Genomic DNA, 57,671 nt, shown 5'->3' with positions numbered 1-57,671 from the left:
GGTGTCCAGTCGACGTAACGGGGCACGCTGCGCCCCGTGTCAGCTGCGTCAGGCGTTGTCGCCGCGCAGGCTTCGCACCTGCGTTTCCAGCGCGGCCGCATCGGTACGCTGGCCGTCCACGGCGGGTGCGGCGACCACTTCCACGGTGGCGCGGAAGCGGCGCGGAACGCGCATGCGGCCCAGGCGGGTATCGCGCCGGCTCCACATGCTCGACCACATGCCGCGCAGGGCCATGGGCACCACCGGCACCGGCCTGCGCTCCAGGATCTTCTCCACGCCCGATTTGAACGGCGCCATCTCGCCATCGCGGGTCAGTGCGCCTTCGGGGAAGATGCAGACCAGTTCGCCCTCGGCCAACGCGGCATCCACTTCGTCGAACGCGCGCTGCATCAAGGCCGGGTCTTCGCGTGCGCCGGCAATCGGGATCGCCTTGGCGGTGCGGAAGATCCAACGCATCACCGGGATGTTGAAGATGCGGTAGTACATGACGAAGCGCACCGGGCGCGGAATCGTCGCCGACAGGATCAGCGCATCCATGTAGCTGACATGGTTGCAGACCAGCAGCGCGGCGCCTTCGTCGGGCACGTTGGCTTCAATGCCATGCGGGCGCAGCCGGTACAGCGTGCGCACCATCACCCAGCTCAGGAAGCGCATCAGGAATTCGGGGACGATGGTGAAGATGTAGATCGCCACCACGGCATTGGCGATGGCCAGTGCCAGGAACAACTGCGGGATGGTCCAGTGCAGCCATTCGCGCGCGGCCAGTGAAATCAGGGCGGCGCCGACGATGAAACCGGAATTCTGGATGTTCAGTGCGGCGAACACGCGCGACATCTGCGCCTTCGGGGTGCGGCTCTGGATGAGCGCGAACAGCGGCACCACGAACACGCCGGTGAACAGGCCGATACCGACAAGATCGACGACGATGCGCACGCTGCCGGCCTGCTGCAGGAAGGCCAGGATGCCCATGCCGTGCACCGTGGCCTCGCCCGGGCGGGCGAAGTACAGATCGAGCAGGAAGGCGGTCATGCCGAAGGCGCCCAGCGGCACCAGGCCGATTTCAACGGTGCGCGCGGACAGCTTTTCGCACAGCAGCGAGCCGACGCCGGTGCCGACCGAGAACAGGGCCAGCGCGAACAGGTACAGCTTCGGTTCGCCGCCCAGGTTGGCCAGTGCGTAGTTGGGCAGCTGCGAGGTCAGCACGGTGCCGACGAACCAGAACCAGGACACGCCCAGGATCGCGTTGCGCACCGCCTTCTGCTGCCGTGCCATGCGCAGCACGACCAACGATTCCGGCAACGGGTTCCAGTTGATCTTCAGGTCCGGGTCGCCGGCATCGACCTTGGGGATCATGCGTGCGGCGATGTTGCCGCATACCGCCAGCGCGATGACCGCCGTGGCCGCCACGATCGGACCCTGGCTGCCGGCCAGCAGGAACACCGCGCCGCCCAGGATCATGCCCGACAGGATCGAGATGGAGGTGCCCATCTCCACCAGGCCATTGCCGCCGGTCAGCTCTTCGGGCTTCAGCACGGCCGGCAGCACCGAGTACTTCACCGGGCCGAACAGGGTGGACTGCATGCCGGTGCAGAACAGTGCCACCAGCAGGAACGGCAGGCTTTCGGTCAGGAAGCCGACCGCCGCCATCGACATGATCACGATCTCCATGGTGGTGGTGATCACGATCAGGCGCGATTTTTCCAGTTTGTCGGCGATCTGGCCGGCAAGGGCTGAAAACAGGAAGTAGGGCAGGATGAAGATGGCCGGCGCCAGCGTGGTGTAGAGCGAACGCTGCTCTTCCGATACGCCCAGGTAGAACAGCAGGCCGATGATCGCTTGCCGGTAGACGTTGTCGTTGAAGGCACCGAGCGCCTGCACGATGAAGAACGGCAGGAAGCGGCGCTGGCGCAGCAGGGCGAACTGGTTGTGGCCGGACATGGAACCTCCTTGGACCGCCGCAGCCTAGCATTCCTGCCTGCACGGCGGGTGCGGGGCGGCGGGACACGCAGTGGTGGCGCTCCATCCGAACGATGCCTGGCACCGGGCCGGACGATGCCGCGATGCTGCCGCGATGGCGGACCGAACGATGCTGTGATGCTGCGCGATGCCCGGGTCGAACGATGCCGCGATGATGCGCGATGCCCGGGCCGAGCGATGCCGCGATGCTGTCCGTCGTAGAGTCGAGCTTGCTCGACTGCTGTTGGCGGAGCAGTCGAGCAAGCTCGACTCTACCGTCGCCGTCGCCGTCGCCGTCGCCGTCGCCGCGACCGTCACCGTCACCGTCACCGTCACCGTCACCGTCACCCGCACCGGCACCCGCACCGGCACCCGCACCGGCAAAGGCACCGTTACCCGCACCGGCAAAGGCACCGTTACCGTCATCGGCAACGGAATCAGCATCGGCATGGGCAACGGAACCAGCCCCGTCAGCGGAAACGGAATCGGCACCCGCGCAGCCACCACCTCCGCCCCTGCAGGCGGAATCAGGTCAGGCCACGCACCGCTTCGTTGGCCGCCGCGCGCATTTTCGGCAGCATGCGCAGCACCAGTGCCATCTGGGTGCGGATCAGCTGCAGCTTCGGCGCCATGCTGTCGTCGGTCTGTTCCAGTTCGGCGGCCACGGCGCGGTCGGCGTCGTTGTCGTCTTCGCTGACCGGCTGCCGTGCGCCCAGCGCACTGCCCAGCTGTTCCAGCGCCTTGCGCACGCGTTCGCCGGCGGCCAGGGCCAGCGGGTCGGCGGCGAAGCTGTCCACCTGGTCGCGGTGCGCGCCCAGTGCGGAAAGGTGGCCCAGCAGGGTGTTGGACAGTGCCAGGAAGCGGAAGCCGGCATCCAGGTTGCGGCGCACATGGCCGGGTTCGCGCAGCATGTTCGACAAGGCCGTGGACAGCGCTGCATCGGCGTTGTGCATGTCGCGGCGGGCAATGCGGTAGGCCAAGTCGTCGCGCATGCCGCTGCGGTACTGGCCCAGCACCGATTCCAGATAGCGCGCGGCGGTGTCCAGCACCCGCGCCAGTACCTTGTGCAGCTGCCGCCCCTGCCAGTCGGGCAGGATCAGGAAGGCCGCGGCGGCGGCGATGGCGCAACCCAGCAGGGTATCGACCATGCGCGGCACGATCAGCACGAAGCCATCGCCGATCAGGTTGAAGCAGGTCAGCGCCATCACCGTGATCGCCGCCGAGGCCACCAGGTAGCGGTCGGTGCGGGTGAAGAAGAACAGCAGGGCCGACAGCAGGGCGATCAACAACTGCACGTGCAGCTGCGGGAACAGCTGCAGTAGTGCCCAGGTCAGCACCAGGCCGGCCAGGGTGCCGACGATGCGCTGGGCCAGGCGCTGGCGGGTGGCGCCGAAGTTGGGCCGGCACACGAACACGATGGTCAGCAGCACCCACGAGCCGTTCTGTGCATTGAACAGGCGGATGGCCAGGAAGCCGGCAATCAGCGCCAGCGCCATGCGCAGGCCGTGGCGGAACAGCACCGAACCGGGGGTGAGCTGCTGGCGGATGCGCACGCCCATTTCGCGCAGGGTATGGGGGTTGCTGTCGCGCAGGCGGGTATCGACGTTGTCCAGGCTGGCTTCGGAGCGTTCGGCGTCCAGCAGGCGGCGTTCGATGCTGCGCAGGTTGTGCACCAGCAGGTCCAGCGAACCCAGCAGGCGCTGCCACTGCGGGCGCTGCTGGTCGCGCAGGTAGGCCAGGGCATCGGCCAGGTCACGCCCGGCCTGCTGGTTGCTTTCCCCGTACACGAACGGCCGGCGCAGGCGGATCGCCTCGCCCAGCCGTGCGCAGGCCTGGCCCTGCAGGTCCAGCAGGCGCTGGCAGCGGTACAGCACGTCACTGTGGAAGAACGCATCCACCAGGGCGCCGTAGGGGTAGTGCGACGAGCTGGCACGCTCATGGAAATCCTGGGCCATGTAGTACAGGCGCAGGTACAAGCCGGAATTCACCCCGGGGCGGCCGGAGCGGCCGAAGCGCGCCATGATCGCGGCCTTGGCTTCATTGAGTGCGCCCACCACCCTGCGGTTCTGCTCGGCCAGGTCCAGCTGGCGACGGTGCAGGTCCGCTTCACGCACCGGCTCGAACAGCGCGGCCTTCAACTGCAGGTAGCGGCCCAGTTCCTGGTACAGGCGGGCTACGCGTTCGCGTACCGGGCGGTTGGCGAACAGGGCGGTCCAGACAATGGACAACAGGCCATACCAGACCGCACCGGCCAGCAGGTGGCTGACCGCATGCAGGGCGCGTGGCAGATCGCCGGCGCCGCCGTGCTGCTCCAGCCCGATCATGGTGTAGATGGCCAGGGTGACCGTGGCCTGGGCGATGGAGGCGTAGCGTTCGCCCAGCGCGCCCAGCAGGGTCAGGCCGAAGGTGGACAGCGCCAGCGCGGCGATGAACAGCCACGGCCACGGGAACAGCCAGATGACCGACGCGGCGGCAATGCAGAAGCACAGCAGCGACAGCAGCACCGCCTTGGTGCGGCCCCACCAGTTGTCATCGGTTTCGGCGATGGCGCTGGCGATGATGCCCAGGAACACACCGGGCAGGGCCGGCAGTGCGTCCATGTGCCAGCACACGCCCAGCGCGGTGGTCAGGGCAATGAAGACGCGCAGGCCGTAGCTGGCTTTTTCATGGGCCCACAGGCGGCTGAGGCGGGAATGGGGCGCGGACATGCAGGCTCGGGGGGCGGAGTGCCCCCATTATGGCGGTGCGCGCGTGTGTAGGGTGTTCGAGGTGCGGACCAACGGTCCGCACCCACCGAAACCGCATTACATCTCCCAGCGCACGCTCACGGCGAAGGTGCGCGGCAGGCCGATGCCAGCGTTGGACCAGTACTTGCGGTTGCCCAGGTTTTCCACGCTGGCGCGCAGGGTGACCGGATGGCCGCTGGCCATCAGGCGATAGCCCACGCCGGCATTGACCAGGGTGTAGTCAGGCAGCTTCAGGGTGTTGTCGGCGTCGTACCAGACATCGCCGTAGTAGCGCACGGCGGCGTAGGTTTCCAGGCCATCCACCCACGGCAGCTGGTAGCTGGCATGCAGCACGCCGCTCCAGCGGGCGGCACCGACGGTGCGGTTGCCTTCCTGCGCGGCGCTGTCCGGCGACAGCTTGTCGTAGGTCGGGTCCAGCCAGGTCACGCCGCCACCCACGGTCAGCGCGTCGGTCAGGTGCAGGTCGGCGCTGGCTTCCACGCCTTCGTACAGGGTGATGCCATCCTGCACCAGGCGCAGGCCGGTGTCGGTCTGCTGGTCGATGTTGGCGCCACGTTCCAGCCGGAACGCGGCCACGTTCGCATTCCAGCGCGAGGCTTCCACCTTGGCGCCGATTTCATACTGCTTGCTGATGGTCGGGTCCAGCACATCGCCGGCGTTGATGTAGGTGTTGCCCACGCGGCTGCCGGCTTCCAGCGATTCGATGTAGCTGGCGTACAGGGTCACTGCCTCGCTGGGCTTGAACATGACTGCATAGGTCGGAGTGACCGGGTAGGTGTGGTAACGGCCCTTGGTCTCGAAGTCGTTGTAGCGCCAGCCGGCCAGCACCGACCAGCCGCCGCCGAAGTCGACGGTATCGCTGGCGAACACCGCCTGCTGCACGGTTTCATCGCCGCGGGTCATCACCCGCGAACCCACCGCGTCGTGGCGGATCGCCGAACGCTGGTACAGGTTGGCGCGGCCGATGGTGTTCCACTCGTAGGGACGGTCCCAGCCCAGCCCGGTCTGGTGGCTGATGCCGGCCACCAGCTGGTGCTGCAGCGGACCGGTGCGGAAGCTGCCCTGCACCAGCGCCTGCGCGAGCTTCCATTCGCTCTTGCCGCCCAGCTCGTACACGTTCACGTTGTAGTCGCCGTTCGGATCGTCGATGTAGGCGAAGATCTTGTTGACGTCGTTCCACGAGGTGGTGACGCCGTAGCTCACGCTGGCCTTCCAGTCGCTGTTGATCTGCCAGTTCAACGCGGTCGACAGCAGGCTGGAACGGGTGTCGTAGTAGGTGCCCGGCACGCTGTTGTCGACGTCGCCGGCAATCGGCCGCGGCAGCGAGGTCAGGCCGATGAAATAGTACTGCGGCGATTCTTCGCTCAGGTCGCGCGACTGGAACACGCCGTCGAAGGTCCAGGTGAGCGCATCGCTCAAGCGCGCGTCCAGCGACAGTGCGCCGACCTTGCGGTCGACATGGCCGCCGTTGAAGGTTTCGCCCTTCTCCTGGTACGCGTTGAAGCGGTAGCCGAACATCTCTTCGTTGCCGAAGCGCCCGCCGGCATCGACGCCGCCGCTGACGATGCCCTGTTCGCGCCAGCCCAGCTGCGCGGAGAACGTCGGGGTGTCGGTCGGCTTCTTGGTGATGTAGTTGACGATGCCGCCGGGTGCGCCGAAGCCGTACAGGAAGCCACCGGGGCCCTTCAGCAGGTCGACCTGTTCCATCACTTCCAGCGGCCATTCGGTGCCCCACGAGGACACCTGCAGGCCGTTCACGCGGTAGCTGTCGTAGTTCAGATCGATGCCGCGGTTGCGGATGGGCGAGCTCCAGCCACTGGCGTAGGCGCTGACCTGGGTGGTGACCGAGGGATCGAACAGGAAGGCTTCACCCAGTGAGACGACCTGGCGCTGCTCCAGCTGTTCGCGGCCGACGGCGGTGATGGCGAACGGGGTGTCACGCAGGGCACGGTCGCCCAGCGCACCGGCTTCGGTGTGGGTGCGTTCGCCGACCACCTTGATGGCGTCCAGGTCGGTGGCGCTGCGGGTGTCGGCCGGGGCTTCTGCATGGGCCACGCAGGCAGCGGTCAGGGCGGCGGCCAGCAGGGCCACGCGCGGGGTGCGGAACGAAGGCATCGATCAGGTTCCTCGGCGGACGGCCACGGGCCATCCACCCATGGTTGGGGGAAGGGGCAGTGGCTGGGATCACGCAGGCTGACCGGGAACCGGGAGCGGGGCGCCGCAGGGGCGCAGGACCATGGCTGGTTGCGAATTGTTCTCTTTTCGTTACAGCGCGTCAAACCGTGACCGCCGCACGGGGTCAGAGCCCTCGCAGAGCGAGGGATCTGACCCCGGGGCTATGCGCGGGCCGCGCGCTTGAGCAGCTTCGCTTCGCGCTTGCGTGCGCGGCGCGCCCGCCAGCGATCGGCCAGGCACGAGAAGATCACGTACAGCGCCGGCGTGCTCAGCAGGGTCAGGCTCTGCGAGAACAGCAGGCCGCCGATCATCGCGATGCCCAGCGGCCGACGCAGTTCGGAGCCTTCGCCCAGGCCGATCGCCAGCGGCACCGCCGCCAGGATCGCCACCATCGTGGTCATCATGATCGGGCGGAAGCGCACGATGCTGGCCTCGCGTGCCGCTTCGCGCGGGGCCAGGCCGTGTTCGCGCTGCGCCACCAGGGCGAAGTCGATCATCATGATCGCGTTCTTCTTCACGATGCCGATCAGCAGCACCAGCGCGATCATCGAGATCACCGACAGTTCGGTGTTGGTGCCGAACAACGCCAGCAGCGCGCCCACGCCCGCCGCCGGCAGGGTGGACAGGATCGTGACCGGATGGATCAGGCTCTCGTACAGCATGCCCAGCACCAGGTACACGGTCAGGATCGCCGCGAACACCAGGATCAGCATGTCGCTGGGATCGGAGTTGAAGCCGAAGCCGGCGTCGTCGGCCAGGCGGATGTCGCCGGGCATGCGCATGCCCGCCACGGTGGCATCGATGATCGCCTTCGCTTCGCCCATGCTCACGCCGGGAGCCAGGTTGTAGCTCAGGTCCATCGTGGTGTACTGGTTTTCATGGGTGATCTGCGAAGGCGCCAGGCCAGGCACCTGGCTGGCCACCGCGGTGATCGGCACCATCTGCCCATTGCTGGCCTTCACATACACCTCGTCCAGCGCCGCCGGGGTGGCGGTCTGCGAGGGCAGGGCGTTCACCACCACGCTGTACTGGTTGATGTCCGAATAGATGGTGGAAATCTGTCGCTGGCCGAACGCACCGTACAGCGCACCGTCGATGGCACCGACCGAGACACCCAGGCGCGCCGCCTTGGCGCGATAGATTTCGATGTTCTGGCGCAGGCCGGCGTTGTCCACGTCGGTGCCCACGTCACGCAGCTTGGGGTTCTTCTTCAGCTCGGCCTGCAGCTTGGGCAGCCATTCCTGCAGTGCAGCCAGGTCGTTGCCCTGCAGGGAAATGCGGTACTGCGCGCCCTGGCTGTTGCCGCCGCCATCGTTGCTGGGCAGGTCCTGGATCGCGCGCAGGCGCAGCTGCAGGTCAGGGTAGCGGTCGGCCTTGGCGCTCAGGCGGGCCAGTGCATGGGCGGTGGTCTCTCGACGCCCTTCCTTGCGCGACTTCAGTTCCACGTTGAACTGCGCGCTGGAGCCCTGGCGGCCACTGCCCAGGCGCACGCCCACGGTCTTCACCGCCGGGTCGGCCATCAGCATGTCGGTGATGCGCCGCTGGCGGCTGACCATGTCTTCGAAGGAGACGGTGGCGCTGGAATTGGCGCGGCCCCAGATCAGGCCGGTGTCCTGTGGCGGGAACGCGCCCTTCTTCACCGCACCGAACAGGAAGATGGTGACGCCGATCAGGATGAGCGGGGTGAGCGAGAGCAGCAGCGCATGGCGCAGCGAAAAGTCCAGGAACACGGTGTAGATGCGCAGCATGCGCTCGTGCCCGGCATCGAGCCAACGGCCGAAGCGCGACGGTGCGGCGTTGTGGTCGTGCGCGCTCAGGAAGCGGCTGCACAGTGCCGGGGTGAGTGTCAGCGAGACGATCATCGACACCACGATGGCCGCCACCAGGGTCACGGTGAACTCGCGGAAGAAGGCGCCCATCATGCCGCTGGCAAACAGCAGCGGAATGAACACTGCAACCAGCGAGGCGGTGATCGAGACGATGGTGAAGCCGATCTCGCGCGCACCGGTGAAGGCCGCCTGCAGGCGCGGCATGCCTTCGTCCAGGTGGCGCATGATGTTCTCGATCACCACGATCGCATCGTCCACCACGAAGCCGATGGCGATCACCAGCGCCAGCAGGCTCAGGTTGTTCAGGGTGAAGCCCAGCGCGTACATCACCAGCGCGGCGCCGGCCAGCGACAGCGGCACGGTGACCGCGGCGATCAGGGTGGGGGCCAGGCGGCGCAGGAACAGCGCCATGGTCAGCACCACCATGGCCAGGCTGATCAGCAACGTGATCTGCACTTCATGCAGCGACGAGCGGATGGTCGGCGTGCGGTCGAAGTACGGGGTCATGGTGGTGCCGGGCTGCAGGTAGTCGCGCAGCGCGGGAATCTGCGCCTTCACCCGGTCCACGGTTTCCACGATGTTGGCGCCGGCACGGGTGAACACGTACATCACCACGGCCGGTTTGTGGTCGAACCACGCGGCCTGGTAGGCATCCTGCTGGCCGTCGTAGACGTTGGCGATGTCCTTCAGGCGGATCACCCGGCCATCGCCCTGGGTCTTCACCACCAGGTTGGCGAAGTCGGCCGCGCGTGCGACCGAATCGTTGGCGATGATCGCCGTGGTGGTGTTGCCGTCGCTGAGGAAGCCGGTGGGCGAGGTGACGTTGGCCGCGCGCACGGCGTTGCGCAGGTCATCGGCGGTCAGGCCCAGGGCGTTCATCAGGCGCAGGTTCACGTCCACGCGCACGGCCGGCGTGGAGGCCCCGGCGATATCCACCGAGGCCACGCCGCCGATCTGGCGGATGCGCTGGGCCAGCAGCGAATCGGCCACGTTGTACAGCTCGTCGGCCGACTGCGTCTGCGAAGTCAGCGCGATGGCGATCACAGGGTCGTCGTTCGGGTTCGCCTTCTGGTACATCGGCGAGCCCATGCCCGAAGGCAGGTCGGCCTGCGCCGAGTTGATCGCGGTCTGCACGTCCAGCGCCGCCGAATCGATATCGCGGTCGGTCTGGAAGATCATGAACACCAGCGAGCTGCCTTCCGAACTGGAAGAGCGCATGCGGTCGATGCCGGGCAGCTGGCCCAGGTGGCGTTCCAGCGGCGCGGTGACCGTGGAGGCCATGGTGGCCGCATCGGCGCCGGACTGGCTGGCGTGCACGAAGATGACCGGAATCTGGATGTTCGGCAGCGCCGACACGCCCAGCTTCAGGTAGCAGATCAGGCCGATGATGAACAGGCCGATGGCCAGCAGCGCGGTGCCGATCGGGCGGCGGATGAAGGGGCCGGACAGGTTCATCGTGCGGCCCCCCGCAGGTGCGGGGCCTGGATCATGCCTGCGGCTCCTGCAGCGAACCGTCGCGCAACGCGCGCTGCTCGCGGCGGCGGGCCAGCCATTCCGAGAACCGTTCCATGTACAGGTAGATCACCGGCGTGGTGTACAGCGTTACCAGCTGCGACAGCAGCAGGCCGCCGACGATGGCGATGCCCAGCGGGCGGCGCAGTTCCGAGCCGATGCCGGTGCCCAGTGCCAGCGGCAGCGCGCCCAGCATCGCCGCGGCGGTGGTCATCATGATCGGGCGGAAGCGCAGCAGGCAGGCGCGGCGGATCGCTTCGTGGGCGTTGGCGCCGGCACGGCGGGCTTCGATGGCGAAGTCCACCATCATGATGCCGTTCTTCTTCACGATGCCGATCAGCAGCACGATGCCGACGATGCCATCCACCGACAGGCTCAGGCCGCACACCATCAGCGCGAGCAGCGCGCCCACGCCGGCCGGCGGCAGGGTGGAAATGATGGTGATGGGGTGGATGTAGCTTTCGTACAGCACGCCCAGCACGATGTAGATCACCACCAGCGAAGCCAGCAGCAGCCACACCACGTCGGTCTGGCTGCCGGTGAACTCGGCGGCCTTGCCGATGAACTCGGCATGCAGGTGGGCCGGCATGTCCAGGCTGGCCTTGGTTTCTTCGATGGCCTTGACCGCATCGGACAGCGAGTAGCCCGGCGCCACGTTGAAGGAGACGGTCACCGCCGGCAGCTGCTGCTGGTGGCTGACCACCAGCGGCGCGCTGGTCACCTTGCTTTCGGCCAGCGCCGACAGCGGAATGATGTTGCCCGCGCCCACGGTAATGCCGGTGTTCTGCGCACCGATGCCGGTGGCGGTGGACGAGTTGGACGAGGTGACCTGGCCGAAGCTGGTGGCATTGGTGCCGGTCAGTGCGCCGGCGCCGTTGGAGGCCACGGCCAGCTGTTCCATCAGCGCGGTGCTGGTGCGGAACTCCGGCGCGACTTCCAGCACCACGCGGTACTGGTTGAGCTCGGTGAAGATGGTGGAGATCTGGCGCTGGCCGAACGCATCGTAGAGCGTGTCATCGATGGTCTGCATCGGCACGCCCAGCACGCTGGCCTTGTCGCGGTCGATGTTCAGTTCCAGCGCACGGCCCTGGTTGGACAGGTTGTTGTCCACGTCGGCCAGTTCCGGGCGCTGGCGCAGCGCTTCGGTCAGGCGCGTGGCCTGGGTGGCCACGGTGGCCGAGTCGACGTCGGACAGCGAGTACTGGTACTCGGTGGCGGCCACGCGCGTGTCCAGTGTCACGTCCTGTACCGGCTTCAGGTACAGCGCCACGCCGGGAATGCCGGCCACCGCCTTCTGCAGGCGCGGCAGGATCTCATCCAGGCCATCGCGCTGGCCGCGCTCCTTCAGCACGATCGACAGCTGGCCCTGGTTGAGCGTGGGGTTCATGCTGCCGGCACCGATGAAGGCCGACACGCCGGTCACGTCCGGGTCCTGGCGCAGGGCCTCGGCCACCTGCTTGGTGCGCTGCTCCATCTGCGGGAAGGCGATGTTCTGGTCGGCCTGCACCACGCCGGTGATCAGGCCGGTGTCCTGTTCGGGCAGCAGGCCCTTGGGAATCAGCACGTACAGCAGCACGGTCAGCACCAGCGCGGCGGCGGCCACGACCAGGGTGGCGCGCTGGTGGTCCAGCACCCAGTCCAGGCTGCGTTCGTACAGGCCTACGGTACGCGTCCACAGGTTCTGCTTGCCGGCGGCCGCTGCGCGCTCATGCGCGTCTTCGCCCTCGGGCAGCGCGTCGGGCTTGAGCAGGTAGGCGCACATCATCGGCGTCAGCGTCAGCGAGATCAGCATCGACAGCACCACGGCGATGCTGAGCACCCAGGCGAATTCGTGGAACAGGCGGCCGGTGACGCCGGGCATCAGCAGCAGCGGCAGGAACACGGCCACCAGCGAGACGGTCAGCGACAGCACGGTGAAGCCGATCTGGCGCGCGCCGATCTCGGCCGCTTCGCGGCCACTCTTGCCCTGCTCGATGTAGCGCACGATGTTCTCGATCATCACGATCGCATCGTCCACCACGAAGCCGGTCGCCACCACCAGCGCCATCAGCGAAAGGTTGTCCAGCGACATGCCGGTGAAGGCCATCACCGCGAACGTGCCGGCCAGCGACAGCGGTACCGCCACCGAGGGAATGATGGTGGCCCACAGCCGGCGCAGGAACACGAAGATGACCGCCACCACCAGGCCGATGGTCAGGATCAGGGTGAACTGCACTTCATGCACCGACGCACGGATCGTTTCGGTGCGGTCGTTGAAGACTTCCAGGTGCACGTCGGCCGGCAGCACACCCTGCAGCTGCGGCAGGATGGCGCGGATGCGTTCGACGGTCTGCACGATGTTGGCACCGGGCTGGCGGCGCACTTCCAGCAGCACCGCCGGCTTGCCATCGGCCCAGGCGGCCAGCTGGTCGTTCTCCACGCCGTCCACCACCTGGGCCACGTCGGACAGCCGCACCGGGCGGCCGTTCTTGTAGCTGATGATGGTGTCGCGGTACTCGGCGGCACTGGCCAGCTGGTCGTTGGTACCGATGCTGTAGGACTGGGTCTTGCCGTTCAACGAGCCCTTGGGCGCGTTGACGTTGGCCTGGGTGAGCGCGCTGCGCAGCTCTTCCATGGTCAGGCCCATGTTCGACAGCTGCGCCGGATTGACCTGGATGCGCACGGCCGGGCGCACGTTGCCGGCAATCGATACCAGACCCACGCCCTGCACCTGCGACAGGCGCTGGGCCAGGATCGAATCGGCGTAGTTGTTGACCTCGCGCAGCGGCCGCGTGTCAGAGGTCAGCTTCAGGGTGACGATGGCCGCGTCGGCCGGGTTCACCCGGTTGTAGACCGGCTGGTAGGGCAGCGACGAGGGCAGGGTGGCCTGGCGGATCGCCGCCTGCACGTCCTGCGCGGCGATATCGATGTCGCGGTCCATCGAGAACTGCAGGATGATCGTGGACAACCCGGCCGACGAATCGGAGGTCATCAGTTCCAGCCCGGAAATCTGCCCGAACTGGCGCTCCAGCGGGGTGGTGACCAGCGACGCCATGGTGGTGGCGTTGGCACCGGGGTACTGGGTGGTGACCACCAGGCTGGGGGCATCGATTTCCGGCAGCGCCGACACCGGCAGCTTGCGGTAACCCAGGATGCCCAGCAGCAACAGGCCCGCCATCAACAGCGAGGTAGCGATGGGACGGCGGATGAAGATCGTCGAAAAGCCCACGGACTGATCCTTGCTGGCGCTTCAATGGCTGCGCCGGCAGCAGGGCCGGCGCGAAAGGAAAGGGTGGCCTGCGCTCAGCGCGGGCCACCACCGGGACGGCCGCGGCCGCCGCTCTTCTGTTCGGCGGCCTTCAGTTCGGCCTCGGTGGGCGCAGCGGGGGTTTCGCCCGGCTTCAGCGCGGTCACCTTGCTGCCCGGCTTCAGGCGGAACTGGCCTTCGCTGACCACCCGCTCGCCACCCTTCAGGCCTTCGGTGATCTGCACGTGGCTGTCGCCCACTTCCACGCCACTGCGCACGGTCTGCATCTTGACCGTGTTGTCGCCCTGCACCAGATAGACGTACTCGCCATCGGGCCCGCGCAGCACGGCCTGGGTGGGAATGACCACGCCACCGGCAATGGTGCGCAGCTGCATGCGCACGTTCACGAACTGGCCCGGCCACAGGCCGTTGTCGGTGTTTTCGAAGATCGCGCGGGCCTTGAAGGTGCCGCTGTCGGCGCTGATCAGGTTGTCCACCACGTCCAGCGAGCCGTCACCGGACAGCACGTGCGAATCGGCGCGGTCCAGCGCAGCGACCGGCACCTTGCCTGCGGCCTGCGCCTGGCGCACGTCGCCCAGCTGGCGTTCGGGCAGGTTGAACAGCACATGGATCGGGTGGATCTGGGTGAGGGTGACCAGCGCGGTACCGGCATTGACCACGTTGCCAGCGTCGACCGCACGGATGCCGGCAATGCCGGAGATCGGCGCGGTGATGCGGGTGTACTGCAGCTGCACCTGCGCGGCGCGCGCGCTGGCCTCGTTGGCGGCCACTGCGCTTTCGTACTGTGACACCTGGTTTCGTTGTGTATCCAGATCGGTCTTGGCGACGAACTGGCGATACTCCGGCGCGTTGGAGCGCTGGTAGTTGGAACGGGCGGTGGCCAGCAGCGCCTCGTTCTGGCGCTTGGCGGCCACGGCCTGGTCATAGCTGGCCTGCGCGCTGCGCGGGTCGATCTGCGCCAGCAGGTCGCCCTGCTTCACTTCCTGGCCTTCGCGGAAGTTGAGGCTCATCAGCTGGCCACCCACCTGCGGGCTGACCGTGACGGTGTTCATGGCCGTGACCGTACCCAGGGCGCTGGCATACACCGGCACATCCTGGCGGGTGGCATCGACCACGGTGACCGGCACCGGGCCGGCATCGGGGTCTTCGCCGCCCTGGCGCGCCGCGGCGCCCGGGCCTGCCGCCTTGTCCTTGCCGCCGCCCAGTACCCGCACGCCGACGACTGCCAGCACCAGCACTGCCACGACCAGCAGCACGATCTTCCAAACACGTGACATTCAAGGACTCCAAGAAGGCTGGACGGGGCGGCGCCCCGGTTGGCAATGCGCAAAGCATACCTGTGACCCATGCCATTTCCTGCATGACGGATGGGACGGGCGCTCAGACCCGGCGTGGCGAAAGAGGTTCCCGTAGCGGCAGCCTTGCCCTACATTCAGGTGCAGACCCCTTCCGTGGAGCCCGTGATGCGCCGTTCCCTGCTGCTGTCCGCCCTGCTGCTGGCTGTGCCGGCCCTTGCCCATGCCGACGTGGCCGAGCGCCCGGAGGTGACCGCTGCCGCGCAGCGCCTGCAGGCGCAGGTGGTGGAATGGCGCCGCGACTTCCACCAGCACCCGGAACTGTCCAACCGCGAAGCGCGCACCTCGGCCGAGGTGGCCAAGCGCCTGCGCGCGATGGGCCTGAAGCCGAAGACCGGCATTGCCCACCACGGCGTGGTGGCGATCATCGAAGGCGGCAAGCCGGGCCCGAAGATCGCCCTGCGCGCGGACATGGACGCGTTGCCGGTAACCGAACAGACCGGCCTGCCGTTCGCCTCCAAGGCTACGGCGCAATACCGCGGGCAGACCGTGGGGGTGATGCACGCCTGTGGCCATGATGCGCACACCGCCACCCTGCTGGGCGTGGCCGAGGCCTTGGTGGCGATGAAGAAGGACCTGCCAGGCCAGGTGATGCTGATCTTCCAGCCGTCCGAAGAAGGTGCGCCGCCGCCGGAAGAGGGTGGTGCCGCGCTGATGCTGAAGGAAGGCCTGTTCGCCGACTTCAAGCCCGAGGCCGTGTTTGGTCTGCACGTATTCTCCAGCGTGCAGGCCGGGCAGATCGCGGTGCGTGGCGGCCCGTTGATGGCCGCTTCCGATCGCTTCGGGATCAAGGTGATCGGTCGCCAGACGCATGGTTCGGCACCGTGGAACGGGGTGGACCCGATCGTGGCCACCGCCGATCTGGTCGGCACCGCGCAGACCATCGTCAGCCGCCGCACCAATCTGTCCAAGCAGCCGGCGGTGCTGACCTTCGGTGCGATCAACGGCGGCATCCGCTACAACATCATTCCCGACGAAGTGGAGATGGTCGGCACCATCCGCACCTTCGATGAGGGCATGCGCCAGCAGATCTTCGCCGATCTGCGCAACGTGGCCGAGCACACGGCCGCGGCGCACGGGGCCAAGGCGGTGACCGAGATCTACGAGGCCGAGGGCAACCCGGCCACGGTGAACGACCCGGCGCTGACCGCGAAGATGCTGCCGAGCCTGCAGGCGGTAGTGGGCAAGGACAACGTCTATGAGCCGCCGCTGCAGATGGGCGCGGAGGATTTCTCGCTGTACGCCAAGGAAGTGCCGGGCATGTTCTTCTTCGTCGGTTCCACCAGCGTGGGCATCGACCCGGCGACGGCGCCGGCGAACCATTCGCCGAAGTTCCTGTTGGATGAGAAGGCGCTGGATGTTGGCCTGCGCGCGTTGCTGCAGGTCAGCCTGGATTATCTGCACGGCGCCGGCTGAGGGGTAACGGCAGGGCTTGCAGCCCTGCACCCGCTGCAATCAAAGGCAACATCAACGTCAACGTCAAAAGCGGGGCTGGTTTACTGTGGGTTGGGCGGGGCGGTGTGGGCTTGCAGGACACGCCGTAAATCCATCCATGGAGGCTCGTAGGCGCCATTCATGGCGCCTGCGGTCCTGCAAGCCCACACCACCCCGCCCCCGACAGTTTCCCGCAACTGTCGGAACGGCACGGGGTCGGATCCCGTTGCTTCGCAACGGGCTCTGACCCCAACGCTGCTTTGGTGGGTGTCGACCTTGGTCGACACGGCGGACGTCATGAACGTCCGAAGCATCGGCTTTTGAATTTGATTTTCCTGATCTTTCCCGTGGTGGCGCGGGAAACTGTCCGTGGCCGGGAGGGTGGGTTGGCTGGGGGCGTGAGCCGCATGGGCCCGGGGCATGCCTCGGGCGGGTTGGGCAGGACGCCCAACCCCGGTCTTGCCGTGTGCGCAGGACAGCGCACACGAGCAAGCGGCGACCGAGCTTACATGGACGTACTTGCAGCGTCCCCCAGCCAACCCACCCTCCCGGCCAACCCCGAAATCCTGCTCTTAACCACCACGGAGGGGCTCCGCCGTTGGCCGGCCCGGCCGAAGGCCCGCCCTGCGCGCGATACAATGACGCCCATGAACACCCCCCAGGACTCCAGCCTCGGTCGCGAGGTCAGTTACCCGTCGCAGTACGATCCCGGCCTGCTGTTTCCCATCCCGCGCATCGGCGCCCGTTCGGAAATCGGCCTCGATGATGCCGCGCTGCCGTTCGTCGGCCATGACCGCTGGCACGCCTTCGAACTGAGCTGGCTCGACCCGCGTGGCAAGCCGCAGGTGGCCGTGGCCACCGTGCAGGTGCCGTGCACCTCGCCGCGGCTGATCGAATCGAAGTCGTTCAAGCTGTACCTGAACTCCCTCAACAGCACCCGTATCGACAGTGCCGAAGCCCTGCGCGAGCGCCTGGCCGCCGACCTGTCGGCCTGTGCCGGTGCCCCGGTGCAGGTGGAATTCGGTCTGCCGGCGCTGCGCGAAGCGCCGCTGGGTGAGTCCATCGACGGGCTGGAGGTGGAGATCGACTGCTACGGCCCGCCGCAGGCCAATTATCTGGCTGCCGACGCGGGCAACGTGGTGGAAGAGACCCTGGTGTCGGCCTTGCTGAAATCCAACTGCCCGGTGACCGGCCAGCCGGATTGGGCCACGGTCAGCCTGCGCTACCGCGGCCCGAAGATCGATCGTGCTGGCCTGCTGCGTTATCTGGTCAGCTACCGCGAGCACGCCGAGTTCCACGAGCAGTGCGTCGAGCGCATCTTCAGCGAGGTGTCCGCACGCTGCCAGCCGCAGTGGCTGGAAGTGGAAGCGCGCTACACCCGCCGCGGTGGCCTGGACATCAATCCCTGGCGTGCCAGCCCCGGCATCGCAGCCCCCGCTGCGACCTACCGCGAACTGCGCCAATAAGCGCCGCCGGGCATGGCCCGGCGCTACCGCGGGGGATGGCCGGCGATAGCGCCGGTTCACGCCCGGCGAGCGCAGCGGCCATCGGCCACCCCGATTGTTCAGCCGCCCCGGGGGGCGGCTTCACATCTGCACCATCCCCATTTAACAACCGCCATGGCACCGTGCATACCACGTAGTCATGCAGACGGGAGTGTGTGGATGAGTACCGAGAAGAAGGCCGATTTCTCCGGCGTAAGCGCCAGCGTCGACAGTACCGCGCAACAGGTTCCCAAGGCGGACTTTTCCGGCGTGAGCGCATCGGTGGACAGCACCGCTGATGTTGTCAGTGGCGGCACTTACACCGTGCAGAAGGGAGATTCGCTGTCGAAGATCGCCAAGCAGCACCTGGGCGATGCCAATGCCTGGAAGAAGATCTTCGAGGCCAACCGCGATGTGCTTGACGACCCGGACAAGATCTTCCCGGGCCAGACCCTGAAGCTGCCGCCGAAGTAAGCCGGACCCGCAACCGGCCCACGATCGCTATCCGAACATGCCTGGGAGAAACCACGAATGATCAAGACCACGCCGCTTCAGAACGCCCTGCTGGCCGCCCTGCTGGGCAGTGTCGCCCTGGTGGGCTGCAAGAAGAAGGAAGAATCCACCGATACCAATGCCGCCCCGGCAGCCACTGCCCCGGCCGAGCCGGCACCGGCGCCGATGACCGGCGCGCCGCCGCCGATGGCCGCCGCAAGCGCCGTGGCCGTGTCCTCGGTCACCGTGGGCAAGAGCGCGGCTGCGGACAAGTCCGTCGCCACGGCCGCCCTGTTTGCACCGAAGGATGATGTCGTCGTTTCGGTGAAGACCGATGGCGCGGCCAGCAACGTCAACGTCGGCGCCAAGCTGACCTTCCAGGACGGCCAGGTGGCCGGTGAACAGAGCGCCACGCTGAACACCAGCGGCGCCGAGACCACCAACATCACGTTCAAGAATGCCAATGGCTGGCCGGCCGGCAAGTACCGCGCCGAAGTCATGGTTGATGGTAAGGCGGCCGGAACGCCGCAGGAGTTCGAGGTCAAGTAAGTCCCGCCGACTCTCTCCCGGTTGGACTCACGATGGACGCAGCCGCGAGGCTGCGTCTTTTTTGTTGGGCGGTTGCACGCTGGGCCGCATCCACGCATGGCCTGGATCTACCCGAACGGCCGCCGCGCAGGGTGTAGAACACGCCACGCGTGGGCGCGCGGCGATGGTTGCAACCGATACCACGGCAATGGATCACTGCGTTGCCGCAGCGCAGTACCTTGGCGTATGGCATGGCTTTGCCCCGCGCGGCTGAAAACGCGACAATGCAGGGGTTTCCCCGCCGCGCGCCCACCCTGACGGCGACGAGGGAAAGTGACACGGTTGCACGTGGCCCGGCGCTGGCGCCGGCCTTCCCCTGAGAACTGCTACAGAGTCCAAGTCCCCCATGTCCAAGATCCTCTATACGCTGACAGACGAAGCACCGTTCCTGGCGACCCAGTCGCTGCTGCCGATCATCGACGCCTATACCGCCACTGCTGGCATCGTGGTGGAAACCCGTGACATCTCGCTGTCCGGCCGCATCCTGTCGCAGTTCCCCGAACTGCTGAGCGATGCGCAGAAGGTCAGCGACGACCTGGCCGAGCTGGGCCAGCTGGCGACCACCCCGGACGCCAACATCATCAAGCTGCCGAACATCTCCGCCTCGGTGCCTCAGCTGAAGGCGGCCATCAAGGAACTGCAGGACCAGGGCTATCCGCTGCCGGATTACCCGGAAACCCCGGCCGACGACCAGCAGCGCGACTACAAGGCGCGCTACGACAAGGTCAAGGGCAGCGCGGTGAACCCGGTGCTGCGCGAAGGCAACTCCGACCGCCGCGCGCCGCTGTCGGTGAAGAACTACGCCCGCAAGCACCCGCACCGCATGGGCGCCTGGGCGTCGGATTCGAAGTCGCACGTTTCGCACATGGCCGCCGGTGATTTCTACGGCAGCGAAAAGTCGGCCACGCTGGCCAACGCCGGTGCGCTGAAGATCACCTTCCACGGCAAGGACGGCAGCGCCGTCGTGCTGAAGGAAAAGACCGCGGTCAAGGCCGGAGAGATCGTCGATGCCGCGGTGATGAGCCGTAAGGCGCTGGCCAGCTTCATCGCCGCGCAGATCGAAGATGCCAAGGCGCAGGGCGTGCTGTTCTCGCTGCACCTGAAGGCCACCATGATGAAGGTCTCCGACCCGATCATGTTCGGCGTGGTGGTCAACGAGTTCTACAAGGACGTGTTGGCCAAGCACGCCGACGTGCTGAAGCAGGCCGGTTTCGATGCCAACAACGGCATTGGTGACCTGGCCGCGCGCCTGCCGTCGCTGCCGGAAGCCACCCGCGCCGCGATCGAAGCCGACCTGGCTGCCGAGTACGCACAGCGCCCGGGCGTGGCCATGGTCAACTCGGACAAGGGCATCACCAACCTGCACGTGCCGAGCGACGTGATCGTCGACGCCTCGATGCCGGCGATGATCCGCGACTCGGGCAAGATGTGGAATGCCGAAGGCAAGCTGCAGGACACCAAGGCCATCATCCCTGATCGCTGCTACGCCGGCGTGTACCAGGCCGTCATCGACGACTGCAAGGCCCACGGTGCGTTCAACCCGGCCACCATGGGTTCGGTGCCGAATGTCGGCCTGATGGCGCAGAAGGCCGAAGAGTACGGCTCGCACGACAAGACCTTCCAGATCGCTGCCGACGGCGTGGTCAAGGTCACCGACGATGCCGGCAACGTGGTGTTCGAACACGCGGTGGAAGCCGGTGACATCTGGCGCATGTGCCAGACCAAGGACGCACCGATCCAGGACTGGGTGAAGCTGGCCGTCGAACGCGCCCGCCTGAGCAGCACCCCGGCTGTGTTCTGGCTCGATGCCGCCCGCGCCCACGACGCGCAGGTCATCGCCAAGGTCGAGCAGTACCTGAAGGACCACGACACCAACGGCCTGGACATCCGCATCCTGCCGCCGGTGGAAGCGACCGCGTTCTCGCTCGATCGCATCCGCAAGGGCGAGGACACCATTTCGGTGACCGGCAACGTGCTGCGCGATTACCTGACCGACCTGTTCCCGATCATGGAACTGGGCACCAGCGCCAAGATGCTGTCGATCGTGCCGCTGATGGCCGGTGGCGGCCTGTTCGAGACCGGCGCCGGTGGTTCGGCCCCCAAGCACGTGCAGCAGTTCGTGGAAGAGGACTACCTGCGCTGGGATTCGCTGGGTGAATTCCTGGCCCTGGCCGCGTCGCTGGAACACCTGGGCAACCGTTACGACAACGCCGCCGCCCGTGTGCTGGCCAAGGCGCTGGACGAAGCCAACGGCCAGTTCCTGGACAACGACAAGTCGCCGTCGCGCAAGCTGGGTGGCATCGACAACCGTGGCAGCCACTTCTACATCGCCCTGTACTGGGCGCAGGCGCTGGCTGCGCAGAACGACGATGCCGCACTGAAGGCGCGCTTCGCACCGCTGGCCAAGGCGCTGAGCGACAACGAACAGAAGATCGTTGACGAGCTGGTGGCGGTGCAGGGCAAGGCCGTGGATATCGGCGGCTACTACCGTCCGGACGTGGCCAAGGCCAGCCAGGCCATGCGTCCCAGCGCGACCCTGAACGCCGCACTGGAACAGCTGCGCGGCTGATCCATCGCTGCTGGTTGTGAAGAAGAAACCCGCGCTCCGGCGCGGGTTTCTTTTTGCTGGGGCCAGGGGGTGGCGCCCAGGGTCGGATCCCGCTGCGAAGCAGAGGGCTCTGGCCCATTCCCCAATGCCGTCAACACGGCATGAAACTTGCCCCCGATGGCCGTCGCAGAACCGCTGTGTGCCCTTTCACTACCCGCTGCAATCTGAGCAATGGGTCACGGCCCGCCGTGTCTCACTTGTCCTAGCCTTGGCCTGCGAAACCGCCGGGGAGGCGGTTGCCCGGGGAACTCGGATGGCACGCGTGCTGGTGGTGGGAACCGATATCCAGGGCGAGCAGGCACTGCTGCAGCGCCTGCGTGTGGCCTCGGCGCTGCCTGACGGGCAGATCCGCCGCAGCCAGGATCTGGATGACTGCGATCTGCTGGTGATCCGCGATACGCCGGCCCTGCGCAATGCGGCACTGCGCATGCGCCAGCAGCGGCCCCGCCTGCAGTGCTGGATAGAAGACATCGGTGGGCAGCTGCGCCGCGGCGATGGTGGCCACGATGTGCTGGACGACGGAGCCATCGGCCATGCGCTACGCGGCATGCAGGCCGCGCCGGCGTCCACACCGGTACGCCTGGCCGACGGCGCCCATGCCATCACCCGCCTGCTGCGCGAGCGTTTGCCGTTGCGCCAGGGCCAGTTGCTGCTGGCCCTGGAGGGCCAGCCGCTGCTGCTGATGGATATCGAACAGGACCAGGCCGTGCTGCTGCAGGAGCCGGCCGCGCACCTCGTGGAGCGCCTGGCCGACGGATTCGAACACCTGCAGCTGGACGCGGTCACGGCCGTGCAGCTGCAGGCGCTGGCCGGTACGCGGCCGCGCCAGCCGCTGCGCCCGCTGCTGTGGCAATGGGCGCAGCGCAGCCGCCACTGGCAGGCACTGGACGAGCGCCTGCGCGGGGCCACGGTGAAGCTGCTGCGCTGGCCGGATTTCCGCGTGCTGGGCCACGATCACGATGCCTTCCGTCTGTGCTCGCTGCTGCTCAAGCGCGCCAGCACGGTGGATGAGTGCGCGATGCTGCTGGAGCTTCCCGCCGCGGCCGTGCGTGACTTCGTGCATGCGGCCTACCTGTGCGGCTACGCCCAGTTGCAGGGTTCGGCCACATCCACGGCCACGCCGCTGCGCGGCAGCAGCCCCGACCCTGGCCTGCTGGCCCGTCTGTGGCGCAGCCTGCGCGGGAACGAGCGCCATGCGTGAACACAAGGTGGTGGTGCTGGGCGGCATGGGCAGCGGCAAATCGACGCTGGTGCGCAGCATCGCGGCCGGCGCGGTGATCGATACCGATGTGGCCAACAGTGATCGCGCCGGTGCCGACAAAGCATCGACCACGGTGGCCCTGGACTACGCCGACATCGACCTGCCCAACGGCGAGCGCCTGCGCCTGTACGGCACGCCGGGCCAGCAGCGCTTCGACTTCCTGTGGCCGATCCTGCTGCAGGGCGCGCGTGGCGCGGTGCTGCTGCTGGACGCGCGCCGCAGCGGCCTGACCACCGAACTGGACACCTACCTGCAGGCCCTGCAGCCCTTCGCCGGTGCGCTGGCGCTGGTGGTGGCGGTCACCCACCTGGACCTGGCACCGGCAGCGGTACTGGACGACTGGGCGGCACGCGCCGTGCTGGACGGGCAACCGTTGCCGCTGCTGCCGCTGGATGCCCGCGATCGTGAGCAGGGACTGCTGCTGATGGATGTACTGATGAGCGAGATGGAAGCGCACGCCCTGGTGGCCGCGCATGGCTGACGGACAGCCGGCCCTGCTGCCTGACGAACGACAACGCGCGCGCCTGCAACCGCTGTTGCACGACCTGCGACAGCGCGTGGAGGGCGTGCGTGCGGTGGTGCTGGCCAGCGTGGATGGCTTTGCGGTGGTCAGTGCCGGTGCCGAAGGGCGCGGCGAACGGCTGGCGGCGATGACCAGCGCCATGCTGGCGCTGGCCGGCGCGGTGGGGCGCGAACTGGTACTGGGCGAACTGCAGACGCTGATGCTGGAGGCCGCCGGCGGCAAGGTGCTGATGCTGGCCATTACCGCCGAAGGGCGCGCACCGCTGCTGCTGATGGCCGCGTGCGACCAGCGCAGCGTGATCGGCCAGGTGCTGTGGCAGAGCAGGGAATGTGGCCGGGAGATCCTGGCCGAACTCGGCGGAACGTGAGCCCGGCCGCAGGGGAACGAGGGGCTCGAACCAACAAGATGAAGGGGAGCGCACGTGGCTGGACTGACTGAATCGCTGAATGCACTGATGGGGATTGACGGCGCGCAGGCCGTCGCCCTGGTCGATTACGAGAGCGGCATGCTGCTGGGCGAGGCCGGCGCGGGCATGGACATGGAGGTGGCGGCCGCCGGCAACACCGAAGTGATCCGCGCCAAGATGAAGACCGCCGCGTCGCTGAACCTCAACGACAGCATTGAAGACATCCTGATTTCGCTGGGCAAGGCGTACCACATCATGCGCCCGGTGGCGCGCAAGAAGGGCCTGTTCTTCTACATCGTGCTGGACCGGACCAAGAGCAACCTGGCCCTGGCCCGGCGCAAGGTGCAGGACGTGGAAGCCGAACTGGCGATCTGACCGCCCGCCTGACCGCCTTTCGTAGAGTCGAGCTTGCTCGACTGCTCCGCACCGGGCGTTCGTAGAGTCGAGCTTGCTCGACTGCTTCTACCCAAGGCAGTCGAGCAAGCTCGACTCTACGGAAAAGCAGCCGCCGCGCTCGACGCTACACAAGCCACCCCACGGCGGCGTATGGTTGACCCATGGCCGCCCTCGACTTCCCGCCGGAACTGCCCCTGCGCCTTGCCCAGGCCATCGCGGCCGGCTTCGAGGATTACCACGCGCGCTTTGCCGCCATCACGGCGCGCGCGCGTGGCCGCTTCGAGCAGCGCGACTGGGCCGGCGCACGCCAGGACGCGGTCGAGCGCATCGCCCTGTACGACCTGTGCATTGCCGAACGCATGGATGCCCTGCGGCGGTTGGCCGGCGAGGCCGTCGGCGAGCGCGCGCTGTGGCTGCAGGTGCACGCGCACTTCACCACCCTGCTGCAGGGGCTGATCGACGCCGAGCTGTACAAGACCTTCTACAACACGCTGTCACGGCGTTTGTTCGGCACCCGCGGCGTCGATCCGGCGGTGGAGTTCATCGCCTTCGACGTCGAGCCCTCCGATGCGATCACCCACCCGGTGGCCCGCCACACCTACTCGGTCTCGGCCACCCGGCCAGTGGAGGCCCTGCAGCGGGTGCTGGCCGACTATCGCTTCGATGTGCCGTATGCCCACCAGTTGCGTTGCGCTGCGGCCATCGCGGTGCGCCTGCAGGACGATCTTGCCCACTGGGGCGATACCCCGGTACGCAGCATCGAACTGCTCGATACGGTGTTCTACCGCGAGCGCCGCGCGTACCTGGTGGGGCGTGTATTTGGCGAACACCGTTTCTCGCCCTGCGTGATTGCCCTGGTGAACGACGCCGGCGGCCTGCGTGCCGACGCCGTGCTGACCCGCCGTCGCGATGTCGCCCATCTGTTCGGTGTATCGCGCAGCTACTTCCAGGCCGACCTGGCCACGGTGGGTGATGCAGTGGTGTTCCTGCGCAGCCTGCTGCCGGGCAAACCCATCGATGAGCTGTACACCGTGCTGGGCCGCGCCAAGCAGGGTAAGACCGAGCGTTACCGTACGTTCTTCCGCCATTTCGGCGACCATCCCAACGAGCAGCTGGTGCATGCCGAGGGCACACCGGGCATGGTCATGGCGGTGTTCACCCTGCCCAGCTACCCGCTGGTGTTCAAGCTGATACGCGACCGTTTCGCCTGGCCCAAGGCCATGTCGCGGCAGCAGGTGGAAGAGAAATACGCGCTGGTGTTCAACCTGGACCGGGTGGGGCGCCTGCTGGACGCGCAGCCGTACCGGCACCTGCGTTTCCCGCGTGCGCGGTTTGCTCCGGCGCTGCTGGATGAGCTGCTGCAGCAGTGCGCGCAGAGCGTGCGCGTGGATGGCGATGAGATCGAGATTGCGCTGTGCTACGTGCAGCGCCGTTTCCGGCCATTGAATCTGTACCTGCGCGAACAGAGCGGCGACGCCGTGCGTGCAGCGGTGCTGGACTACGCGCAGGCGATCACCGACATGGCGCGCAACAACATCTTTCCGGGCGACATGCTGCCGAAGAACTTCGGTGTATCGCGGCATGGGCGCGCGGTGTTCTATGACTACGACGAACTGTGCCTGGTCAGCGAATGCGTGTTCCGCGCCTGGCCGCAGCCGCGCTCACCGGAAGAGGCCATGGCCGACGAACCCTGGTTCCATGTGGGCCCGCGTGACGTTTTTCCCGAGCGCTTCGGCCCGTTCATGGGGCTGCCCGCGCAGGAACTGGCGGCGGTGCGCGAGCACTATCGCCATCTGTTCGATCCGCTGTGGTGGCAGGGGCTGCAGGCGCGTTTCGCGGCCGGCGACTACCCCGATACGCCCCCTTACGCAGGGGCGCACCGCCTGGCCTGAGCCTTGGATGCCCTGGCCGGGATGGGGTAGCCTGTGGTCTTCATGCACAAGGAGTGGCTGTGATGCGTACATCTCTTTTCCTGGCCGTGGCCCTGGCAGTGGGTGCCGGCGCAGTGACCTTCGACAGCGCGCAGGCGCAGACCGCGCGGGAAGTGCGCAAGCAGGCCGAGGCCAGCCTGACCCTCACGGGCGTCATCGATATCGGCCGCGAAGGACAGGTGGAAGGCTTCCGTCTGGACAAGCGCGACAAGGTGGGCGAGGGCGTTGCCGCACTGGTGGAAAGCACCGTGGGCCAGTGGCGTTTTGAACCGGTGAAGGTGGACGGCACTGCCGTGCCGGCACGCACCGCGGTGCGGCTGCGCCTGCTGGCCGACAACATGTCCGAGGAAAGCATGCAGGTGCGGGTGGCCGACGCCAACTTCGGCCCGGCCAATGCCAGCAAGGGGGCCAGCACCGATGAGGTGAAGGGCCTGCGCCTGACACGGCCGGAATACCCGCAGCGTGCGTGGGCCATGCGCGGGCAGGGCATGGTGCTGCTGCTGGTGAAGGTCGCCCGGGACGGTACCGTGGCCGATGTCGTGGCCGAGCAGACCAACCTGACATCGGTGGGCCCGGCGCGCACCATGGACCTGCTGCGCAAGACCCTGGCAGATGCCAGCGTCAGGACTGCCAAGGGCTGGACCTTCACCCCGCCCACCACCGGCAAGTACAAGGACAGCGAGTTCTGGACCGTGCGCGTGCCCGTGCACTACGACATCGACAACCGCGACGAACGCTACGGCCGCTGGTCGGCCTATATCCCGGGCCCGCGCCAGAAGGCGCCGTGGATTACCGGTGAGGATGCGCAGGCCACCGGCACCGATCTGCTGCCCGCAGGTGGCGTGTATATGGTCGGCACCCAGGACGGCCCGCGCCTGTTGACCCCGCTGGGCTGAGGCGGCGCCGCCATGCCCGCACGCTCAATCGGCGTGCGGGTACACCACCACCTGGTTGCGGCCCTGTTCCTTGGCCAGGTACAGGGCCTTGTCGGCCAGCCGCAGCGCCTGCTCCACATCGGCATGGAAGCTGGGGAAATGGGCCACGCCCAGCGACACGGTGATCGTGCCGACCGGGGCGAAGGCTTCGTCGGCGATGTGCCGGCGCAGCCGTTCGGCGGCCTGGCGTGCGGCATCGGTGCCGACGCCCGGCAACAGCAGCAGGAATTCCTCGCCGCCGGCGCGGCACAGCACGTCGGTTTCGCGCGAATGCCGGCGCATCTGTTCGGCAATGTGCACGATGGCCGCGTCGCCCACATCGTGGCCGTGCGTGTCGTTGATCGACTTGAAGCGGTCGATGTCCAGCGCCACGATCGCGAACGGTACGCCCTGCGCCTGCAGCAGCTCCAGTGCGTGCTGCAGGCCACGGCGGTTCAGCAGCCCGGTCAGCGGGTCGGTGCGGCTGGCCCGGTTCAGCGAACCGATGCGGTCCTGCAGGGCGTTGAAGCTGTACAGCACCGCCTGCTTCAACTGCGCCACTTCGAAATACCAGGCGCGGATGCCGGTCACGTGGTTGATCGCGTTGCCGGTGTCTTCGCCTTCCTGCACGTTGCGCGCCAGCTGCCACAGCGGCAGCGAGATGCGCCGTGCGAACCACCAGGTGATCAGCAGCGACAGCACGCCCAGCGGAATGGCATTCCAGATGACCGAGCTCATCAGGCGCGACAGCGGCTGCAGGGTCGCTTCGGTGGGGCGCTGGGCGATGATGCCCCAGCCGGTGGCCGGCACCGGCGCATAGCCGGACAGCTGGGCCACGCCGTGGTTGTTGACCAGCTGCTGGCTGCCGGAACGGCCGCGCATCAGCGCCTTCACCGCCGGGTTGTCCAGCGCGTAGGTGCCCACTTCCTTGGCATCGTTGTGGTAGATGATGCGACCGTTGTGGTCCACCACGTACAGGTACGAGCCATCGCGGTAGTAGTGCTTGCCCAGCAGGGTGTGCAGGGCGCTGCGCTGGCGCAGGTACAGGGTGCCGCTGACGTAGCCCAGGTAGTTGCCCTGGCGGTCGAAGATGGGGTGCGACAGCGAGATCAGCAGTTTGCCGGTGGCCGACTGGTAGGGATCGCTGATCAATGGCTGGCGCCGTGCCAGGGCCATCTGGCTGCCCACGCTCTTGAGCACTTCACCCTGCAGCTGCAGGGTCTGCGGTGAGGTCGCGATGACCCGGCCATCCACGTTCACCACAAGCGAGGAATTGAAGCTGCTGGACTGCAGCTGCAGGCGGCTGGCCTCGCGCTGCGCCTGCTCCGGCTCCAGGCCGGTTTCACCCAGCCGGGTCGCGGCGTAGGCCAGCTGCTGCTGCGCCGACAACAGGAAGTTCTGCGTGGTCTCGGCCAGTTTGCTGGCGTAGACCCGGTTGGCTTCCAGGGTGTTGCCCACCAGCTGGTCGCGCTGCACGCGGTAGCTGGCCAGCAGGGTGTTGGCCAACGCAATGAGCGTACTCAGCAGGGCCAGCGCAAGAATCAGCTTGCCCAGGTTCAGGCGGTTGGAGATCGGTGGCATGCGGCAGCGGAGCGCGGCGCGAACAATCGCAGCCGGCGCAGACGGTGGGGGGAACCGCCATTATGGGCACATTCGCGCGCGGCGGGGTTAACTCCGGTGCCCCGGTGTCATCGTTGCAGGCGGCGCCGCAGCGTATCGCGCACGCGTTCGGCACCGGCCGCCTCCAGCGGTGCAAGCACGCCACGCGCGTCCTGCGGCACATGCGCGGCCGTATGTTCGCCCGCCTCGAACACATAGTGGTCGAGCATCGTGCGCCAGTGTGCGCGTTGTTCCGGCGGCAGGTCGCGCAGTGCAAGGATGGCCAGCATCAGCGCGTTCATCGGTGAATCCATCCACGCCGGTACCGGCCGCCACCAGCTGTTGACCAGCACGTTGAACGCTTCCAGCCCTTCCATGTGGTGCCACCACAACGACGGAATGAACACCGCATCGCCGGGCGCCAGCTCGGCCACCTGGGCCTGCGCCCACGCCTGCGCGAAGCGCGGGAAGCGCTGCAGGTCCGGTGCGTGGAAATCGACCAGGCTGATCGCCTGCCCGGCTGGGGTGAAGTCCAGCGGGCCCACGTACAGGTTGTCGATCTGCTCCGGTGCGAACAGGGTGACGCGGCGGCGGCCGGCCGCCACGCAGGCCAGATTGTCCGGCACGTCCTGGTGGGCAGCGATGCGCGAGCGGTTGCCGATCCAGATGCTGGCCAGCGGGTCGGCCACGCCGAGGTGCAGCGGATTGGCCTGGCTGAAACCGGGCAGGAAGCTGTCCAGCGTGGTCGACGCCACATAGATGGACGGCGGCGCGGGATCACTGGCGTACTTCAGCAACGTGGCCAGCACCACCTTCAGCGGAATCTGTTCGCGGCGGAAATTGAAGCCGCTCATGTCTTCGTTGTAGAACAACCGGCCGCGGGTCTCGGGCGCGGCGGTGGTCGCCGTTACCGGCATCTGCCCATGGTCGAAGCTGGCCAGGTGGGCCACCGCTTCGGCCGCGGACCGGCGCGCTGCGGCCACCAGTGGCCAGTGCGCCACCAGTCCACGGATCACCTTCGGCGTCGTCCAGGTGGACAGCTGCACGTGCAGCTGCGCCGGGTCCAGGCCGTGGATCTCTTCGATGGGGCGGGGCGGTGAAGGCATGCGCGGGTATCCGGGGCAGTGTGGAGCCGGGCCTGGGCTCGGCTCCACACTACTGCAGCCGATCAGAACTTGTAACGCACGCCGAACATGTAGCGCGGGCCGGTCTGGGTGGCGTAGCGCAGCATGTTGGTGTGGCGCGAATAGGTGCGCATGGTCTCGTCGGTCAGGTTGATCGCTTCCAGGCTCAGGCTCAGCTGCTCGCTTACCGCGTAGCTGATGTTCAGATCGAGCTGGCCGTAGGCGGCGGTGTAGTTCGGGTTCGGGCCCTGGCCGCCGATGCCGTTGAGGAATTTGTCGCGCCAGTTGTAAGCCGCGCGGACCTGCCAGGCGTTCTTGTCGTAGAACGCAACCACGTTGGCCGAGTCGCTCAGGCCGATCATCGGGTACTGGTCACCCAGGCTGAGGTTGTTGAAGGTCAGCCCGGACTTCACCTTGGTGTAGTTGGCGGCCACGCCGAAACCGGACTGGCCGAACAGGTGCTGCACCGCCACTTCCCAGCCATCGAGGTGGTCCGAATGCTGGTTGGCCGGGACGGTGATGTCGAAGCCGGCGATCGGGTCGGTCGGCAGGCCTTCGATGGTGCCGGTCAGCTGGCCGGCCGAATTGACCCCGGTGAAGTTCACGCCCGGGTCGCCGGCGTGGTTGGTGAAGATGTAATCGCGGATGCACGGCATGTCGGTGCCGCCGCACGAGGCCAGCGCTTCGTTCCAGTACGCACCACCGACCGGCGTGTGCAGGCTGCCGGCGTTCTCGCGCACCACGGTGTCGCTGATGAAGTTCTTGATGTTCTTGCGGAAGAAGCCGGCCGAGGCGTAGCTGCCTTCGCCGTAATACCACTCCAGCGACAGATCGAAGTTGTCCGAGATCAGCGGTTCCAGCCCCGGGTTGCCGCGGCTGCCGCTGCCGCCCTGGGTGCGTACGATGTCGGCCAGTGACTGGCCGCTCTGGATCTGCGTCCAGCTCGGCCGGCCCAGCGTGCGGCTGTAGCTGCCGCGCAGTGCCAGCGTCTCGCTCAGATCCAGCTTCAGGTCGACATTGGGCAGCACGTAGTCGTACTTGCCGCGGCCACCAACGAAGCTGCTTTCCGGTGCGTACACGATGTTCAGTTCATTGGCCGAGCCCCAGCTGATGCCGGTCGGCACGCGCACCATCGCGCTGGATTCCACCTCGGTCTGTTCGTAGCGCACGCCGGCCGCCACGTGCAGCGGCATCGACCAGTCGAAGGTGGTGCGGTACTGCAGGAAGGCGCTGCGGGTCTTTTCGGTGGTGCGGATGTCTTCGGAGTACTCGGTGGGCGCGTAGTAGCAGGTCGGGCAGGCCGGATCGGCGTCGGTGCCGACCTGCGCGGCGCGGTCGATCAGGCGGTCGAAGTCGAACACCAGGAACTGGCCGGTCAGGCGCGGATCGCTGTGCCCGGAGAAGGCCTTGAAGTACTTGGCCATGTTGTCCGCATACCAGATGTCATCGGCATAGTCGGACGGCGAACCCAGGCCGCCCCAGGTATTGCGCTGCATGATGGCCGAGGCCGAGCGGTTTTCCACCTGGGTGTGGCCGATGCCGAAGTCCAGTGCCGAGTAGTCGGCGAAGCGGAACGTGCCGCGGCCCTGGTACTGCTGCACCTTGGATTTGTTGTAGCTGTTCTGGAACACCGAGCCGGTGACCAGCGCATCGGACGCCTGTACGCCACCCGGCGGCAGGGCGATGTTGATGATCGGCAGGTCACCGCTGTAGTCGACGGTGGTCTTGCCGCGTACGAAGGCGGCCACGCCGAGCACGCCGGCCGAGCCGTAGGGGCTGTCCGGCTGCGATTCGGCCTGGGAATTGTGTGCGTCGAACGACAGGTCCAGCGCGTCGTTCACTTCCCAGTCCACGTTGAAGCCGAGCGAGTGCATGTCGGTCTTGGTCGCCAGCCGCGCACCGCCCATCGACACGTCCGAGTTGGTCATGTCCTCGCTGTAGATGATCGGCGCCGCCACCGGGCCATTGGTCCAGGTGCTGTCGCCCGGGCCGTAGTTGAACCACACCGACAGCTCGCTGCGCTGCTGCTGCACCTTGTTCTCGACATAGGTGTAGTCCAGCGTGGTCGTGACATTGTCGGCCGGCTTCCACTGGAAGGTGGCCTGCGCGTTGGTGCGCTGGCGCTGCACGCCGTTGACGTTGTAGGCGGTGTTCTGCGGCCGCCCATACACATCGTTCGGGCCCGGCCGGTTGGTGATGCGGTCCGAGTAGCCCTGTCCCGGCTGCGGCAAGGCACGCCAGTCGGTGGTGTTGTTGCCGTAGAACGTGGCCCAACCCTCGGCCACGGTGGCCTGGTTGAAGCCGGAATCACGCTCCTGGTGGCTGGCACTGAGCGACACGCCGAAGCGGTCGTCGGCATAGCGCTGGCTGAAGATGCCCGACAGTTCGCCGGTCACGTTGGAACCCTGCAGCGTGCGCGGCAGGTTGTCGTTGGACGAATCGTTGACCGCCTTCAGGCCGAGGCTGATCACCGGCTCTGATTCGAGCGGGCGCAGTGTCTTGATGTTGATGGTGGCACCGATGCCGCCGGCCGGATTGTCGGCGCGACTGGTCTTGTAGACCTCCACCGCCGAAATCGACTCCGAGGCGAGATTGGCGAAGTCGAACGAGCGCGACCCGTTCAGGCCACCACCGCCGTTTCCGAGATTGGACGCCGGCATCTGCCGGCCGTTCAACAGCACCAGGTTGTAGTCGGGGCCGATGCCGCGCACGGTCACCTTCGAGCCTTCGCCACTGGACGTGCGGTCGATCGAGACACCGCTGATGCGCTGCAGTGATTCGGCCAGATTGGTATCGGGGAACTTGCCGATGTCCTCGGCAACGATGCCATCGACCACGCCCTGGCTGTCGCGCTTGAGGTTCATGGAAGACTGCAGGCTGCCGCGGATACCGGTGACCTGCACCGTATCGAGCGTGGCCGGGTCGGGAGCTTCGCCGGCAGGTGCATCCTGCGCCCAGGCCGGTGCAGCGAGCGCTGCCAGCAGCGCGGAAGTGAGCATCGTCTTGCGAGGTACTGCCTTGTACGTCTTCATGGAAGCTCCCTCCCCAGGGAATTCGGTGGTGTCGTTGCGGCGTCTTCTCGATGGCGGGTTACTGCACGTGGCCGGATTGGAGCGACGGTTGACAGCGTTGTCAACAAACTGCCATCAAGTGCGCCTCGGCAACGTGCGCGCAGGTCGCGATGTAACCGTTGCCATGAAAGTGCTCACGCGGATGAATTGCCTTTGGTTGCAGCATTTGCAGCGGTTTTTCAGCCATGACAGCGCTGCCAATGGATCGGTGGAATCGTGTTGTGCGGTGCAGAACGGAACTGCGCGGATGCAGGTGCAGCGAGCTGGGGGCGAGGGTGTTGGTGCGATTGACAGCGCTGGACAAACGCAATGCCCGGAGGATGTCGTGCATGTCCTCTGGATGGCTTGAATCGATGACCGGGAGGACAGGTTCTGGACATGGCAACGACGATGCACGGACAACGCATGCAGCGCAGTGTCCGCATGCAGGCCTGTCATCGCGCACGGCGAAGCGGCCGCCGCGCGCGTGCACGCACGTGTGTGGGAACCGGCAACGGACGCGCAGGTCCGCTGCGGCAGGGGGCGTCAGCGTCGGCGCGGTGCGGCGGTCGATTCGCGGTCCAGCACCGCGTGTTCGACCGTGATCATGCGTCCGGCCGTCTCGGTGCGGATGTGCTCGATCAGCTGCTCGGTGGCCAGCCGGCCCATGTGCGCGGTCGGCTGGCGCACGGTGGTCAACGCCGGGTAGATGTGGCCCGCGATGGGCGTGTCGTCGAAGCCGCACACCGACAGGTCGCGCGGCACGCGCAGGCCACGCTCGCCCGCCACGCGGTACACCGCGGCGGCCATGTCGTCGTTGGCGGCGAAGATCGCTGTCGGCGGGTCATCCAGGTCAAGCAGGAGGTTGGCCGCGTCCACGCCGGACTCGAAAGAGAACTGGCCGCTGACCACCAGTGCCGGGTCGTAGGCGATGCCTGCGTCGCGCAGCGCTTGGCGGTAACCGGCATGGCGCCACTGGCAGGCACCGTGCGCGCGCGGGCCCTTGATGTGGCCGATGCGGCGATGGCCCTGCGCGACCAGGTGGCCGATCAGTTCGACCACGGCGGTGGTTTCATCCATGCGCACGCCGATGCGGCCTTCCGGGTGGCGTGGCGCGATGCAGGCGAAGGGGATGTCCTGCTCTTCCAGGTAGGACAGCACCACCTCATCGTCGGTCAGTGGCGGGATCAGCACCACGCCATCCGGGCGCGAGTTCTCGAACAGCGCGGCCAGGTCGGGCAGGGTGCGGCGGCCGATGCCGACCGGGCCCAGGATCAGGTTGTAGTGCTGGGCATGACACGCTTCCAGCATGCCGCTCTGGATTTCCATCAGGTAGTTGCGCGACGGATTGTTGTAGACCAGCGCCAGTGCATACGAGCGCTGGCCGGCCAGGCTGCGCGCCGACAGGTTCGGCTTGTAGCCCAGCCGCGCCACCGCCGCCAGCACGCGTTCACGGGTCTGCTCGCGCACGTTCGGCTCATGGTTGAGCACGCGGGACACGGTCTTGATCGACACTCCGGCAACGGCGGCGACATCCTCGATTCGACTGCGCATGGTGCGATGGTTCCTCCTGGAAGGCGGCGGGCACGCGGCGATGGTAGTGCGTGCCGACCCGGTCGATGTTGCCGAAGCAGGCGGATGTTGCCACGACATGAGGGGCGCTGGCACCTCCCGATTTCGTGTCGCGATGCAGCACCCGCGCAGGCCGCCAGCATGCGATGGGCGCGCCGGAGCCCGCTGTTGCGGTACACGCGCCCGGTTGCACACGAACAACGATTGACAGCCGCGGGGACGCCTTATATGACAGCGCTGTCAGGAGCGGTGCGCAGGCGCCCATGCCGACGTGTTGCCGCAGCCGAACACGCCAGGAACTTCATCCACGGAGGTAGAGCCCAGTGAATCGCCCCACCCAGACCCTTCTTGCCAGCTGCCTGCTGGCCGCCCTTGCCGCGCCCGTGGGTGCCGCACCGGCCAGCGGCGAACGCCTGCAGGACTGGCCGCGCGTGCACAGCGCGATCGCCACCGATGCGCAGATCGAAAGCCGCGTGCAGCAGATCCTTTCGCAGATGACGCTGGCGCAGAAGATCGGGCAGATGACCCAGGCCGAGATCAAGACGATCACACCCGAGCAGGTGCGCCGCTACTACATCGGTTCGGTGCTCAACGGCGGCGGCTCGTGGCCGGGCATGGACAAGCACGCCAGCGTGCAGGACTGGCTGAAACTGGCTGATGCCTACCACGCTGCCTCGCTGGCCACCGATGCGAAGACGCCGGTGCCCGTGATCTGGGGCACCGATGCGGTGCATGGCCACAACAACGTACTGGGCGCCACCCTGTTCCCGCACAACATCGGCCTGGGCGCGGCCGGCGATCCGGAACTGATCGAGCGTATCGGCGAAGCAACCGCGCGCTCGGTGCGCGCCACCGGCATCGGCTGGGTGTTCGCGCCCACCCTGGCGGTGGCCCACGACCCGCGCTGGGGCCGCACGTACGAAAGCTATTCGTCCGACCCGGCGGTGATCCGCAGTTTCGCCCATGCCTACGTCAAGGGCGCCCAGGGCGCGTTCAAGGATGACGGCAACGTGGTCACCACCGCCAAGCACTACCTTGGCGATGGCGCCACCGACAGCGGCCGCGACCAGGGCGAGGCGCTGGTCGACAAGGCGACGATGATCAACGTGCATGCGCAGGGCTACTACGGCGCGCTGGCCGAAGGCGCGCAGACGGTGATGGCCTCGTTCAACAGCTGGAATGATCGTGCCGCCGGCGTCGACTACGGCAAGATGCACGGCAGCAAGGCGCTGCTGACCGACGCGCTGAAGGACAAGATGGGCTTTGACGGCTTCGTCGTCTCCGATTGGAACGGCATCGCCCAGGTGCCGGGCTGCCGCAACGACAGCTGCGCGCATGCGATCAACGCCGGCATCGACATGGTGATGGTGCCCGACGACTGGAAGGCCTTCATCGACAACACCACCGCGCAGGTGCAGAAGGGCGAGATCCCGATGGCGCGCATTGACGATGCGGTGACGCGCATCCTGCGGGTGAAGCTGCGCGCCGGCCTGTTCGAGCACAAGCCGTCCGACAGCCGCTATGCCGGTGATGCCAGCGCCGTGCAGCACCGCGAACTGGCGCGCCGTGCAGTGCGCGAATCGCTGGTGCTGCTGAAGAACGAAGGCAAGGTGCTGCCGTTGCGCCGCGATGCGCGCGTGCTGGTGGTCGGCAAGGGCGCCGACAACATCGGTGACCAGTCCGGTGGCTGGTCGCTGACCTGGCAGGGTACCGAGAACAAGAACGCCGATTTCCCAAACGCCGATTCGGTGCTGGGCGCGCTGCGCGCCGAACTGGGCGCGGACAAGGTCAGCTTCAGTGCCGATGGCCAGGGCGTCGACCCGAAGTCCTTCGACGTGGTGCTGGCGGTGATCGGGGAGACGCCGTATGCGGAAACCAACGGCGACATCCTTGCCTCGGATACCGTCAGCCACAGCCGTGCCTACCCGCAGGATCTGGCCGCGCTGAAGGCGGCCGCTGCGACCGGCAAGCCGGTGGTGACGGTCTACCTGTCCGGTCGCCCGATGTACACCAACGATCTGCTCAACCTGTCCAGCGCCTTCGTCGCAGCCTGGCTGCCGGGCACCGAAGGCAAGGGCGTGGCCGACGTGCTGGTGGCCGGCAAGGGCGGCAAGCCCGCGCACGACTTCCGCGGCCGCCTCAGCTTCCCCTGGCCGGGCGTGCCCTGCCCGGCACCGATCGACCAGCCCGATGCGAAGAAGCCGTCGCTGTTCGCGCTCGGCTATGGCCTCAGCTACGCCAAGGGCGGCAAGGTCGCCCGTCTCGAAGAGGCCGACCCGGACAGTTGCGGCGAAGTGACGGTGCTGCCGATCTTCAACCGCGCCGACACGCCGCCGTTCGCGTTGCACGTAGCGGCCGCGGGCGCCACCCAGCCGCTGGGCAATGATCTCAATGCCACCCTGCGCTGGCCGACCGCCACGCCGGTGGTGCAGGTGCGTACCGTGCAGGTGAACACCCAGCAGGATGCCAAGGAAGTGACCTGGCTGGCCCCGGCGCAGCTGATCGCACGCAGCACCTCGCGGCGCAACCTGGGCGCCCTGGCGCGCAGCAACGGCGCGCTGCAGTTCGACGTGCAGCTGGTGAAGCGACCGGCCTCGCCGGTGAAGGTGACCATGCAGTGCGGCATCGGTTGCGAGGGTGGGGTGGATATCGCCCCGCTGCTGGGCAGACTCTCGCCGGGCCAGAAGCAGACGGTGACCGTGCCGCTGGCGTGCTTCGCCAAACAGGGTGTGGCATTGGGCGCGGTGGAGGCTCCGTTCGTGGTGAGCGCGGACAAGCCGTTTGCGGCGGCATTCACCCAGATCAAGTTGACCGCCAACACGGCCAACGCCGAGGGCGCGGTGGCCTGCCCGTAAGACGCGCGCCCGTGCGGGCGCACGCCGGTCCGCGCGGCAAAACGGGATGCTGTTCCGTCCGTTGATCCTGGTGCGCCGTTACACTGGCGCGCCAGGAAACGATCCGCGCATGGCGTGGATTCACACACAAGGACGATCATGCGGCGTTTGTTCCAGAGCGTGCGGCTGCTGCCGTACGCCTCCACCGTGAATGTCAGGCTTGTCGGCGAAGCGCAGGCCCTGCTGCAGCAGGTGCGCGAGGGCGCCTACGCCTCGGCTTCGGCCACCATGGCCGGGGTGCATGAAGGCGACCAGGTGAACTTCTATGCCTGTCTGGGTGAGCTGAAGGACGCCATGGCGATTGCTGCGCAGTGGCTCGCCGCCGAACCCGACTCCGCCGATGCTGCGCTGCTGCTGGCCTTCGCCGAACTGGGGGAAGCGTGGCGCGTGCGCGGTGAGGATTACTACGACGACATTCCCGCTGCGCGCAGGCGCGCGTTTCCGCTGAAGTTCCAGGCCGCGCAGACGCGGTTCAAGGAACTGGCCGCGCGCATCAATCCGCCGCCGTTGGCGTTCTATGGGCTGCTGCATTGCGATGTGGTGTGTGACATCGAGCGTGATGCGCGCAGCCAGCGCTTCGCAAAGGTAATGGCGATGGTCCCCTTCCACGCGCCATCGGTGCACATGCTGGCCAAGGCCAGCATGGGCAAATGGGATGGCAGCGATGAGCAGATGTGGGCGTACCTGCGCTGGATCAGCGAGCACGCACCGCGTGGCCGCGATGCGCATGCGGTGATCGCCTGGCACGTGGTGGAATGGGCCGAGACGTGGGTGGACGAGTGCAATGCACCGCTGGAAATCGTCGGCGTGGTGCGCGCGGGCAGGGTGCCCGGGCTGGCGGACCTGGTGCGCAAGGCGCTGCTGGACTGGCTGGACGTGCACCCCGCCGGGCTCGCTCACGCGCTGGCCGGGCGTACGTCCCTGCGCGAACGCCGTCACCTGAGCCAGTTCGCATTGGCGCTGTACTTCAGCGGTGCGTGGGAAGAAGCGCGCGTGGTGATGCAGGCGCAGGGCGGCAAGGTGCCGGTGGAGCCGTGGTGCTACCTGGCCTACCGCGGCAGCAGCATCCTCAGTGAAATGCTGGGCGGCACGTTGCGCTGCGCCGGCCTGGCCCACGACCGCATCTGCCGTGACCTCGGCCTGGACCCGCGGCAGGTCTGCGCGTAAACCCAAGCCGCCGGGCATGGCCCGGCGCTACCGGGGGGGATGCATCCGCCGGGCTTGGCCCGGCGCTACCGGGGGGTGATGCATCCGCCGGGCATGGCCCGGCGCTACCGGGGGGTGATGCATCCGCCGGGCATGGCCCGGCGCTACCGGTAGATCCACGCCATGCGTGGATGGGGCCGTCCCGAAAGCAAAAAAAAGCCCCGCACTGCGGGGCTTCTTTCTTATCGCTTCATGGAACCGAAGAACTCGTCGTTGGACTTGGTGTTCTTCATCTTGTCCAGCAGGAATTCCATCGCGGCCATTTCATCCATCGGATGCAACAGCTTGCGCAGGATCCAGATCTTCTGCAGCAGTTCCGGTTCGATCAGCAGGTCTTCGCGGCGGGTGCCCGAGCGGTTGATGTCGATGGCCGGGAACACACGCTTTTCAGCGATGCGACGGCTCAGGTGCACTTCGCTGTTGCCGGTGCCCTTGAACTCTTCGTAGATCACTTCGTCCATCTTCGAGCCGGTGTCGACCAGCGCGGTGGCGATGATGGTCAGGCTGCCGCCTTCTTCCACGTTGCGCGCAGCACCGAAGAAGCGCTTCGGGCGGTGCAGGGCGTTGGCGTCCACACCACCGGTCAGCACCTTGCCCGAGCTCGGCACCACGTTGTTGTAGGCACGTGCCAGGCGGGTGATCGAGTCCAGCAGGATCACCACGTCCTTCTTGTGTTCGACCAGGCGCTTGGCGCGCTCGATCACCATTTCGGCTACCTGCACGTGGCGTGCGGCCGGTTCGTCGAAGGTCGAGCTGATGACTTCGCCGCGCACGGTGCGCTGCATTTCGGTCACTTCTTCCGGGCGCTCGTCGATCAGCAGCACGATCAGGTGCACGTCCGGGTGGTTGGTGGTGATGGCCGTGGCCACCTGCTGCATCATCATCGTCTTACCGGCCTTCGGCTGGGACACGATGAGCGAACGCTGGCCCTTGCCCTGCGGCGCCATCAGGTCGAGGATGCGGCCGGTGATGTCTTCCGACGAACCGTTGCCGCGCTCCAGGGTGAAGCGGCGACGCGGGAACAGCGGGGTCAGGTTCTCGAACAGCACCTTGTTCTTCGACGCTTCGATCGGCTCACCATTGATGGTGTCGACGATGTTCAGTGCGAAGTAGCGCTCGCCGTCCTTCGGGAAGCGGATGCGGCCGGAGATGTGGTCGCCGGTGCGCAGGTTGAAGCGGCGGATCTGGCTGGGCGAGATGTAGGTATCGTCCGGGCCGGCCAGGTAGCTGGCTTCGGCCGCGCGCAGGAAGCCGAAGCCGTCCGGCAGGATTTCCAGCACGCCGTCGGCGGCGACGCCGTCACCGTGGCGGGTCAGCACCTTCAGCAGGGCGAAGATCACGTCCTGCTTGCGGGCGCGGGCGACGCCTTCGGAGATCTGCAGCTGCTCGGCGATTTCCAGCAGCTTCTGCGCCGGCATGCGCTTGAGGTCGCTCAGCGAATAGACCGGGAAACCTTCCGGCACGTTGGCGTGCGGGCGCGGCACGAAGGGCTGCTGCTCGCCGCCGTCCTGCGGCATGCCGTCATCGCGGCCACCGCGGTTGCGGTCACGGTCGCGACGGTTGCGGAAGCGGTCGCGGCGGTTGCCCTGGCCCTGCTGGCCGTTCTGGTTGTACGGGTTGTTGTTCTGGCCCTGGTTCTGGCCGCCACCCTGACCACCCTGGTGGTTCTGCTGGCGCGGCTGGCCGGATTCGCGGCCTTCGCCGGCGTCACCGCCGCCGGAGGCGGGGGCTTCAGCGGCGGGCGCGCTCGGCGCGGGGGCGGCTGCGGCCGGTGCCGGCGCTTCGGGCGCGGCTGCCAGCGGCAGGGTCGGCTGCGCGGGGGCAGCGCTGGTTTCGGCGGCTGCCGGAGCGGCGGCCTTGCTCACGCGGGGCTTGCGCACGCGCTTTTCGGCGGGCGCATCGGCGCTGCCGGTTTCGGAAGTGTGATCGGACAAGAGCGTTATTCCTCGCTTGAAGGTGCGAGCGCCCGGCTGGGGCGGCGAACGTTGGGAATGGGTCTGGAAGAAACTGCGTCCAGAGGGTGCGGCACGCGAACGCGGCCGGATATGCCGACACTATCATCGGCCCGCGGCGCCTTGCAAGGGTCACCGGGAATGGCATTCATGCGGGCGCGGGGCGCCCAGCGGCAGCCGCGGTCAGCGGCTGCCGTGGAACAGCAGGATCAGGCCAGGGCCTTGTCCAGCAGGCCGGCCAGCTGGGCCTTGCCCACCGCACCGATCTGCTCGCCCACCTTTTCGCCGTCCTTGAAGACGACCAGGTAGGGAATGGAACGCACGTGGTACTTGGCGGCCAGCGCACGGTTGTTGTCGACATTGACCTTGGCGATCTTGGCGCGGCCCTGGTAGGCGTCGGCCAGTTCGTCCAGCGCCGGGGCGATCATCTTGCACGGGCCACACCACTCGGCCCAGAAATCGACCAGCACCGGTTCCTTGGAATTCAGCACTGCGCTATCGAAGTCGGCATCGCCGACGTGTACAACCTTGTCGCTCATCTTGGTTTCTCGTCTTGGATTGCACCCGGCCAGGCCGGAGGTGGGTGAACTGGGCCATGCCCGGTGGCGCGACCCTCGTCGTTGCCTCGCGGCGGTGTGCCACGGTGCGTTCGGCGGGATGCCTGGACGCTCACGGCCGGCAGTGTACCCCTATCGCAGCGCGGGGACAGAGGCTGGCTGGAACCCAGCGTATCGTGACCGTGTCCGACGACGGTATGTGTCGGATTTCACTGTCTTCCCGGGATATGGGGGCATCTGGCGGCCGGCCCAGCCCCTGTCGGCGGGGGGCGTTCAAGTGCGGTGTGGCTGGGTGAAGAGCGGGGTGCAGGGTTCGTCTCTAGGCGGGTTGAGACGGCTGCGCGGGATTGCCGGCCCGGTTGCGGTAAACTGAGGCATTGTGCGGCGTGCGGACCCGGTGGTCCCAGCCTGCCAACCCGCCGCAGGGGCCGCAGTTTGCGACGGTGCCCCTAGACGATGAAGTGCCAGCCGCCCCACGGGCCGGCGGCCATACCAAGACGGACTCATGAGCGACAAACCGCTGACCGATTTGACCTTCTCCTCCTTCGAGCTGCACCCGGCCCTGCAGGCGGGCCTTGAAGGAGCCGGATTCACCCGTTGCACCCCCATCCAGGCGCTGACCCTGCCGGTCGCGCTGCCCGGTGGCGATGTTGCCGGCCAGGCCCAGACCGGCACCGGCAAGACGCTGGCCTTCCTGGTCGCTGTCGTAAACCGCCTGCTGACGCGTCCGGCGCTGGCCGACCGCAAGCCGGAAGATCCGCGCGCACTGATCCTGGCGCCGACCCGCGAACTGGCCATCCAGATCCACAAGGATGCGGTGAAGTTCGGTTCCGACCTGGGCCTGCGTTTCGCTCTGGTCTACGGCGGCGTGGATTACGACAAGCAGCGCGAGCTGCTGCAGCAGGGCGTGGACGTGATCATCGCCACCCCGGGCCGCCTGATCGACTACGTGAAGCAGCACAAGGTGGTTTCGCTGCACGCCTGCGAAATCTGCGTGCTGGACGAAGCCGACCGCATGTTCGACCTGGGCTTCATCAAGGACATCCGCTTCCTGCTGCGCCGCATGCCCGAGCGCACCACCCGGCAGACCCTGCTGTTCAGCGCCACCCTCAGCCACCGCGTGCTGGAGCTGGCCTACGAACACATGAACGAGCCGCAGAAGCTGGTGGTCGAAGCCGAGACCATCACCGCTGCGCGCGTGCGCCAGCGCATCTACTTCCCGGCCGACGACGAGAAGATCCCGCTGCTGCTGGGCCTGCTGTCGCGCAGCGAAGGCGCGCGCACCATGGTCTTCGTCAACACCAAGGTCTTCGTCGAGCGCGTGGCGCGTTCGCTGGAAAAGGCCGGCTACCGCGTGGGCGTGCTGTCCGGTGACGTGCCGCAGAAGAAGCGTGAGAGCCTGCTCAACCGCTTCCAGAAGGGCCAGCTGGAAATCCTGGTGGCCACCGACGTGGCCGCCCGCGGCCTGCACATCGACGGCATCAAGTACGTCTACAACTACGATCTGCCGTTCGATGCCGAAGACTACGTGCACCGCATCGGCCGTACCGCGCGCCTGGGCGAAGAGGGTGATGCGATCAGCTTCGCCTGCGAGCGCTACGCGATGGGCCTGCCGGACATCGAGGCCTACATCGAGCAGAAGATTCCGTCCGAGCCGGTCACCAAGGAACTGCTGACCCCGCTGCCGCGCCCGGAACGTCCGGCCCCGGCTGCGGGCGAGGAAGGCGAGGAGAACGAGAGCGTCGGCCAGATCTTCCGTGAAGCGCGCGAAGCCCGCGCTGCCGAGGAAGAGCGTCGTGGCGGTGGCCGCAGTGGTGGCCGCTCCGGCGGTGGCCGTGGCGAGCGCCGTGACGGTGAGCGCAGTGGCGAGCGTCGCCCGCGTGGCCCGCGCAAGCCGCGCGTGGAAGGCGAGCAGACGGCCGCCGCGCCGGTCGAGGGTGCCGAGGCCGCCGTGGCCCAGGCCCCGCGTCCGCCGCGCCCGCCGCGCGCCGAAGGTGCAGTGGAAGGCGCCGCCGAGGGCGAGCGCAAGCCGCGCAAGCGCCGTCGTCGTCGCCACGGCCGTCCGGTCGAAGGCGCCGAAGGCGTGCAGACCTCGTCGGGCAACGGCGCCAACCCGGTCACCCCGGTGCAGGTGGTGGCCAAGCCGGTACGCACCGCCGCCGATACCGGTGATTCGTTCCTGACCCGCATCGGCCGCAAGATCCGCCGGATGCTGTCGGGCAACTGATCGGCACTGCCGATCAGCGGGTAGCGCCGGGCCATGCCCGGCGAGCGCAGCGGCAGATTGAAAAATCCGCCGGGCATGGCCCGGCGCTACCGATCCGTCGCGTCGGTCCTGCATAATCGGGGCATGAGTGTCCTGCGCTTTGACAATGTCAGCAAACAGTACGCCGGTGGCCACGAGGCGCTGATCGATGTCAGCTTCGAAGTGGCCCCCGGCGAAATGCTGTTCGTCACCGGCCATTCCGGGGCGGGCAAGAGCACCCTGCTGCGGCTTATCCACCTGGACGAACGGCCGAGCCGCGGCGCGGTGGTGTTCGACGATCGCAACCTGCTGAAGGTGCGCGGCGGCGATGTGCCGCGCCACCGTCGCGCGGTCGGCGCGGTCTACCAGGACCATCGCCTGCTGATGGACCGGTCCATCGCCGAGAACGTGGCCCTGCCGCTGATCCTGCGCGGCACGCGCCGCGCCGATATCGGCAAGCGCGTGCGCTCGGTGCTGGAACGCATGGGCCTGGGCCACCGCGAAAAGGCACTGCCGTCGCAGCTGTCGGCCGGTGAGCAGCAGCGCGTCGGCATTGCCCGCGCCATCGTGGGCGAACCCAAGCTGCTGGTGGCCGACGAGCCGACCGGCAACCTCGACCCGACCCTGGCCGCCGAAATCATGGCCCTGTTCGCCGAACTGCCTTCGCGCGGCACCAGCGTGCTGGTGGTCAGCCACGATCTGCCGCTGCTGCGGCGCATGCGCAAGCGCGTATTGATCCTGGACCACGGCCGGCTGGTGGATGACATCTCGCCGCAGGATCTGGCGGAGTAACCCATGGCCAAGAACGAAAACGCCGAAGCCGCCGCACCCTCGCGCCTGGGCGTGTGGATCCAGCACCACGTACACAGCGTGGTGTTCAGCCTGGGCCGTGCCTGCCGCAAGCCGTGGGCCACCCTGCTGACCGTGATGGTCATGGCGCTGGCACTGGCGCTGCCGTTGGGGTTGTCCATCGCGCTGGACAACCTGAAACAGTTCGCTGGCAGCGTGCAGCAGTCGCGCGACATCAACGTGTTCCTGAAGGCCGATGTGGACGGTCCCGGCGCACTGCGCCTGGCCGGCGAACTGCGCGACCGCCAGGACGTGGCCAACGTGGCCGTGCGCACCCCCGAACAAGGCCTGGAGGAACTGCGCCAAGCCGGCCTGGGCGAGGCGATCGACGCCCTCAACGACAACCCGCTGCCCTCGCTGCTGGTGGTGACCCCGGCGCAGGGCCAGGATGACGCGCGTCTGGCGCGCGCGCTGGAAAGCCTGCCCGGTGCCGACCTGGTGCAGCACGATGCCTTGTGGCGCAAGCGCCTGGATGCATGGCTGGCGTTCGGCGCGCGGCTGGTGCAGGTGCTGTCGGCGCTGCTGGGCGTGGGCGCCGCGCTGGTGGTGGGCAACACCGTGCGCCTGGATATCCAGGCCCGCCGCGAGGAAATCGGCGTGCTGCAGCTGCTGGGCGCCAGCGATGGCTTCATCCGCCGCCCGTTCCTGTACCTGGGCGCGTGGTACGGCCTGGGCGCCGGTGCCGTGGCACTCGCGCTGATCGGCGTGGCCGGTGCCGCATTGCGCGCACCGCTGGCCGACCTTTCGCGCAGCTACGGCAGCCCGTTCGTACTGCACGGGCTGGACCTGCTGCACGGCAGCCTCGTGCTGCTGGGCACCCTGCTGCTGGGCTGGCTGGGGGCCTGGCTGGTCACCGGCCACTTCCTGCGCCAGACCCGCCCCACCGACACCTGAGACCTGCATGCAACCGCAAGCGCTGAAGCATATTGAAGGGCCCGCGACGCGGGTGATGGTGGTCGATGGGTCCAAGCTGGTCCGCAAGCTGATTGCCGACGTGCTGCAGCGCGACCTGCCCGGCGTGGAGGTGATCGGCTGCGACAGCATTGAAGAGGCGCAGCAGGTGCTGGCGCAGGGCCCGGTGGACCTGGTCACCACCTCGCTCACCCTGCGCGATGGCGACGGCCTGGACCTGGCCCGCAAGGTGCGCGAGGCCGCCGGCCAGGCCTATGTGCCGGTGATCGTGGTGTCTGGCGACGCGCAGCAGCACCTGGAGCAGCGCCGCTTCACCGAATTCGTTACCGACTATTTCGATAAGTCGCTGGGCCACGAAGCCCTGGCGACGTTCATCCGTGGCTACGTGCAGCCGCAGACCATTCCTGGCGCCACCATTCTGTACGTGGAAGACAGCCGGGTCGTGGCCGAGGCCACCAAGCGCATGCTGGAACGGCAGCAGTTGAACGTGCTGCACGTGGTCAGTGCCGAAGAAGCCTTCACCCTGCTCACCGCCGAATCGCTGGGCCGCAGCCGCCACCGCATCGACCTGGTGCTGACCGACGTGACCCTGAAGGGGGAACTGAGCGGGCGTGACGTGGTGCAGCGCGTGCGCGTGGATTTCGGTTACGGCAAGCGCCGCCTGCCGGTGCTGGTGATGACCGGCGACGGCAATCCGCACAACCAGACCGGCCTGCTGCAGGCCGGTGCCAACGATCTGGTGCTCAAGCCGATCGAAGAACGCCTGCTGGTGACCAAGGTGCTGTTCCAGCTGCGCCTGGCCCGCTTGAACGATGGACCTGTATTGAAATGATCGACGAAGTAGTGGGAACCCCGGCTATCCAGCTGGAGCCGAGCTGGAAGCAGCGCGTGGGCGATTATCTGCTGCAGCCGCAGATGCGCGAGCTGTCCGCGTTCCTGCGCCAGCGCAAGGCCAGCGGCGCGGCGGTGTTCCCGCCGGGGCCGCAGATCTTCGCTGCGTTCGACGCCACCCCGTTCGAGCAGGTGAAGGTGGTCGTGCTGGGCCAGGATCCCTACCACGGCCAGGGCCAGGCCCATGGGCTGAGCTTCTCGGTGCAGCCCGGCGTGCCGGTGCCACCTTCGCTGCTGAACATCTACAAAGAGATCGAAGGCGACCTGGGCATTGCCCGGCCCGATCACGGCTGCCTGCTGCCGTGGGCGCAGCGTGGCGTGCTGCTGTTGAACGCGGTGCTGACGGTGGAGGAGGGCAGTGCCGGCGCCCACCAGGGCCGCGGCTGGGAAGGCTTCACCGACCACGTGGTGGACGTGCTGAACCGCGAACGCGACGGCCTGGTGTTCATGCTCTGGGGCGCGTACGCGCAGAAGAAGGGCAAGGTGATCGACACCGGCCGCCACCGCGTGCTGAAGGCGCCGCATCCCTCACCGTTGTCGGCGCACCGCGGTTTCCTCGGCTGCCGCCATTTCTCGATGGCCAACGACTACCTGCAGCGCCAGGGCCAGGCGCCGATCGACTGGTCGCTGCCGCCGCGCGCCCGCCTGTAACCCGGCGGGCCCACCGCAGCGTCACACGCCCAGCATCTCGATGATGTCGTGCGCCACCTTGCGCTTGCGCGGCGGCAGCCGCCGTACCAGCGACAGGATGTTGCCCTCCAGGTCATTGCGCGCGTAATCGGCGCTGGGCGGCGCCGCCCCCAGTTCCTCATCGTCCGGCTTGCCGCAGCCGCGGCCCGTGGCCAGCCATTCAAAGCGGACCTCGGTCACCACTGCGATCCGGGCCAGATGCGACACGCTGGGATGGGTGCCGCCGCGCCGCTCCCATTGCGCCACCGCACTGCGCTTCACCCCGGTTTCCTGCGCCAGCTGTGTCTGTGAAAGTCCGGCCGCCGTGCGTGCACCGCGGATTCGATCAGCCATCGACAACATCGGTATTCCCCCTTTCCCTGTCCCTAGTTGATGGGTGGTTATCGATACTTACCGGGCAGCGATTCTTTTACGTGCCTGTACAGAATGACTGTCTGCCCTTGCCGCACCTGGGTTTCCCATCGTCTCCTCCCTGGCGACAGTGCTGCTTACTACCGTCTTCACGCCGTCTTGTTTGACCCCTGCGCGCGCAAACGTAATTAATCGCAAAACCGGCCACGCAGCGCCGGAAAACATCAGAAACATCGAAGCCAGTGTGCGACACATGCCTCATCACCGGCAATGTCCGGGCGGTGCTGGGCGGGTGCAGCCGCGGCGCAGGGGATGGGGCGATGGATAAGGCTTCAGTCGTGAAGCGGGTGTCAGTGTTACTCACCAAAGTAAATGTCCTGCTATTTAGTGTGATCCTGTGCACATTAATAATGGTCGTGCCGACGGCCCGCGCCCAGGATGCCTGTACCGCCAATGGCGCCTGTGTTTCGGCTGGGCCCCGCCTGGTGTCGGTCGATTCCACCCAGAGCCCGGTGTTGAATCTGTTGTTCAGCACGCTGCTGCCCGGCACCAGCGTCCAGCTCACCGCCTTGGACTGGAACAACCTGGCCGGCGCCGACATCAATCTCAACGCGCTGCTGACCCAGCTCAACGGCGGCGTGGTGGTCAGTGATCCCAGCCAGGTGCTCAACGCCAACATCACCCTGGCCCAGCTGCAGGCGGCGATGGTGTCGGTGCTGCAGGCCGACGGCAAGACCGCCGCGGCCAGCGCGCTGGGTCTGCTCAGTCCGTCCATCGGTGGGCTGACCGGCAACATCCGCCTGGCCGATCTGCTGCAGGTCAGCCTGCCGCCGGGTTCGCTGGCCACGGTGAACCTGGACGTGCTGGACCTGATCACCGGCGGGGTGCAGCTGTACAACTTCCGCAACGTGGTCACCACGCCCACGCCGATCACCCTGACCACTGCGCAGCTGGCACCGTTGGGACTGGGCGGGCTGGCCAACGTGCGCGTGTGGGCGCAGGTGGTCGAACCGCCGGTGTTCAACTGCGGCCCGGTCGGCACCAGCTTCCACAGCGCGGCGATCCGCCTCAAGCTGGATTTCGACATCGTGCAGGGCCTGAACGTGGCGCCGCTGATTTCGGCGGTCAATGGCCTGAACGTGGGTGGCCTGGTATCGCTGTCGGGCACCAGCATCAATGCGTCGCTGCTACATCTGTCGGTCTACGCCGATGTGGCGCGCGCCGAAGGCACCATCAGCGCGGTCAGCCTGGCCAGCAACGCGGTCACCCTGCAGGCGCGACCGGGCCTGGTGAACCTGTATGTCGGCACCATCAGCGACGCGGTGTTCTTCAACCGCAGTGCCGTACTCACCCCGGCCAGCGTGACCCCCATCAACGCCACCACGTTGAACGTGACCGTGGCGGTCAGCCTGCTGGCTGGTGGCCTGAAGGTGGCCGACGTGGATGTGCCGTTGACCGTGTCGGTGCTCGCCGTCGCCACGGCTACGCCCGGCCTGCAGTCGGTAGTGGTACCCGGCGCATTTCCACAGACACGCACGCTCACCGCGGGCACGGTCAGCGCCAGCACCATGGTCACCTCGCTGATCAATTCGCTGGACGTGACCATCACCAGCGGTACGCCGGTGGTGCGTCTGGTCAACGCGCTGGTTACCCTGCCACTGCCGGTGAACACCATCGTCAACGCGCTGGTATCCACCCTGCTGCCACCGCTGCGCACCGTGGTGAATGCACTGGTGGGACCGGTGCTGACGGCGGTGCTGGGCGGGGTGGTCGACAACCTGCTGGCCTTGCTGGGCATCCGCATCGGCCAGGCGGTGTTCACCGTGGAAAGCATTTCGCAGAGCTGCGCTGCCACGGTGCAGCTGGTGAAGACGCTGGCGCCGACCACCGATACCGGTGTGTTCAACCTGAGCGTGGCACAGGGGGCCACGGTGCTGGCCAGCGTGGCCAACGTGGGTAACAACGGTGCCACCACGGCAGTGGTTACGACACCCGGCACGGTCTACACGCTGGCCGAAACCGCAGGCACCGCCACGGTCCTGGCGCGCTACGCCAGCAGTTGGGAGTGCAAGGACCAGGGCGGCACCACGCTCAGCAGCGGCACCGGCCAGAGCTTCAACTTCACCGCGCCGGCGCTGGCGGCGCAGCCGCTCACCGTGGTCTGCCGCATCACCAACCGCACCCGCCAGGCCGACCTGTCGATCAGCAAGAGCGATGGCAGTGCCACCTACACACCCGGTGGCAGCGCCAGCTATGTGCTGACCGTCAGCAACGCCGGCCCCGATGCGGTGACCGCCGCGCAGGTCAGCGACACGCTGCCAGCGGGCGCCACGCTCAGCGCGCCGTGGACCTGCAGTGCCTCGGCCGGCAGCACCTGCAGCGCCGCCAGTGGCGGTGCCGCGGGCGGCACCAGCGTCAGCCTGGGGGTGAACCTGATCAATGGGGGGCAGGCCACGATCACCGTGCCTGTCAGCTTCAGCGCCGATCCGGGCGCGTACTAGCCGTATCCACCCGGGCCGCTGCGCTGTGCGCGGCCCGGCAGCAACGACGCTTCATGTGACGCGCAGGTGGGGAACGCCAGAGCCTGCGCGGTGCTTTCGAGGATGACAGCATGCACACCGCCCGCGCCCGTCGCTTGAACTGCCTGCCCGGCCACGCCTGCCTGCGCGCGCGCGCGCTGCAACTGGGCACCGCGCTGCTGGCCACGCTGGCCATGGCGGGCGCACAGGCGCAGGCGTACCGCAACCCGCTGGTGAACACCGCCACGGTGACCGCGCCGGCTGACGTGTCCGATCCCACCCCGGGCAACAACAGCAGCAGCGACAGCAATGCACTGGCCGCCAGCGCGCAGCTGAGCATCGTCAAGACCATCACCACGCCGGTGCCGGTCGCGGCCGGTGGGGCGGTGCAGTACCGCATTGAAGTGCGCAACACCGGCCCGTCGCAGGCGGTGGGCGCCACCCTTACCGATTCGGTGCCCGCGCAGCTGAGCGGGGTCACCTGGACCTGCGCAACGGTGTCGGCGGCCACCTCCTGCTCGGCGGCTTCGGGCACCGGCAGCCTGAACGTCGGCGTCAACGTGGGCGTGGGCGATGTGCTGGTGGTGCTGGTGAACGGCACCGCGCCTAGCGTCACCCCGGCGACCATTTCCGCCAACGCGGCCACCATCACCCCGCCGCCGGGTACCACCGATCCGACGCCGGGCGACAACACCGCCACCACGCCCACCATCGCCGTGCAGGCGGCCGCCATCGTCGCCACCAACGACGACTATAGTGCCACGCCATTCCCGCCGGGCGGCGGCAGCACGCCGCGCGTGTTCACCAACGACACCCTGGGTGGCGCGGCGTTCGCCGATGCCGCCGTGGTCGCGACGCTGACCAACGCGCCGTCCGGCTATGCCATTGCGGCCAACGGCACCATCAGCGTGCCGGCCACCGCCGCAGCCGGGCCGGTCAGCCTGACCTATCAGATCTGCGAAGCGGCTTCGCCCAGCAACTGCGCCAGCGCCACGGTCAGCCTGCTGGTCAGCCCGGATGCGCTGGATGACAGCGTGGCCGTGCAGGCCGGGCAGGCGGTGAACGGCAACGTTGCCAGCAACGACAATGTCTTTACCGGTTCCACCTTCGTGCAGACCGGCGCAGTGCCCAGCCAGGGCAGCGTGGTGCTGCAGGCCAGCGGCGCGTTCACCTACACCGCCAACGTGGGCGCCACCGGCACCGATACCTTCGGCTACCAGGTGTGCCTGCCGGCACCGAACGCGGCGGTGTGTGACACCGCAACGGTCACCGTGAACCTGACCGCCAACACCATCGATGCGGTGAACGATGATTTCAGCGCCGCGCCGATCGCCGCGGCCATCGGCGGCACCACGGCCAGCGTGCTGGGCAACGACACCTTCAATGGCGTGGCAGTGGTGCCGGCCAATCTGACCACCACGCTGATCACCGCGCCGGCGGGGTATCTGATCAACGCCGCTGGCGTGGTCACGGTGCCGGCCAACGCCGTGGCCGGCCCGGTCACCCTGGGCTACCGCATCTGCCTGACCGCCGCGCCCACGCTGTGCGATACGGCCAGCGTGCAACTGGTCATCGCTCCCGATGCGGTGGACGATGCGATCGCCACGCCAGGTGCGGGGCAGCCGGTGTCCGCCAACGTCGGCAGCAACGACAACACCCCGGCCGGCTCCACCTTCAGCCTCGGTACCGCCGCCAGCAAGGGCGTGGTGACCGTGAACAGCGACGGCAGCTATACCTACACGCCCAATGCCGGCGTTACCGGCAGCGACACGTTCGGCTACCAGGTATGCCTGCCGGCACCGAACGCTGCGGTGTGCGATACCGCGACGGTCACCGTCACCCTGGGCGCCAATGCGCTGGTGGCCAACGATGATCTGTTCGCCACCCCGGTGCCCGGCCTTGCCGGCGGCACCACCCCCAGCGTGCTGGGCAACGACACCCTCAATGGCGTGGTGGTCACCGCCGGGACGGTTACGGCAACGCTGCAGGCGCCGGTGGCGGGCTTCAACCTGGATGCCAGCAGCGGCGTGATCACCGTGGCCGCAGGCACCACGCCGGGTGCCACGACTCTGGCCTACCAGCTGTGCGAAACGGCAGCCCCGGCCAACTGCGATACCGCCAGCGTGCAGGTGCTGGTCGCGCCGACAGCCGTGGCCGACAGCGTGCCGGTGCAGTCGGGCCAGGCCGTGACCGGTTCGGTGGCCAGCAATGACAGCACCGGTACCGGTGCGGAATTCAGCGTGCTGGTCGCCCCCACCCAGGGCACGCTGCTGCTGGCCGCCGATGGCGGCTTCACCTACACCTCGGCCGCCGGCAGCGGTGGCACTGACAGCGCCAGCTACCAGGTCTGCCTGCCCGCACCGAACAGTGCGGTGTGCTCGACGGCGACGGCCACCTTTGTCATCACCGCCAACACGGTCGATGCGGTGGACGATGCCTTTGGCACGCCGGCCATCTCGCCGGTGACCGGCGGAAGCACGCCCAGCGTGCTGGGCAATGATCTGTTCAACGGCGCGGCGGTGACCGCCGCGCAGGTGAGCGTGAGCCTGGTGAACGCACCGCCGCCGGGCTACACCTTCACCAGCGCCGGGGTGATCAACGTGCCGGCCGGCGCCGCTGCTGGCGCGCAGACCCTGACCTATGAACTGTGCGAGGCCGGTACCGCCAACTGCGACACCGCCCAGGTCGCGCTGGTGGTGGCGCCCGCTGCCACCGACGACAGCTACAGCACCTCGGCCGGGCAGCCCCTGGTGGGCGATGTCAGCCTGAATGACAACGCGCCTGCAGCTGCGACCTACAGCCTGGTCACGCCGCCGGCCGCTGGCACGTTCACCCTGCAGGGCAACGGCAGCTTCAGCTATGCACCGGCCGCGGCGGGGCCGCAGACCGCGCAGTACCAGGTCTGCCTGCCGGCGCCCGATGCGGCCGTCTGTGCCACCGGCACGGTCACGATCACGGTGGTGGCCAACACCGTTGATGCGGTGGATGACAACTTCCGCAGCCCCGTGTTCGCGCCCGGTGCCGGCGGCACCACGCCCACGGTGTTTGCCAACGACAGCTTCAACGGCGCGCCGGTGAATCCGCTGCAGGTCACGGCCAATCTGGTGGCCGCGCCCACCGGTTTCAGCATTGATGCCAATGGCATCATCACCGTGGCCAGCTACGCGCCGGCCGGTGCCACCACGCTCACCTACTCGCTGTGCGAGCAGGGCGGCAGCACCTGCGATACCGCCGCCGTGCAGGTAGTGGTTGCGCCCGATGCCGTCGATGACAGCGGCAGCGTGACCGGCACCCAGCCGGGCACCTTCGACCTGGCCGCCAACGACAACGTGCCTGCCGGTGCCACGTATACCGTGGTTACCCCGCCCACCCTGGGCAGCGCGGTGCTGTCGACCAGCGGCAGCCTGCAGTACACCGCCAACGCGGGCGCCAGCGGTGCCGATACGTTGACCTACCAGGTGTGCCTGCCGGCACCGGACGGCGCTGTCTGCGATACCGCTCAGGTGGCGCTGACCCTGGCGGCCGCTGCACTGGTGGCGGTGAATGATGATTTCAGTGCCAGCGCGGTCCCGCCGAGCGGTGGCAGTACCGCCAGCGTGCTGCTCAACGACACCTTCAACGGTGCGGCCATCGTGCCGGGTACCACCCCGGTCACCGCCAGCCTGACCACCCTGGTGTCCGGCTACAGCATGGCCGCCAATGGTGTCATCAGCGTCGCGGCCGGTACCTTGCCGGGCTCGGTCGCGCTGGGTTACCAGGTCTGCGAAACCGCTGCGCCGACCAACTGTGCCACCGCCACGGCGGTGGTGGTGATGAGCCCGGATGCGGTGAACGATGCACTGCCAGCCGCGGCCGGTGCGACCACCGTACTGAATGTCCTGGCCAACGACGTGGCACCGGCCACGCCGGTGGTGACCGTCAGCGTGGCGCCGGTGAATGGCAGCGCCGTGGTCAACGCCGACGGCAGCATCAGCTACACCCCCACCGGCAGTTTCAGCGGGCCGGATTCCTTCACCTACCAGCTGTGCCTGCCGGCGCCCCATGGCAGCGTGTGTGATACCGCCACGGTGGCGGTGACGGTCAGCACGACCTCGCTGGTCGCGGTGAATGACAGCTTCCTGGCCACGCCCATCGATCCGGCTGCTGGCGGCAGCACTACCAGCGTGCTGCTCAACGACACCTTCAGCGGCAGTGCGATCGTGCCGGGCACCACGCCGGTCACCGCATCGCTGGTCACGCCGGTGTCCGGCTACAGCCTGTCGGCCGACGGTGTGGTGAGTGTGGCCGCGGGTACGCGCCCGGCGGCAACCACGCTCAGCTACCAGGTGTGCGAGAACGCGGTGCCGACCAACTGCGCCGCCGCCACCGCACTGGTGGCGGTCAGCCCCGATGCCGTCGCCGACAGCCTGCCGGCCACCGCAGGCACCACCACGGTGTTGAACGTGCTGGCCAACGATGCCGCGCCGCTGAACCCGGTGGTCACCGTCAGTGCCGGCCCGAGCCAGGGCACGGCCGTGGCCAATGGCGATGGCACCATCAGCTACACGCCGACCGCCGGCTTCACCGGTACCGATACCTTCACCTACCAGCTGTGCCTGCCCGCGCCGGGCGGCACGGTCTGCGATTCGGCCACGGTGACGGTCACTGTCAGTGCCACCTCGCTGGTGGCCAGCAACGATGATTTCAGCGCCAGCCCGATTGCACCGGCCACCGGTGGCAGCACCAGCAGCGTGCTGTTGAACGACACCTTCAGCGGCGCCCCCATCGTGCCGGGCACCACGCCGGTCACCGCCACGCTGATTGCCGCGCCGGCCGGTTACACGATCTCGGCCAGCGGTGTGATCACCGTTGCTGCGGGAACCACGCCGGCCGCGGCGACCCTGAACTACCAGGTCTGCGAAAACGCGGTGCCGGGCAACTGTGCCGCGGCCACCGCGCTGGTGGCGGTCAGCCCGGACGCCGTGGCCGATGCGCTGCCGGCGGCCGCCGGTGCCACCACCGTGCTGAACGTGCTGGCCAACGATGCCGCGCCGCTGAACCCGCTGGTGACCGTATCGGTGGCGGCGGGCAACGGCACCACCCTCGTCAATGGCGACGGCACCATCAGCTACACGCCCAGCGCTGGTTTCACCGGCACCGATACCTTCAGCTACCAGGTCTGCCTGCCGGCACCCGCGGCGGCGGTCTGCGATACCGCGGCGGTAACCGTCACCGTGGCGGCCACGACGCTGACCGCGGCCAACGATGATTTCAGCAGCAGCCCGATCGCTCCCGCGGCCGGCGGCAGCACCAGCAGCGTGTTGTTGAACGACACGTTCAATGGCGTGGCCATCGTGCCGGGCACCACGGCGGTGACCGCTTCGCTGCTGACCACGGTGCCGGGCTACAGCATGGCGGCCGACGGCGTGATCACCGTGGCCGCAGGATCACCGCCGGCGGCGACGACGCTGAACTACCAGGTCTGCGAAAACGCGGTGCCGGGCAACTGCGCGTCGGCCTCGGCCGTGGTCGCGGTCAGCCCGGTGGCGGCGGCCGACACTCTGCCGGCCACCGCCGGTACCACGACCGTGCTGAACGTGCTGGCCAACGACACCGCACCGCAGAACCCGGTGGTGACCGTGTCGGTGGCGCCGACCAACGGCACCACCACGGTCAATGCCGACGGCAGCATCAGCTACACGCCGACGGCCGGCTACACCGGTGCCGACAGCTTCACCTACCAGTTGTGCCTGCCCGCGCCGGCGGCAACGGTCTGCGCCACTGCAACCGTTTCGCTTGCGGTCAGCAACACCTCGCTGGTGGCGACCAACGATGACTTCACCGCAGCGCCTATCGCGCCGGCCACCGGCGGCAGCACCACCAGCGTGCTGCTCAACGATACGTTCAATGGCGCGGCCATCGTGCCGGGCACCACTGCCGTGACGGCGTCGCTGCTGGCGCCGCCCAGCGGCTACAGCATGTCGGCCAACGGGGTGATCAGCGTTGCGGCGGGCACCACGCCGGCGGCAACCACGCTGAACTACCAGGTCTGCGAGAACGCGGCGCCGACCAACTGTGCGGCAGCCACCGTCGTGGTCGCGGTCAGCCCGGAGGCGGTGGCCGACGCGCTGCCCGCTGCCGCTGGCACCACCACCGTACTGAACGTGCTGGCCAACGATCGCGCACCGGCCAACCCGACGGTGACGGTGTCGGTCGCACCGACCAATGGCAGCACCACGGTGAATGCCGACGGCAGCATCAGCTACACCCCGACGGCGGGCTTCACCGGCACCGACAGCTTCACCTACCAGGTCTGCCTGCCGGCCCCCGGCGCCACGGTCTGCGATTCGGCGACGGTGACGGTCACCGTCAGCAACACCACGCTCAGCGCCCTGGGCGATGACTTCACTGCGGCGCCGATCGCCCCGGCGGCCGGTGGCAGCACCGCCAGTGTGCTGCTGAACGACACCTTCAATGGCGCGGCCATCGTGCCGGGCACCACGCCGGTCAGCGCCTCGCTGGTGACGCCGGTGAACGGCTACAGCATGAACCCGGCCGGCGTGATCACGGTGGCACCGGGTACCACGCCTGCCGCAGTGACGTTGAACTACCAGGTCTGCGAAAACGCGGTGCCGACCAACTGCGCGGTGGCCTCGGCCATCGTGGCGGTCAGCCCGGAAGCGGTGGCGGACACCCTGACCGCAACGGCGGGGACCACCACCGTGCTCAACGTGCTGGCCAACGACACCGCACCGCTGAACCCGGTGGTGACCGTGTCGGCGGCACCGGCCAACGGGACTGCCACGGTCAATCCAGATGGCAGCATCAACTACACCCCGACGCCGGGCTTCACCGGCGCGGACAGCTTCACCTACCAGTTGTGCCTGCCGGCGCCGGGCAGTGCGGTCTGCGATACCGCCACGGTCAGCCTGACGGTGGGTGCCAATGGCATCAGCGCGCTCGCCGATGACTTCAGCGGCATGCCCATCGCACCCGCCACCGGTGGCAGCACCGCCAGCGTGCTGTTGAACGACACGTTCAACGGTGCGGCCATCGTGCCTGGTACCACCCCGGTTGCTGCCTCGCTGGTGACGCCGGTGACCGGCTACAGCATGAGCGCAACGGGCGTCATCACCGTTGCGGCGGGCACCACGCCCGCGGCGGTCACGCTGAACTACCAGGTCTGCGAAACCGCCGTGCCCACCAACTGCGCGCAGGCAACGGCGCTGGTGGCGGTCAGCCCGGACGCGGTGGCCGACACCCTGCTGGCTGCCGCCGGTACCAGCACCATCCTGAACGTGCTGGCCAACGACACCGTGCCGTCGAACCCGGTGGTGACCGTGACGGTTGCGCCGACCAACGGCCTGGCCACGGTGCTGGCAGACGGCACGATCCGCTACTCGCCCTCGGAAGGCTTCACCGGCAGCGACAGCTTCACCTACCAGGTGTGCCTGCCGGCACCGGCCGCCGGCGTCTGCGACACCGCCACGGTCAGCCTCACCGTTGCGGCCACCACCCTGGTCGCCAACGCCGATGATTTCACCGCCGCGCCGATCGCACCGGCCAGCGGCGGCACCACCACCAGCGTGTTGCTCAACGACACCTTCAACGGCGCTGCGATCGTGCCGGGCACCACGCCGGTCACCGCAACGCTGATCACCCCGCCTGCGGGCTACACGATGGCTGCCAACGGGCAGATCACGGTGGCACCGGGCACGCCGCCGGCTGCGGCAACGCTGACCTACCAGGTCTGCGAGAACGCGGTGCCCAGCAACTGCGCGCAGTCCACCGCGGTGGTTGCGGTCAGTCCTGCTGCGGCCAACGACACCCTGACGGCAACGGCCGGCACCACCACGGTGCTTAACGTCACCGCCAACGACACCCTGCCGTCCAACCCCACGCTGACCGTGCTGGTGGCGCCGGGCAATGGTGCCGCGGTCGTCAACGCCGACAACACCATCAGCTACACGCCTGCGGCGGGCTTCACCGGCGCTGACACCTTCACCTACCAGGTCTGCCTGCCCGCGCCGGCAGCGGGGGTGTGCTCCACCGCCACCGTCACCGTCAACGTGGGCACGACCAGCGTGAGCGCGTTGAACGATGACTTCAGCGCGACACCCATCGTGCCGGCCACCGGCGGCACCACCACCAGCGTGCTGTTGAACGACAGCTTCAACGGTGCGCCCATCGTGCCGGGTACCACGCCGGTAACCGCCACGCTGATCACGCCGCCCACCGGCTACAGCATGAGCCCGAGCGGCGTCATCACCGTCGCGGCGGGTCTGGTTCCGGTCGCCACCACGCTGAACTACCAGGTCTGCGAAAACGCGGTGCCGACCAACTGCGCGCAGGCCACCGCACTGGTGGCGGTGCGCCCGAACGCGGCCGATGACACGCTGTCGGCCGGTACCGGCACCACCGTG

General features: G+C 67.7%; 35 protein-coding genes (1 of these 35 running past the window's edge). 20 read left to right on the top strand and 15 right to left on the bottom strand.

Annotated features, from left to right (window positions below; translation table 11 throughout):
• Positions 1–48: 48 nt before the first annotated feature.
• From C1931_RS18380 to C1931_RS18355, 7 genes are all read right to left on the bottom strand, one after another.
• The gene (locus C1931_RS18380) at positions 49–1,938 is read right to left on the bottom strand and encodes an MFS transporter (protein ID WP_108757363.1); all 1,890 of its coding nucleotides are present in this window, start codon (positions 1,936–1,938) and stop codon (positions 49–51) included.
• 24 nt (positions 1,939–1,962) lie between these two features.
• Positions 1,963–2,406 carry a hypothetical protein gene (locus tag C1931_RS20375; protein WP_159095519.1) on the bottom strand — a complete coding sequence of 148 codons (444 nt, stop codon included), beginning with the start codon at positions 2,404–2,406 and terminating at the stop codon, positions 1,963–1,965.
• A 77-nt stretch (positions 2,407–2,483) separates the two neighbouring features.
• Entirely contained in the window at positions 2,484–4,664 is a 2,181-nt protein-coding gene (gene yccS, locus C1931_RS18375) for a YccS family putative transporter (RefSeq protein ID WP_108751073.1), read from the bottom strand.
• Between the two features lie 96 nt (positions 4,665–4,760).
• Positions 4,761–6,818 carry a TonB-dependent receptor gene (locus C1931_RS18370; protein ID WP_108757362.1) on the bottom strand — a complete coding sequence of 686 codons (2,058 nt, stop codon included), beginning with the start codon at positions 6,816–6,818 and terminating at the stop codon, positions 4,761–4,763.
• A gap of 221 nt (positions 6,819–7,039) precedes the next feature.
• Positions 7,040–10,162: an efflux RND transporter permease subunit gene (locus C1931_RS18365; protein WP_108757361.1), complete on the bottom strand. Its 3,123-nt coding sequence runs from the start codon at positions 10,160–10,162 to the stop codon at positions 7,040–7,042.
• Between the two features lie 31 nt (positions 10,163–10,193).
• A complete protein-coding gene (locus C1931_RS18360) occupies positions 10,194–13,427 on the bottom strand; it encodes an efflux RND transporter permease subunit (protein ID WP_108757360.1) in 3,234 nt (1,077 codons plus the stop codon).
• A gap of 74 nt (positions 13,428–13,501) precedes the next feature.
• Positions 13,502–14,743 (bottom strand): efflux RND transporter periplasmic adaptor subunit, encoded by a 1,242-nt coding sequence (locus tag C1931_RS18355; protein ID WP_108757359.1) that lies wholly within the window; start codon positions 14,741–14,743, stop codon positions 13,502–13,504.
• A 186-nt stretch (positions 14,744–14,929) separates the two neighbouring features.
• Between C1931_RS18355 and C1931_RS18350 the strand changes: the two genes are divergently transcribed.
• The 11 genes from C1931_RS18350 (at position 14,930) to C1931_RS18300 (ending at position 26,840) form a co-directional block, all read left to right on the top strand.
• Positions 14,930–16,237, top strand: coding sequence for a M20 family metallopeptidase (locus tag C1931_RS18350; RefSeq protein ID WP_108757806.1), 1,308 nt, complete (start codon positions 14,930–14,932; stop codon positions 16,235–16,237).
• A gap of 665 nt (positions 16,238–16,902) precedes the next feature.
• Positions 16,903–17,721, top strand: a complete 819-nt coding sequence (queF, locus tag C1931_RS18345) for an NADPH-dependent 7-cyano-7-deazaguanine reductase QueF (RefSeq protein ID WP_108757358.1) — start codon at positions 16,903–16,905, stop codon at positions 17,719–17,721.
• A 198-nt stretch (positions 17,722–17,919) separates the two neighbouring features.
• Positions 17,920–18,213: a LysM peptidoglycan-binding domain-containing protein gene (locus C1931_RS18340; protein ID WP_108757357.1), complete on the top strand. Its 294-nt coding sequence runs from the start codon at positions 17,920–17,922 to the stop codon at positions 18,211–18,213.
• Between the two features lie 57 nt (positions 18,214–18,270).
• Complete coding sequence (locus C1931_RS18335) at positions 18,271–18,780, top strand: hypothetical protein (protein ID WP_108751065.1); 510 nt, start codon at positions 18,271–18,273, stop codon at positions 18,778–18,780.
• A 385-nt stretch (positions 18,781–19,165) separates the two neighbouring features.
• Complete coding sequence (locus C1931_RS18330; RefSeq protein WP_108757356.1) at positions 19,166–21,388, top strand: NADP-dependent isocitrate dehydrogenase; 2,223 nt, start codon at positions 19,166–19,168, stop codon at positions 21,386–21,388.
• Positions 21,389–21,680: 292 nt separating this feature from the next.
• Positions 21,681–22,628, top strand: coding sequence for a hypothetical protein (locus C1931_RS18325; protein ID WP_108757355.1), 948 nt, complete (start codon positions 21,681–21,683; stop codon positions 22,626–22,628).
• On the top strand, positions 22,621–23,169 hold the full coding sequence (locus C1931_RS18320; protein WP_108757354.1) for an ATP/GTP-binding protein: 549 nt from the start codon (positions 22,621–22,623) through the stop codon (positions 23,167–23,169). Before C1931_RS18325 ends, C1931_RS18320 begins: the two co-directional genes overlap by 8 nt.
• Positions 23,162–23,578: a roadblock/LC7 domain-containing protein gene (locus tag C1931_RS18315; RefSeq protein ID WP_108751061.1), complete on the top strand. Its 417-nt coding sequence runs from the start codon at positions 23,162–23,164 to the stop codon at positions 23,576–23,578. Before C1931_RS18320 ends, C1931_RS18315 begins: the two co-directional genes overlap by 8 nt.
• 54 nt (positions 23,579–23,632) lie before the next feature.
• Positions 23,633–23,992, top strand: coding sequence for a hypothetical protein (locus C1931_RS18310; protein ID WP_108751060.1), 360 nt, complete (start codon positions 23,633–23,635; stop codon positions 23,990–23,992).
• A 182-nt stretch (positions 23,993–24,174) separates the two neighbouring features.
• Positions 24,175–25,905 carry a bifunctional isocitrate dehydrogenase kinase/phosphatase gene (aceK, locus tag C1931_RS18305; RefSeq protein WP_108757353.1) on the top strand — a complete coding sequence of 577 codons (1,731 nt, stop codon included), beginning with the start codon at positions 24,175–24,177 and terminating at the stop codon, positions 25,903–25,905.
• 62 nt (positions 25,906–25,967) lie between these two features.
• Positions 25,968–26,840, top strand: coding sequence for an energy transducer TonB (locus tag C1931_RS18300; protein ID WP_234412695.1), 873 nt, complete (start codon positions 25,968–25,970; stop codon positions 26,838–26,840).
• Between the two features lie 24 nt (positions 26,841–26,864).
• Here the strand turns inward: C1931_RS18300 and C1931_RS18295 are convergent, their stop codons facing one another.
• From C1931_RS18295 to C1931_RS18280, 5 genes are all read right to left on the bottom strand, one after another.
• Positions 26,865–28,439, bottom strand: coding sequence for a sensor domain-containing diguanylate cyclase (locus tag C1931_RS18295; protein ID WP_108757351.1), 1,575 nt, complete (start codon positions 28,437–28,439; stop codon positions 26,865–26,867).
• A 107-nt stretch (positions 28,440–28,546) separates the two neighbouring features.
• On the bottom strand, positions 28,547–29,563 hold the full coding sequence (locus C1931_RS18290) for a cupin-like domain-containing protein (RefSeq protein WP_108757350.1): 1,017 nt from the start codon (positions 29,561–29,563) through the stop codon (positions 28,547–28,549).
• A gap of 62 nt (positions 29,564–29,625) precedes the next feature.
• The gene (locus tag C1931_RS18285) at positions 29,626–32,613 is read right to left on the bottom strand and encodes a TonB-dependent receptor (RefSeq protein WP_108757349.1); all 2,988 of its coding nucleotides are present in this window, start codon (positions 32,611–32,613) and stop codon (positions 29,626–29,628) included.
• 100 nt (positions 32,614–32,713) lie between these two features.
• Positions 32,714–32,983, bottom strand: a complete 270-nt coding sequence (locus C1931_RS20370; RefSeq protein ID WP_159093634.1) for a hypothetical protein — start codon at positions 32,981–32,983, stop codon at positions 32,714–32,716.
• Positions 32,984–33,177: 194 nt separating this feature from the next.
• Positions 33,178–34,185 carry a LacI family DNA-binding transcriptional regulator gene (locus tag C1931_RS18280; RefSeq protein ID WP_108754360.1) on the bottom strand — a complete coding sequence of 336 codons (1,008 nt, stop codon included), beginning with the start codon at positions 34,183–34,185 and terminating at the stop codon, positions 33,178–33,180.
• A gap of 341 nt (positions 34,186–34,526) precedes the next feature.
• Between C1931_RS18280 and C1931_RS18275 the strand changes: the two genes are divergently transcribed.
• On the top strand, positions 34,527–37,058 hold the full coding sequence (locus C1931_RS18275; protein ID WP_108757348.1) for a glycoside hydrolase family 3 protein: 2,532 nt from the start codon (positions 34,527–34,529) through the stop codon (positions 37,056–37,058).
• Between the two features lie 138 nt (positions 37,059–37,196).
• Positions 37,197–38,264 carry a hypothetical protein gene (locus tag C1931_RS18270; protein WP_159095518.1) on the top strand — a complete coding sequence of 356 codons (1,068 nt, stop codon included), beginning with the start codon at positions 37,197–37,199 and terminating at the stop codon, positions 38,262–38,264.
• Between the two features lie 221 nt (positions 38,265–38,485).
• Here C1931_RS18270 and rho read toward each other — a convergent pair whose 3' ends face one another.
• Both rho and trxA read right to left on the bottom strand, forming a co-directional pair.
• Positions 38,486–40,237 carry a transcription termination factor Rho gene (gene rho / locus C1931_RS18265; protein WP_108754357.1) on the bottom strand — a complete coding sequence of 584 codons (1,752 nt, stop codon included), beginning with the start codon at positions 40,235–40,237 and terminating at the stop codon, positions 38,486–38,488.
• 227 nt (positions 40,238–40,464) lie between these two features.
• Complete coding sequence (gene trxA, locus C1931_RS18260; protein ID WP_025878607.1) at positions 40,465–40,794, bottom strand: thioredoxin; 330 nt, start codon at positions 40,792–40,794, stop codon at positions 40,465–40,467.
• Between the two features lie 523 nt (positions 40,795–41,317).
• Between trxA and rhlB the strand changes: the two genes are divergently transcribed.
• The 5 genes from rhlB (at position 41,318) to ung (ending at position 46,360) form a co-directional block, all read left to right on the top strand.
• Entirely contained in the window at positions 41,318–43,039 is a 1,722-nt protein-coding gene (gene rhlB, locus C1931_RS18250; RefSeq protein WP_108757346.1) for an ATP-dependent RNA helicase RhlB, read from the top strand.
• A 123-nt stretch (positions 43,040–43,162) separates the two neighbouring features.
• Entirely contained in the window at positions 43,163–43,849 is a 687-nt protein-coding gene (gene ftsE, locus C1931_RS18245; protein WP_108751049.1) for a cell division ATP-binding protein FtsE, read from the top strand.
• A 3-nt stretch (positions 43,850–43,852) separates the two neighbouring features.
• On the top strand, positions 43,853–44,800 hold the full coding sequence (gene ftsX / locus C1931_RS18240; RefSeq protein WP_108757345.1) for a permease-like cell division protein FtsX: 948 nt from the start codon (positions 43,853–43,855) through the stop codon (positions 44,798–44,800).
• A 7-nt stretch (positions 44,801–44,807) separates the two neighbouring features.
• Complete coding sequence (locus C1931_RS18235) at positions 44,808–45,650, top strand: response regulator (RefSeq protein WP_108757344.1); 843 nt, start codon at positions 44,808–44,810, stop codon at positions 45,648–45,650.
• Positions 45,647–46,360, top strand: coding sequence for a uracil-DNA glycosylase (gene ung, locus C1931_RS18230; protein ID WP_108757343.1), 714 nt, complete (start codon positions 45,647–45,649; stop codon positions 46,358–46,360). Before C1931_RS18235 ends, ung begins: the two co-directional genes overlap by 4 nt.
• A 21-nt stretch (positions 46,361–46,381) precedes the next feature.
• Here ung and C1931_RS18225 read toward each other — a convergent pair whose 3' ends face one another.
• Positions 46,382–46,732, bottom strand: coding sequence for a helix-turn-helix transcriptional regulator (locus C1931_RS18225; protein ID WP_234412190.1), 351 nt, complete (start codon positions 46,730–46,732; stop codon positions 46,382–46,384).
• Positions 46,733–47,166: 434 nt separating this feature from the next.
• Here C1931_RS18225 and C1931_RS18220 point away from each other — a divergent pair, with 434 nt between their 5' ends.
• Both C1931_RS18220 and C1931_RS18215 read left to right on the top strand, forming a co-directional pair.
• Positions 47,167–49,251 carry a DUF11 domain-containing protein gene (locus tag C1931_RS18220; protein WP_199913892.1) on the top strand — a complete coding sequence of 695 codons (2,085 nt, stop codon included), beginning with the start codon at positions 47,167–47,169 and terminating at the stop codon, positions 49,249–49,251.
• 110 nt (positions 49,252–49,361) lie between these two features.
• Positions 49,362–57,671, top strand: partial view of an Ig-like domain-containing protein gene (locus C1931_RS18215; RefSeq protein ID WP_108757340.1) — the 5' portion only. Its footprint extends 2,670 nt past the window's final position; 8,310 of the gene's 10,980 nt are visible here — the first part of the coding sequence; the start codon lies at positions 49,362–49,364; its stop codon lies off the right edge, out of view.

The sequence above is a fragment of the Stenotrophomonas sp. YAU14A_MKIMI4_1 genome (assembly GCF_003086855.1).
GTDB lineage: Bacteria > Pseudomonadota > Gammaproteobacteria > Xanthomonadales > Xanthomonadaceae > Stenotrophomonas.
Note: the sequence above shows the minus strand (reverse complement) of the source record. Positions and strands in the feature narration are given on the sequence as shown.

Coding starts and splice junctions, on each gene's coding strand:
- C1931_RS18380 (WP_108757363.1), bottom strand. CDS start 1,938: ATGTCCGGCCACAACCAGTTCGCCCTGCTGCGCCAGCGCCGCTTCCTG.
- C1931_RS20375 (WP_159095519.1), bottom strand. CDS start 2,406: ATGCCGATGCTGATTCCGTTGCCGATGACGGTAACGGTGCCTTTGCCG.
- yccS (WP_108751073.1), bottom strand. CDS start 4,664: ATGTCCGCGCCCCATTCCCGCCTCAGCCGCCTGTGGGCCCATGAAAAA.
- C1931_RS18370 (WP_108757362.1), bottom strand. CDS start 6,818: ATGCCTTCGTTCCGCACCCCGCGCGTGGCCCTGCTGGCCGCCGCCCTG.
- C1931_RS18365 (WP_108757361.1), bottom strand. CDS start 10,162: ATGAACCTGTCCGGCCCCTTCATCCGCCGCCCGATCGGCACCGCGCTG.
- C1931_RS18355 (WP_108757359.1), bottom strand. CDS start 14,743: ATGTCACGTGTTTGGAAGATCGTGCTGCTGGTCGTGGCAGTGCTGGTG.
- C1931_RS18350 (WP_108757806.1), top strand. CDS start 14,930: ATGCGCCGTTCCCTGCTGCTGTCCGCCCTGCTGCTGGCTGTGCCGGCC.
- queF (WP_108757358.1), top strand. CDS start 16,903: ATGAACACCCCCCAGGACTCCAGCCTCGGTCGCGAGGTCAGTTACCCG.
- C1931_RS18340 (WP_108757357.1), top strand. CDS start 17,920: ATGAGTACCGAGAAGAAGGCCGATTTCTCCGGCGTAAGCGCCAGCGTC.
- C1931_RS18335 (WP_108751065.1), top strand. CDS start 18,271: ATGATCAAGACCACGCCGCTTCAGAACGCCCTGCTGGCCGCCCTGCTG.
- C1931_RS18330 (WP_108757356.1), top strand. CDS start 19,166: ATGTCCAAGATCCTCTATACGCTGACAGACGAAGCACCGTTCCTGGCG.
- C1931_RS18325 (WP_108757355.1), top strand. CDS start 21,681: ATGGCACGCGTGCTGGTGGTGGGAACCGATATCCAGGGCGAGCAGGCA.
- C1931_RS18320 (WP_108757354.1), top strand. CDS start 22,621: ATGCGTGAACACAAGGTGGTGGTGCTGGGCGGCATGGGCAGCGGCAAA.
- C1931_RS18315 (WP_108751061.1), top strand. CDS start 23,162: ATGGCTGACGGACAGCCGGCCCTGCTGCCTGACGAACGACAACGCGCG.
- aceK (WP_108757353.1), top strand. CDS start 24,175: ATGGCCGCCCTCGACTTCCCGCCGGAACTGCCCCTGCGCCTTGCCCAG.
- C1931_RS18300 (WP_234412695.1), top strand. CDS start 25,968: ATGCGTACATCTCTTTTCCTGGCCGTGGCCCTGGCAGTGGGTGCCGGC.
- C1931_RS18295 (WP_108757351.1), bottom strand. CDS start 28,439: ATGCCACCGATCTCCAACCGCCTGAACCTGGGCAAGCTGATTCTTGCG.
- C1931_RS18290 (WP_108757350.1), bottom strand. CDS start 29,563: ATGCCTTCACCGCCCCGCCCCATCGAAGAGATCCACGGCCTGGACCCG.
- C1931_RS18285 (WP_108757349.1), bottom strand. CDS start 32,613: ATGAAGACGTACAAGGCAGTACCTCGCAAGACGATGCTCACTTCCGCG.
- C1931_RS20370 (WP_159093634.1), bottom strand. CDS start 32,983: ATGCACGACATCCTCCGGGCATTGCGTTTGTCCAGCGCTGTCAATCGC.
- C1931_RS18280 (WP_108754360.1), bottom strand. CDS start 34,185: ATGCGCAGTCGAATCGAGGATGTCGCCGCCGTTGCCGGAGTGTCGATC.
- C1931_RS18270 (WP_159095518.1), top strand. CDS start 37,197: ATGCGGCGTTTGTTCCAGAGCGTGCGGCTGCTGCCGTACGCCTCCACC.
- trxA (WP_025878607.1), bottom strand. CDS start 40,794: ATGAGCGACAAGGTTGTACACGTCGGCGATGCCGACTTCGATAGCGCA.
- rhlB (WP_108757346.1), top strand. CDS start 41,318: ATGAGCGACAAACCGCTGACCGATTTGACCTTCTCCTCCTTCGAGCTG.
- ftsE (WP_108751049.1), top strand. CDS start 43,163: ATGAGTGTCCTGCGCTTTGACAATGTCAGCAAACAGTACGCCGGTGGC.
- ftsX (WP_108757345.1), top strand. CDS start 43,853: ATGGCCAAGAACGAAAACGCCGAAGCCGCCGCACCCTCGCGCCTGGGC.
- C1931_RS18235 (WP_108757344.1), top strand. CDS start 44,808: ATGCAACCGCAAGCGCTGAAGCATATTGAAGGGCCCGCGACGCGGGTG.
- ung (WP_108757343.1), top strand. CDS start 45,647: ATGATCGACGAAGTAGTGGGAACCCCGGCTATCCAGCTGGAGCCGAGC.
- C1931_RS18225 (WP_234412190.1), bottom strand. CDS start 46,732: ATGGCTGATCGAATCCGCGGTGCACGCACGGCGGCCGGACTTTCACAG.